The organism is Microcoleus sp. FACHB-831 (assembly GCF_014695585.1).
Taxonomy (GTDB): Bacteria; Cyanobacteriota; Cyanobacteriia; order Cyanobacteriales; family FACHB-T130; genus FACHB-831.
Genome location: NZ_JACJON010000036.1, coordinates 1 through 57,671 on the forward strand (window position 1 = coordinate 1; position 57,671 = coordinate 57,671).

Annotated in this window: 52 protein-coding genes (1 of these 52 running past the window's edge); 19 read left to right on the top strand and 33 right to left on the bottom strand. The window is 45.4% G+C overall.

Annotated features, from left to right (window positions below; all coding sequences use genetic code 11):
• Positions 1-110 precede the first annotated feature (110 nt).
• Positions 111-1,049 carry a serine/threonine-protein kinase gene (locus tag H6F77_RS08025; protein ID WP_190487111.1) on the top strand — a complete coding sequence of 313 codons (939 nt, stop codon included), beginning with the start codon at positions 111-113 and terminating at the stop codon, positions 1,047-1,049.
• 180 nt (positions 1,050-1,229) lie between these two features.
• On the top strand, positions 1,230-2,987 hold the full coding sequence (locus H6F77_RS08030) for a glycosyltransferase family 39 protein (RefSeq protein WP_190487114.1): 1,758 nt from the start codon (positions 1,230-1,232) through the stop codon (positions 2,985-2,987).
• Between the two features lie 71 nt (positions 2,988-3,058).
• Here the strand turns inward: H6F77_RS08030 and H6F77_RS08035 are convergent, their stop codons facing one another.
• Positions 3,059-4,153 carry a RuBisCO accumulation factor 1 gene (locus H6F77_RS08035; RefSeq protein WP_190487116.1) on the bottom strand — a complete coding sequence of 365 codons (1,095 nt, stop codon included), beginning with the start codon at positions 4,151-4,153 and terminating at the stop codon, positions 3,059-3,061.
• Positions 4,154-4,431: 278 nt separating this feature from the next.
• Between H6F77_RS08035 and H6F77_RS08040 the strand changes: the two genes are divergently transcribed.
• The 4 genes from H6F77_RS08040 to H6F77_RS08055 all read left to right on the top strand — a co-directional run bounded on the left by H6F77_RS08040 (position 4,432) and on the right by H6F77_RS08055 (position 8,752).
• Positions 4,432-5,379 carry a response regulator gene (locus H6F77_RS08040; RefSeq protein WP_190487473.1) on the top strand — a complete coding sequence of 316 codons (948 nt, stop codon included), beginning with the start codon at positions 4,432-4,434 and terminating at the stop codon, positions 5,377-5,379.
• 82 nt (positions 5,380-5,461) lie between these two features.
• On the top strand, positions 5,462-6,172 hold the full coding sequence (ubiE, locus tag H6F77_RS08045; RefSeq protein ID WP_190487118.1) for a bifunctional demethylmenaquinone methyltransferase/2-methoxy-6-polyprenyl-1,4-benzoquinol methylase UbiE: 711 nt from the start codon (positions 5,462-5,464) through the stop codon (positions 6,170-6,172).
• A gap of 65 nt (positions 6,173-6,237) precedes the next feature.
• Complete coding sequence (locus H6F77_RS08050) at positions 6,238-7,461, top strand: DUF445 domain-containing protein (protein WP_514131586.1); 1,224 nt, start codon at positions 6,238-6,240, stop codon at positions 7,459-7,461.
• 391 nt (positions 7,462-7,852) lie between these two features.
• Complete coding sequence (locus H6F77_RS08055; RefSeq protein WP_190487122.1) at positions 7,853-8,752, top strand: class I SAM-dependent methyltransferase; 900 nt, start codon at positions 7,853-7,855, stop codon at positions 8,750-8,752.
• A 28-nt stretch (positions 8,753-8,780) separates the two neighbouring features.
• On the opposite strand, the gene rsgA is transcribed toward H6F77_RS08055, so the two are convergent.
• From rsgA to grpE, 5 genes are all read right to left on the bottom strand, one after another.
• Complete coding sequence (gene rsgA, locus H6F77_RS08060; RefSeq protein ID WP_190487124.1) at positions 8,781-9,893, bottom strand: small ribosomal subunit biogenesis GTPase RsgA; 1,113 nt, start codon at positions 9,891-9,893, stop codon at positions 8,781-8,783.
• A 4-nt stretch (positions 9,894-9,897) separates the two neighbouring features.
• Positions 9,898-10,146, bottom strand: coding sequence for a sulfurtransferase TusA family protein (locus tag H6F77_RS08065; RefSeq protein WP_309228819.1), 249 nt, complete (start codon positions 10,144-10,146; stop codon positions 9,898-9,900).
• The gene (gene dnaJ / locus H6F77_RS08070) at positions 10,143-11,270 is read right to left on the bottom strand and encodes a molecular chaperone DnaJ (RefSeq protein WP_190487126.1); all 1,128 of its coding nucleotides are present in this window, start codon (positions 11,268-11,270) and stop codon (positions 10,143-10,145) included. Before dnaJ ends, H6F77_RS08065 begins: the two co-directional genes overlap by 4 nt.
• Positions 11,271-11,399: 129 nt before the next feature.
• Positions 11,400-13,364: a molecular chaperone DnaK gene (dnaK, locus tag H6F77_RS08075; RefSeq protein WP_190487127.1), complete on the bottom strand. Its 1,965-nt coding sequence runs from the start codon at positions 13,362-13,364 to the stop codon at positions 11,400-11,402.
• A 197-nt stretch (positions 13,365-13,561) separates the two neighbouring features.
• The gene (grpE, locus tag H6F77_RS08080) at positions 13,562-14,347 is read right to left on the bottom strand and encodes a nucleotide exchange factor GrpE (RefSeq protein ID WP_190487128.1); all 786 of its coding nucleotides are present in this window, start codon (positions 14,345-14,347) and stop codon (positions 13,562-13,564) included.
• Between the two features lie 797 nt (positions 14,348-15,144).
• Between grpE and H6F77_RS08085 the strand changes: the two genes are divergently transcribed.
• From H6F77_RS08085 to H6F77_RS08100, 4 genes are all read left to right on the top strand, one after another.
• Positions 15,145-17,136, top strand: coding sequence for a GspE/PulE family protein (locus H6F77_RS08085; protein WP_190487130.1), 1,992 nt, complete (start codon positions 15,145-15,147; stop codon positions 17,134-17,136).
• Between the two features lie 144 nt (positions 17,137-17,280).
• The gene (locus tag H6F77_RS08090) at positions 17,281-18,393 is read left to right on the top strand and encodes a type IV pilus twitching motility protein PilT (protein ID WP_190487132.1); all 1,113 of its coding nucleotides are present in this window, start codon (positions 17,281-17,283) and stop codon (positions 18,391-18,393) included.
• A 224-nt stretch (positions 18,394-18,617) separates the two neighbouring features.
• Positions 18,618-19,835, top strand: coding sequence for a type II secretion system F family protein (locus tag H6F77_RS08095; RefSeq protein WP_190487135.1), 1,218 nt, complete (start codon positions 18,618-18,620; stop codon positions 19,833-19,835).
• 86 nt (positions 19,836-19,921) lie between these two features.
• Positions 19,922-20,524 (top strand): hypothetical protein, encoded by a 603-nt coding sequence (locus tag H6F77_RS08100; protein ID WP_190487138.1) that lies wholly within the window; start codon positions 19,922-19,924, stop codon positions 20,522-20,524.
• A 236-nt stretch (positions 20,525-20,760) separates the two neighbouring features.
• Here H6F77_RS08100 and bioU read toward each other — a convergent pair whose 3' ends face one another.
• The gene (gene bioU / locus H6F77_RS08105; protein ID WP_190487140.1) at positions 20,761-21,774 is read right to left on the bottom strand and encodes a (S)-8-amino-7-oxononanoate synthase BioU; all 1,014 of its coding nucleotides are present in this window, start codon (positions 21,772-21,774) and stop codon (positions 20,761-20,763) included.
• A 359-nt stretch (positions 21,775-22,133) separates the two neighbouring features.
• On the opposite strand from bioU, the gene H6F77_RS08110 reads away from it, so the two are divergent.
• From H6F77_RS08110 to H6F77_RS08120, 3 genes are read left to right on the top strand one after another with little or no spacing between them, the layout of a single operon-like run.
• Complete coding sequence (locus tag H6F77_RS08110; RefSeq protein ID WP_190487475.1) at positions 22,134-22,343, top strand: DUF2997 domain-containing protein; 210 nt, start codon at positions 22,134-22,136, stop codon at positions 22,341-22,343.
• A gap of 39 nt (positions 22,344-22,382) precedes the next feature.
• Positions 22,383-22,769, top strand: a complete 387-nt coding sequence (locus H6F77_RS08115) for a DUF1257 domain-containing protein (protein ID WP_190487141.1) — start codon at positions 22,383-22,385, stop codon at positions 22,767-22,769.
• Positions 22,769-23,209, top strand: a complete 441-nt coding sequence (locus H6F77_RS08120) for a ferredoxin (protein WP_190487143.1) — start codon at positions 22,769-22,771, stop codon at positions 23,207-23,209. The genes H6F77_RS08115 and H6F77_RS08120 overlap by 1 nt, the downstream gene beginning before the upstream one ends.
• An 83-nt stretch (positions 23,210-23,292) precedes the next feature.
• On the opposite strand, the gene H6F77_RS08125 is transcribed toward H6F77_RS08120, so the two are convergent.
• From H6F77_RS08125 to H6F77_RS08150, 6 genes are all read right to left on the bottom strand, one after another.
• Positions 23,293-23,571, bottom strand: coding sequence for a YiaA/YiaB family inner membrane protein (locus H6F77_RS08125; protein WP_190487145.1), 279 nt, complete (start codon positions 23,569-23,571; stop codon positions 23,293-23,295).
• 183 nt (positions 23,572-23,754) lie between these two features.
• Complete coding sequence (locus H6F77_RS08130; protein WP_190487147.1) at positions 23,755-25,521, bottom strand: hypothetical protein; 1,767 nt, start codon at positions 25,519-25,521, stop codon at positions 23,755-23,757.
• Between the two features lie 199 nt (positions 25,522-25,720).
• On the bottom strand, positions 25,721-26,038 hold the full coding sequence (locus H6F77_RS08135; RefSeq protein WP_190487149.1) for a hypothetical protein: 318 nt from the start codon (positions 26,036-26,038) through the stop codon (positions 25,721-25,723).
• Between the two features lie 378 nt (positions 26,039-26,416).
• Complete coding sequence (locus tag H6F77_RS08140; RefSeq protein WP_190487151.1) at positions 26,417-26,848, bottom strand: NUDIX hydrolase; 432 nt, start codon at positions 26,846-26,848, stop codon at positions 26,417-26,419.
• An 8-nt stretch (positions 26,849-26,856) separates the two neighbouring features.
• Positions 26,857-27,309 carry a DUF3531 family protein gene (locus H6F77_RS08145; protein ID WP_190487153.1) on the bottom strand — a complete coding sequence of 151 codons (453 nt, stop codon included), beginning with the start codon at positions 27,307-27,309 and terminating at the stop codon, positions 26,857-26,859.
• Positions 27,310-27,453: 144 nt separating this feature from the next.
• A complete protein-coding gene (locus H6F77_RS08150) occupies positions 27,454-28,536 on the bottom strand; it encodes a Sll0314/Alr1548 family TPR repeat-containing protein (RefSeq protein WP_242022000.1) in 1,083 nt (360 codons plus the stop codon).
• 174 nt (positions 28,537-28,710) lie between these two features.
• Here H6F77_RS08150 and H6F77_RS08155 point away from each other — a divergent pair, with 174 nt between their 5' ends.
• Positions 28,711-29,385, top strand: coding sequence for an ABC transporter ATP-binding protein (locus tag H6F77_RS08155; RefSeq protein WP_190487155.1), 675 nt, complete (start codon positions 28,711-28,713; stop codon positions 29,383-29,385).
• Between the two features lie 64 nt (positions 29,386-29,449).
• Positions 29,450-30,190, top strand: coding sequence for a 16S rRNA (guanine(527)-N(7))-methyltransferase RsmG (gene rsmG / locus H6F77_RS08160; RefSeq protein ID WP_190487157.1), 741 nt, complete (start codon positions 29,450-29,452; stop codon positions 30,188-30,190).
• 3 nt (positions 30,191-30,193) lie between these two features.
• Here rsmG and H6F77_RS08165 read toward each other — a convergent pair whose 3' ends face one another.
• The 6 genes from H6F77_RS08165 to rpiA form a co-directional block, all read right to left on the bottom strand.
• Positions 30,194-32,014, bottom strand: a complete 1,821-nt coding sequence (locus H6F77_RS08165) for an ArnT family glycosyltransferase (protein WP_190487159.1) — start codon at positions 32,012-32,014, stop codon at positions 30,194-30,196.
• A 151-nt stretch (positions 32,015-32,165) separates the two neighbouring features.
• Entirely contained in the window at positions 32,166-32,411 is a 246-nt protein-coding gene (locus H6F77_RS08170) for a hypothetical protein (RefSeq protein ID WP_190487161.1), read from the bottom strand.
• 40 nt (positions 32,412-32,451) lie between these two features.
• Positions 32,452-34,206 (bottom strand): glycosyltransferase family 39 protein, encoded by a 1,755-nt coding sequence (locus tag H6F77_RS08175; protein WP_190487163.1) that lies wholly within the window; start codon positions 34,204-34,206, stop codon positions 32,452-32,454.
• Positions 34,207-34,624: 418 nt separating this feature from the next.
• Positions 34,625-36,397, bottom strand: a complete 1,773-nt coding sequence (locus H6F77_RS08180) for a glycosyltransferase family protein (protein WP_190487165.1) — start codon at positions 36,395-36,397, stop codon at positions 34,625-34,627.
• 171 nt (positions 36,398-36,568) lie between these two features.
• Positions 36,569-37,750: an aldo/keto reductase gene (locus H6F77_RS08185; protein ID WP_190487479.1), complete on the bottom strand. Its 1,182-nt coding sequence runs from the start codon at positions 37,748-37,750 to the stop codon at positions 36,569-36,571.
• Between the two features lie 65 nt (positions 37,751-37,815).
• Complete coding sequence (rpiA, locus tag H6F77_RS08190; protein ID WP_190487168.1) at positions 37,816-38,526, bottom strand: ribose-5-phosphate isomerase RpiA; 711 nt, start codon at positions 38,524-38,526, stop codon at positions 37,816-37,818.
• A gap of 267 nt (positions 38,527-38,793) precedes the next feature.
• On the opposite strand from rpiA, the gene H6F77_RS08195 reads away from it, so the two are divergent.
• Positions 38,794-39,855, top strand: coding sequence for an EAL domain-containing protein (locus H6F77_RS08195; protein ID WP_190487170.1), 1,062 nt, complete (start codon positions 38,794-38,796; stop codon positions 39,853-39,855).
• Between the two features lie 78 nt (positions 39,856-39,933).
• The gene (locus tag H6F77_RS08200; RefSeq protein WP_190487172.1) at positions 39,934-40,326 is read left to right on the top strand and encodes a hypothetical protein; all 393 of its coding nucleotides are present in this window, start codon (positions 39,934-39,936) and stop codon (positions 40,324-40,326) included.
• A 124-nt stretch (positions 40,327-40,450) separates the two neighbouring features.
• Here the strand turns inward: H6F77_RS08200 and H6F77_RS08205 are convergent, their stop codons facing one another.
• Together H6F77_RS08205 and H6F77_RS08210 are read right to left on the bottom strand one after the other, a co-directional pair.
• Positions 40,451-40,945: an RNA recognition motif domain-containing protein gene (locus H6F77_RS08205; RefSeq protein WP_190487174.1), complete on the bottom strand. Its 495-nt coding sequence runs from the start codon at positions 40,943-40,945 to the stop codon at positions 40,451-40,453.
• A 660-nt stretch (positions 40,946-41,605) separates the two neighbouring features.
• Positions 41,606-43,726 (bottom strand): serine/threonine-protein kinase, encoded by a 2,121-nt coding sequence (locus H6F77_RS08210; RefSeq protein WP_199321232.1) that lies wholly within the window; start codon positions 43,724-43,726, stop codon positions 41,606-41,608.
• 257 nt (positions 43,727-43,983) lie between these two features.
• On the opposite strand from H6F77_RS08210, the gene smpB reads away from it, so the two are divergent.
• A complete protein-coding gene (gene smpB, locus H6F77_RS08215) occupies positions 43,984-44,451 on the top strand; it encodes an SsrA-binding protein SmpB (protein ID WP_190487183.1) in 468 nt (155 codons plus the stop codon).
• Positions 44,452-44,513: 62 nt separating this feature from the next.
• Here the strand turns inward: smpB and H6F77_RS08220 are convergent, their stop codons facing one another.
• The 5 genes from H6F77_RS08220 to H6F77_RS08240 form a co-directional block, all read right to left on the bottom strand.
• Complete coding sequence (locus H6F77_RS08220; protein WP_190487185.1) at positions 44,514-45,911, bottom strand: IctB family putative bicarbonate transporter; 1,398 nt, start codon at positions 45,909-45,911, stop codon at positions 44,514-44,516.
• Positions 45,912-45,995: 84 nt separating this feature from the next.
• Positions 45,996-47,567: a GAF domain-containing sensor histidine kinase gene (locus H6F77_RS08225; RefSeq protein WP_242022002.1), complete on the bottom strand. Its 1,572-nt coding sequence runs from the start codon at positions 47,565-47,567 to the stop codon at positions 45,996-45,998.
• 298 nt (positions 47,568-47,865) lie between these two features.
• On the bottom strand, positions 47,866-48,618 hold the full coding sequence (locus H6F77_RS08230; RefSeq protein ID WP_190487187.1) for a GUN4 domain-containing protein: 753 nt from the start codon (positions 48,616-48,618) through the stop codon (positions 47,866-47,868).
• Positions 48,619-48,748: 130 nt separating this feature from the next.
• Positions 48,749-49,243 (bottom strand): adenylyltransferase/cytidyltransferase family protein, encoded by a 495-nt coding sequence (locus tag H6F77_RS08235; RefSeq protein WP_190487487.1) that lies wholly within the window; start codon positions 49,241-49,243, stop codon positions 48,749-48,751.
• A gap of 80 nt (positions 49,244-49,323) precedes the next feature.
• A complete protein-coding gene (locus tag H6F77_RS08240) occupies positions 49,324-50,025 on the bottom strand; it encodes a response regulator transcription factor (protein ID WP_190487189.1) in 702 nt (233 codons plus the stop codon).
• Between the two features lie 728 nt (positions 50,026-50,753).
• On the opposite strand from H6F77_RS08240, the gene H6F77_RS08245 reads away from it, so the two are divergent.
• Positions 50,754-52,181: an NADP-dependent isocitrate dehydrogenase gene (locus tag H6F77_RS08245; RefSeq protein ID WP_190487191.1), complete on the top strand. Its 1,428-nt coding sequence runs from the start codon at positions 50,754-50,756 to the stop codon at positions 52,179-52,181.
• Positions 52,182-52,237: 56 nt separating this feature from the next.
• On the opposite strand, the gene H6F77_RS08250 is transcribed toward H6F77_RS08245, so the two are convergent.
• The 7 genes from H6F77_RS08250 to H6F77_RS08280 all read right to left on the bottom strand — a co-directional run.
• Positions 52,238-53,476: a hypothetical protein gene (locus tag H6F77_RS08250; protein WP_190487193.1), complete on the bottom strand. Its 1,239-nt coding sequence runs from the start codon at positions 53,474-53,476 to the stop codon at positions 52,238-52,240.
• Positions 53,473-53,631, bottom strand: coding sequence for a hypothetical protein (locus tag H6F77_RS27550; RefSeq protein ID WP_206753450.1), 159 nt, complete (start codon positions 53,629-53,631; stop codon positions 53,473-53,475). Before H6F77_RS27550 ends, H6F77_RS08250 begins: the two co-directional genes overlap by 4 nt.
• Before the next feature lie 285 nt (positions 53,632-53,916).
• On the bottom strand, positions 53,917-55,095 hold the full coding sequence (locus H6F77_RS08260) for an LptF/LptG family permease (RefSeq protein WP_242022004.1): 1,179 nt from the start codon (positions 55,093-55,095) through the stop codon (positions 53,917-53,919).
• Between the two features lie 206 nt (positions 55,096-55,301).
• Positions 55,302-56,030, bottom strand: coding sequence for an LPS export ABC transporter ATP-binding protein (gene lptB / locus H6F77_RS08265; protein WP_190487198.1), 729 nt, complete (start codon positions 56,028-56,030; stop codon positions 55,302-55,304).
• 72 nt (positions 56,031-56,102) lie between these two features.
• A complete protein-coding gene (locus H6F77_RS08270; protein WP_190487200.1) occupies positions 56,103-56,615 on the bottom strand; it encodes an LptA/OstA family protein in 513 nt (170 codons plus the stop codon).
• Between the two features lie 220 nt (positions 56,616-56,835).
• The gene (locus tag H6F77_RS08275; protein WP_190487202.1) at positions 56,836-57,243 is read right to left on the bottom strand and encodes a DUF309 domain-containing protein; all 408 of its coding nucleotides are present in this window, start codon (positions 57,241-57,243) and stop codon (positions 56,836-56,838) included.
• Between the two features lie 80 nt (positions 57,244-57,323).
• A protein-coding gene (locus H6F77_RS08280; protein ID WP_190487204.1) for a ferredoxin thioredoxin reductase catalytic beta subunit crosses the window boundary here: on the bottom strand, positions 57,324-57,671 show its 3' portion. Its footprint extends 15 nt past the window's final position; the window shows 348 of its 363 coding nt (coding positions 16-363); its start codon lies beyond the right edge, outside the window; the stop codon is at positions 57,324-57,326.

Consider the following 57,671-nt stretch of genomic DNA (forward strand, 5'->3'; position numbering starts at 1 on the left):
TCTCGCTCAAAGTTCCCGTCTAAAAAGCCATTTCATAGGGGAACTGGAACTCAATGTGAACATCTTAACTTCTCCATTCTCAACACTGCTTAGAGCTTAACCGAGAAGTATTGGATCTGTTCCTAGTCGATTTTGGGGCAGTGCAAGATACCTACCACAATACTGTCACGGGGGGCAGTACAGTAGTGGGAACTTACGGCTATATGGCTCCTGAGCAGTTCCGAGGGCAAGCGGTACTATCAACAGATTTGTATGGTTTAGCCACTACGCTGCTTTTCCTTTTAACCCGAAAATCGCCCGCAGAATTGCCCCAACGCAAGCTCAAAATTGATTTCCGCTCCCATGTCAGCGTTTCCAAAGATTTCGCAGACTGGCTGGAGAAGATGTTGGAACCAGTTATGGAAGATCGATTCCCCTCAGCCAACGCCGCTTTAGCAGTGTTGCGCGGTGAAGAGACTTTAGCCACTTACTCTACACAAAAGCTTCGTCAACCAAAGTACAGTCCCATCAGTTTAACTAATACTGATGGACGGGTAATAGTAGATATTCCGCCTGTGTGGTTAAGCAGCGCCAGCAGCAGACTTTTTGCTCTCATACCCCTAGTTTGGAACGGCTTTTTATTGCTGATGCTCTGGATAGTTGCAGCATCCGCCTCTATCATTACTTTGGATGCGGGGATCTTACTAGGCGGTTTTGGACTGATTGGGCTGTGGATGCTCGGCACTTTCCTATTTAGCGCAGCCTCTCGCACGCGGCTAGAGCTTGACTGCGATAATTTCCAGCTACAGCGGTGGTTTCTGGGTATGTGCTATCAGAAAGTACAGGCACGCACCGAAGATATTAGCGAGCTAAAACTGAGGGGTATTGGGTTGAAGATGAATAAAAACCCGATTACAGTCTTTATGCTCCGAGAGAGGATGCGTAAGCATCGTTTTGGCTCATTTCTCATGGAGAATGAGAAAGAATGGCTGTTGAGCGAGATAACAGCTTTTCTGGAGAAACAGCCACGCAAAGCCGCTGCAACCCCTTCGCTTGCGTCACCTAGATAAACTAGCGGTTGAGGGCATTAAGGTAGCTTCGCGATCGCCCAACTTAATATACTGACGACAAATAATATAAAATCTATACTTCTGGCTCATTATTAGTCCTTAAGCGTCTTGGTAGCAGCTACAGCTTTCCTTATATTGAAAGCTGTTTAGCCAGTCGGTTCCCAAACCCGCTCGCTTAGGATGAAATTTTTTATATTTAGTCAACGCTCAAACTCAAGACGCGATGCACTTACATCGTACAAAACTCAAATCTCAGTTAAAAACCTGAAGCTAACGACTCTTGATTATCTACCGCTGGCTGGCATAATTCTCCTGGGCGCAGTCCTGCGATTTTGGCATCTCGACCTCAAACCTTTGTGGCTAGATGAGGTAATTACAGCATTATTCAGCCTCGGTCGCAGCTACAATGACGTGCCTTTAGACGTATTTTTTCCTCTTTCAACAGTAAAGGAAATTTTTACTTTCAACCAGGGTGCGACCTGCCCTCAAATTGCCAACACTGTTGCTACCCAGTCTACCCATCCGCCCTTATTTTTTTGCTTAATGCACGGTTGGCTTAACTGGATTAGCCCTATAAATGCATCCTGGGTATGGAAATTGCGATCGCTCCCTGCTTTATTTGGGATAGCTGCGATCGCTGTCATTTATTTTCTCAATCGCATCGCTTTTTCGCCTACCGCTGGTTTGCTAGGAGCTGCTTTTATAGCCTTCTCTCCCTTTGGCGTCTACCTCTCCCAAGAAGCACGACACTACACTTTGCCCATACTGCTGATCTCTTTAGCCCTCCTTGGACTAATTTTAATTCAGCACAACCTCAAAACCCAACAGTACCCAAAACCTTTTATTTGGCTTGGCTGGGTTATCGTTAATAGTATCGGTTTTTACGTCCACTATTTTTTTAGCTTCTCTTTTATTGCCCAAATAATAACTTTAATTGGCCTGCTTTACAAGTCTAGAATCAAGAATAAAATTTCTTTATTTTTCCTTTCTTTTGCCCTTTGTCTTTTACCTTTTGCCTTATTCATACCCTGGCTGTCTGTCTTAAAGGGACATATGGGGAGTTCCGAAACCAACTGGCTGCCCCAAAGCCCTAGCATTGCGCCGCTTTACCAAACAATAGCAGGTTGGCTCCTGATGGCGATCGCTCTACCAATAGAAAGTCAGCCGCTTGAAATAGCAATTCTAAATGCATTGCTAATGGTTGTCTTTGGCAGTTGGCTGGGATGGCACTTCTTCAAAGGAATAAAAAAACTTTGGAACACTCCAACCACACATCTAGCTACTTTCACCCTAGCTAGTTTCATCCTCTGGGTTCACCTAGAATTTTTAGCAATTATCTACCTTTTAGGCAAAGATATTACTGTTGCCTCTCGCTATAACTTTGTCTATTACCCAGCCGCATGCGCTCTTTTGGGAGCCAGTCTTTGGAAGTTAAAAGTTAAAAGGCAAAAGGTAAAAAAAGGCAAAAAAGACTTTACTGTTTACTTTATAATTTTTCTTGTCAGCTTATTAAGCTGTGTCTGTGTCGTTTCTAACTTAGCTTTTCAGAAACCGTATAATCCACAGCAGGTAGCCGATAACATGAACATACAACCTGCTGTTCCTATGATGGTTGTCGTTGGCTACAACAATTCTCAGGATGTAGCTTTAGGTTTGAGCTTTGCTTTGGCTTTAGAAAAAATTAGGGCATCTGTAAACACTGAGAATACCTACTTTGCTTTTATGCATAGTGCAGGTGGTTATCAGTCTGTTTGGGAAAAGCTTTCCCAAACACAAATACCTCTAAAATATCCTCTCAATTTGTGGGTAGTTGCCCCGGAACTAAAGCGGACAAACTATCCACAAAGTTTGACTTTTTTAAGCCAATCGAGTTGTACTATAGATCCGGCTCAACATTACCGCGTAGGGATTCCCTATCAGCTGTATCGGTGTCGTTAGTATTTAGTAACTGGTAATTGCTAAAAATTATGAGTGTTGAGTTACTAATTCAACACTCAAATCCCCATTAGCTATTCATCAATCTGCCAAAGATCCTTGCTTAGTCCTTCATCGATAATTTTCTTCGGACGCAGCACGAGAATTACTCGTCCCAGTAACGGCACGTCGGTAGCTTGTTCAAACCAGTGAAATTCTAGCTGACCTGACTGTTCAACTAAAAAATAGCTGTTATCTTCCCATTTACGCTGGGAACGATCGATGAGAACCAAAACGTCTTCAGGTTTGCCGCCAGCTTTCTCCCCTAGCTGGCTGGTGTGGCAGATGATGGCAACAGGATCTTCAGCCTTCGATACTACTTGCCAACCGGGTAAGCAAACCCAAGCCTGATTCCCAGCATATTTAACGATATTGAAAGGCCCAGTTTCTTCAAAAATTGGAACTTCTTTGAGGTCTGCCTGAGCCAGGGGGAACTGTCCGGCAACTGGTATGAGGCGGGGGAGCCCTTCGTCGGCTTCAAGTCTGTAGAAGGGCCAATTGGGGGCCGGACGCTGGGCGGGTGAGAGACCTTGAGTTAGCAACTGCTCAATTTGTTGCCGCGCTGTTTGGCTGTTTGCAAACATTAAGCCGCGAGCAATCAAACGCGATCGCTCTTGTAAGTCGGCTTGTTGTTTGGCTAGTTTCCAATAGTGGTAAGCAGCAGCGTCTCCTGGATGGTTCTCAAACCCAGCTGGCAGGGTGCGATACCGCGAATACTCTTTCATGGCTCTAGCAAGGTCGCGGGAATTATCCAAGTCAAGGCTTTTGGCTACGATAAATTCGGCGGCGGTGGCGCGTTCTGCCTGGGCGAGAATGCGTAACTCGTACAAAATATCGCTGCCTTTGCGCGTGAAGTGCGATCGCACTTCGTCGGACATCCCTGCATTCACTATGCTTGTGAAAACCTGCGCTCCGACCATAACTTGATTCTGCTGTATAGGCTCAAATCCAGTTGCCTCAAAGATTGCCTGTGGATTATGGCCTGCTTTTTGCAATGTGGTGCAAGCTTGCCCCCACTCTACCCAAGTGCCTTCTTTGCGTCGTAACTTTTGCAGCAAATCTTCAACATTCAGTGACGCTTCAGCAGATTGAGGGATACGATCTTCATAGCCTGGTGATGAGTCGGTCATAGTACTTTAGGGAGTAAGGGTGTTATCAAAAATTTATAGCGATCGCAACGTTGGATTCATTAAAGTGGTTTAGCGTGGCCAGTCGTAAAATGCCAAGGGGGTTGGGATTGCGTGGATTTTAGAGTATTGATAGTAACAGTACCGTTTGTATTTAAGATCCGGCAAGAAAAACACCCATTCCCGCTTCCCTTATTTCTTCCTAACCTGTAAACAAAATTAAGATGGCGACTCGATTAGTTGCCAGTCCTGATTGGCCGCCAGGAGTTTATTCTACTGCTATGGACAGCACCATTCCAGAACTTAATACTATTAGCCGTCAGTTAATGAGCTTAGAGCGACCCAAGAAGCCCAAAATGCTGGTGGTAGACGATGAGCCAGATAACCTGGACTTGCTCTACCGTACTTTCCGGCGCGATTTCAATGTTTTTAGAGCCGAAAGCGGCGTTCATGCCCTAGAAGTGCTAGCCACAGAAGGGGAAGTAGCCGTGATTATCTCTGACCAGCGGATGCCGGAAATGAAGGGAACGGAATTTTTGAGCAAAACTGTTCCCCAATTTCCCGATACTGTAAGGATTATCCTCACTGGTTTTACTGATGTTGAGGATTTGGTTGAGGCAATTAATTCAGGTCAAGTTTACAAGTACATCACGAAGCCTTGGGACCCCAACGAACTCAAAGCAGTTGTGCAACGGGCTTCTGAAACTTATGAACTGCTGAAGCAAAGGACGGAAGAACTGCATCGCGCTCAGGCGCAAACTGAGTTGCTGGCAAAGATCGTGCAAGTGGCTCAAGATGCTCGTAACGTGGAGGCAACTCTTGAACCAATTGCCGAGGCTTTTGGGGATAGCTTCTATGCTGATGGCTGCATCTTGCAGTTGGTGGAAGGCAACACTTTAGGCTCTGCCCAAGGAACCTACAGTGAAGATGGCCGCTTAGAAAACTGGCTGGCAAAAGACTCGCTAGTAACTGAGGCGATCGCGCTGCACAAGCTTCAGGCTTGGGCAAATGTTCCCGGCAATCCTACCCCTAGTGCCGAACTCTACCAAGCCGCAGGTCTACAGGCGCATCTGGTTATTCCCATCATCTACCGAGGCGAAGTGCTGGCCGTGTTGTCGCTACAGTGGAAGCGGCCCTCAAAACTCCGTGAAGATGAGATCAGACTAATTCATCTCTCTTCCCAACAGGTTGCGCTTGCTCTCACCAGCACTCGTTATTTTCCCAGTTAAATAGTCTTTACCCCGTTGTCCGTTGTCTGTTGACGGTAACGGGGACTAAGCACCGATGACCAACGATCAATGCTAATCACCAATGAAGTCTGAAACGCCAACAACTTCGCCAATTCGCGACCTCTTTGACCGTATTGCCCCCGTCTACGACCAGTTGAATGATTGGTTAAGTTTGGGGCAGCATCGGGTATGGAAGCTGATGGCGGTGAAGTGGAGCGAACCCAGTCCGGGAGATACTTGCTTAGATTTATGCTGTGGGAGCGGGGATTTGGCTCAACTGTTGGCGCGGCAGGTGGGATCAACTGGTTGTGTATATGGGGTAGATTTTTCATGCGAGCAGTTGGCGATCGCTCGCTCCCGCTCTCAAACCAGTTTCCTTCCCTGTCCTATTAACTGGATAGAGGCAGATGTCCTCAATCTACCGTTTGCCAGTAACCAATTCGACTGCGCCACAATGGGCTACGGTCTTCGCAATGTGACAGATATTCCTAAATGTCTCCACGAATTGCACCGCGTCCTCAAGCCAGGGGCTAAAGCTGCCATTCTTGATATGCATCGCCCCAGCAGCCCCCAAATGCGTGCGTTTCAACAGTGGTATTTGGATAATATTGTCGTGCCCACCGCCAAGCAATTTGGCTTGACCGAAGACTATGCCTACATTGCGCCTTCTTTAGAAAAATTTCCCACAGGTGGGGAGCAAGTGGATTTAGCCCGCAAGGCTGGATTTACTACTGCCACCCACTACGCGATCGCTGGTGGCGCGATGGGTGTTCTATTAGTAACCAAAGCCTAATATGGGAATAGGGGGCACTGCCCACCCTACTACTCACTATTTAAGATTGGATCGCCACCTTGGATCTGTCTAACCTCTGGCTTTACCTCAGTCCCCCCATAGTTGGTGCAGTCATTGGCTATTTCACCAACGATATCGCTATCAAAATGTTATTCCGCCCTTATCGGGCTATTTACGTTGGTAAGCGACAACTCCCCTTTACTCCCGGCTTAATTCCTCGCAATCAGGAACGCCTTGCCAAACGGGTTTCTGACACAATCATGGGATCGCTGCTAACGCCAGAAGAATTGCAAAATCTGGCGCGGCGACTGCTGGAAACCGAGCGCGTACAAGGGGCAATTTTCTGGTTGCTTCAGTTGGCGCTAGAACAGATAAAACCTGACAAGTCGGAGAAAACTACTAAAGTTCTGGCTGGAATTCTCAAAGATTTGCTCGGTCAGTCGTTACCGCGCCTGCTGAAGGTTTTAGCTCGTCGCGAAGATTTTCTTGAAGTCCAGCTAAACCAAATTTTCGATCAGATTTTGCTGGAATTTCAGCTAACTGAAGAGCAAGCAAAAAAACTTGCCGAATGGTTGTTACAAGTGGTACTCCCACCGGATGTAATCCGACAGGCTATAGTCGATTTCCTGACTGACCGCAATATTCAAATAATTGATGAAGGCTTTCGGGAAAAGGCTAGTGGAACATACTGGGTAGTAGCGAATTTGTTTGGTTTACGCAACACTTTGACACGCCTGCGGACGTTTTGCCTGGATGAAAAAGAGGCGAGTAATGCGCGTTTGGCGGAGCTAATTGTTTCCCTTGCGGTGAGACAACGCTTGCAGGAATGGCTGCAAAATTTATCTTTGCAAAATCTACCAGTTTCGACGGTGCGCCAGCTGCGTAAAACTTTGCGCGATAGCGTACGCAACTACGCTCAAGAGCGCGGTAGCGATGTCCTTCAGGGATTGACTGAATCTGTAGACTGGGAAAATATTGCTTCGTTGCTGCTCAATAGATTGCGGACTTCTGCTGCTGTAAGTGCCTCGTTGGAGGTTGTTAGTAAGGAATTGGCTTTGATTTTAGAGCGCTATTTGGAGAAAGATTTAGAGAAGATTGTGACGCAGGCAATTCCAATTTTGAATATAGATCAGGTAATTATCGATCGGGTTAAGGGAACTTCACCTGCTGATTTAGAATTAGCGATTCAAGGCATTGTGAAAAGTGAATTGCAAGGAATTGTGAATTTGGGGGGAATTTTGGGTTTGGTTGTGGGTTGCTTGCAGGTAGTATTCCTGATGTTGCAGTAATATTTCCAGCCTAGATTAGGGTGGGCAATGCCCACCCTAATTAGTAGTATTAAGCGATCGCGTAGCGCCTTGCCTAATATTTTTTAAGCTAAAATTAGCGCATTTCCTAAGAGACAGGCTTTAGCTTTAAAAGTATTCTTTTATAAAAAAATCTGTTAAAGCGAGATACCCGACTTCTTAGAGAAGTCGGGTATCTGAATCTCTGATATCTTATAACTTAAATAAAATTGTTATGGCTGTAGAGCAAAATTAGAGCAAGATATGCTCTAACACGCACTGTTTGCCCCAGACCCTCGGAAGGAAAAATGATATTGTAAGCTTGCTGCTTAACCACCTACAATCGGCAAAGCAATGTATAGAATATCTTTGCTTAATAAGGTGGTTTGAGGCTATGAAATTTAAGCTTTTACTCGGCTGTTTAACTTTGTGCGTGAGTGTTGGCGGTTCCTTGATTTGGCAAGAAAGTCAAGCGCAACCGATATCCCAGATTCAGCCTGCACCCGTGCCTTCCCCTGCGAAACAAAAGGCTGATGTGCCTTATGTGCCAACGCCTAACGAGGTGGTGGAACAAATGTTGAACATGGCTGCCGTCACCAAAGATGATGTACTTTACGATCTGGGTTCTGGAGATGGGAGGGTAGCGATCGCCGCAGCGAAAAAAGGTGCTAGAAGTCTTGGGGTGGAGATCGATCCGCTCCTAGTCGCGAAAAGTAATGAAAATGCCAAATTAGCGGGTGTGAGCGATCGCGTAAAGTTTGTCGAACAAGATTTGTTCAAAACTAACCTCAGCGATGCTAGTGTAGTCACGCTTTACCTGCTGACTTCAATAAATCTCAAGCTCAGACCAAAATTGCTCAACGAACTAAAACCGGGGACTCGTCTTGTTTCTCACCAGTTTCACATGGGGTTATGGAAACCAGAGCGCGTTGTAGAAATGACGGTGAATTCTCGTCAACACAAGCTTTATTACTGGGTTATCCCTTCCCAGGTATCGGGAACTTGGCAATTTAATATGCCCGCAGGTAGAGGTCAAGAGAAATATACTCTGCAACTTAACCAAGATTTTCAAGAAGTTAGCGGAACGCTGACAAATTCGGAGCGTTCGATGCAACTTACCGATGCGAAGTTAACTGGCGATCGACTCACTTTCAAAGTAACGCAGCCACTCAAGGAAACTGCGGTGACAATGCAATTCAACGGGCGCGTCACTAAGGATGAGATCGCAGGCAGCGTAGAAATTTTAGGGGGAAAGGAAGCAGGACGACAAGACTGGGTAGCGGGGCGGCGATAGTCTTTAAATGGGGATTAAAGATTCCTACTCAAGTCTCGGTGTCGTCTTTATATAAATCTTGCAGTTCTTTTTGTTGACTGCGACGGGAGGTACGACGATATTTTTTTGCTTCTAGTCTGGGTTCGTATTTAGCTTCTCCTTTGCCTTTACTTTTTAGCTTCATTGTTGAATCCGGATCGCCCGATTTACTCAGCTGTTCTTGAAGGGCGATCGCTTCTTCGAGTAAATCTAAATAATACTCATAGCGCTCCCAATCTCCCCGCACTATACAGTTTGGTTCATCCCGATGCAGGCAATCGTTAAACTGACAATTGCCAGTTTCTAATCTTTGCCTAGCCTCCGGGAAACAATCAACCAACTCTTGGGGGGTACAATCCAAGTCTGGTTGGTTGAAGCCTGGGGTATCTGCTAATAATCCCCCTCCTGGTAGTTCAAATAGCTCTACATGTCTCGTGGTGTGACGCCCTCGGCTAAGTTTACCGGAAACTTCCCCGACTCGTAAGTTAGTACCAGGAATCAGATAGTTTGTCAGGCTGGACTTACCAACACCAGACATACCCGCAAGTACGGTGATTTTATTACTTAGCTGGTTGCTGAGTTCTTCTAGACCAGCGTTGGTGAGGATGCTGATGAATATAGGGGAATAACCCCAGCCTGCCAAGCGATCGCGCCAGTCGTTCAACTCAATGGCGGACACTAAATCGCTTTTATTCAGGCATAAGCAAACTTCCAACCCAGTGTATTCAGCTTTAACCAGAAATTTCGTTAGCTGGTAGGGTTCTAGGGTTGGTTCTGCTATGGCAAATACGAGGAGAATAGCTTTGGCGTTGGCGATGGGGGGGCGATCTAGTTCGCTGATGCGGGGCAAAACTTCTGAGATCGCTCCTCTTCCCCCAGCCCAGTCGGGTTCTTCTACAAGGACGCGATCGCCCACCATCACTTTCTGACCAATTTTTTTGAGTCGCGTGCGCCTAGTACACAATAAAGACGGTGCAGGCAAATTTTCTACAGCGTCAAACCGCACCTGGTAGTAATTAGCCTGCACAGCCACCACTGTACCCACGAAATTGCCTTCTAGTCTGGCTTCCCCCTCGGCTGCCAGGTTCTGAGTATTGAGCGTTTTTTCTAACTCAGAACTCATAACTTCACGGACGACGCACTTTTAGAGCAAAAAAGCCTGCGCTGTCTTCAGAGGCAATGAATTGCGTCTCTACAATCGGGTAGCCTTCCATTGCTAGGCTGTCAGGAACTTGCTCAATAGGTTCCCCAGGATCTAGCCATACTTCTAACAACGCTCCCGATGCCATTTGCTCCAAACGTAGTTTGGTGCGGACGAAGTTTATTGGGCAAGGCGTCCCCCGCAAGTCTAGCTTTGCGTCTGGATTGGTGGTCACTTGAAGAAGCCTCCTAAGAATCCTTCTATGCCGCCTTTTCCAGTGCGATCGCCCTTAATTTTAGCTAGCTTTTCGAGCAGTTCGCGTTCTTCGGCTGTTATTTTATTCGGGATGTCAATCAAAATTGTAATCAGGTGATCTCCCCGACTAACTGGATTCCCTAGTCTTGGAACCCCGTGATTTTCCAGTGTCAGCACCGTACTTGGTTGCGTTCCGGGTGGGATGGTCATCTCTACCGGGCCGTCTACGGTATTTACTTCTAGACGACACCCTAAAATTGCCTGCAAGTAGCTAATTTTAATTTCAGACAGGATGTTTACTCCATCCCGGTGAAACTCCTGATCTTCCTCGATAAACAAATATACATACAGATCGCCCGGTGGGCCGCTGCGCGTTCCGGCGTCTCCTTCTTTGGAAACCCGCAACCTCGTTCCATTATCTACCCCAGGAGGGATGGTAATTTTAAGTTTTTTGGTCTCTTGTTTGCGCCCGTTGCCACCACACGATTCGCACTTATCTTCAATCACCTGTCCTTCGCCATTACACGTGGGGCAGACGGAAACTTGGGTGAAGCTGCCAAAGGGTGTCCTAGTGGCGCGACGTACTTGACCAGCGCTGTTGCAGGTGGGGCAGGTTTTAGGTCGGCTACCTTGTTTTGCTCCGCTTCCGCTGCACGTAGTACAAGTTTCTAAATGAGGAATGCGTATTTCCTTTTCACCACCAAATACGCCTTCTCTAAATTCCAGCTTTAGGTCTAGGCGCAGGTCGTCACCCCGGACGGGGCCAGTACGTCGTCTTGTGCCAGTCTGGCCCACTCCTGAGCCAGCGAAGCCGCTGAAGAAACTTTCAAAGATATCGGCGAAGCCACCCATGTCGCCAAAATCTTGGTACCCAGCACCTGCACCACTAACACCAGCTTCACCGAAGCGATTGTAGCGATCGCGTGTTTCTGGTTCTGAGAGTACTTCGTAAGCTCGATTGATTTCTTTAAAGCGATCTTCCGCCCCTGCTTCTTTGTTTACGTCCGGGTGATACTTCCGGGCTAGGCGACGATAGGCACGCTTTATTTCCTCTTTGTCTGCATCACGGGAAACACCGAGAATTTCATAGTAGTCGCGAGCCATATTCGGGGCTGGGGGTTAGGGTTTAAGGTTAAGTCAAAAGTCTAAATAAAGATAGAGACAAAGCTGAAAATTTTATAAAAAGGCAAATACAATTTTTTTTTGTATATTGCCTTTTTACTTTTGCCTTTATTAATCAACTGCTTCGTAGTCAGCAGTTACAGTTTCGCCTTCGTCAAAATCCAAATTCAGGTCATCTTCGGGTGCCACTTGAGTTCTCTCACTGACCGTTGGACTAACGGTACTTTCAGACATTTCTCCGAAATACCCAGGATCTGAACTTCTGCTGGCTTGTTGATACACAGCTGCACCAACTGCAAACACGGTCTGTTGAAGGTCATCAAGCTGTTCTTTGACTTGCTCAACACTAACTCCGGGGTTTGCTATCGCGGCTTTGAGATCTACTATCTTCTTATTCGCCTGCGTCTTGAGGTCTTCTCTAATCAATTCCCCATTGTCATTTAATGTCGATTCATAGCTGTAGAACAGACTTTCTGCCTGGTTTTTCAGCTCTACCATTTCTATGCGGCGTCGATCTTCTTCGGCAAATTTTTCTGCCTCTATCCGCATTTTTTCTACTTCCGAGGCACTTAATCCACCTGTATTAGTAATACGGATACTTTGCTCTCTTCCAGTGCCTTTGTCAGAAGCTCCGACTTTTAGAATACCATCGACATCAATTTCAAAGGCTACCTCAATTTGAGGCACTCCTCTGGGGGCTGGAGGAATACCAGCGAGCAGGAATTTACCCAGACTCTTATTGTCTCTGGCCATTGCCCGTTCACCTTGCAAAACGTGGATTTCCACCGATGTTTGCCCGTCCGTAGCGGTCGAAAACACCTGAGATTTGCTGGTGGGAATGGTAGTGTTGCGGTCGATGATTTTTGTGAACACTTCTCCTAGAGTTTCAATCCCTAAGCTAAGTGGTGTCACATCCAATAGCAGCAGATCCTCGACTTCTCCCCCTAACACGCCGCCTTGAATTGCTGCGCCTAGTGCCACAGCTTCATCTGGGTTTACGGAACGATCGGGGGTCTTACCGCCGAAAAACTTTTTAATCGCATCCTGAACAGCTGGGATTCTTGTGGAACCTCCAACTAGCAAAATGCGGTCAATCTCATCCGGTTTGAGATCGCAGTCTTTTAGTGCTTGAGTAACTGGTTCTATCGTGCCTTCTACCAGATGATTTACCAATTCTTCAAACTTAGAGCGCGACAGATCCATTTCCAGGTGTTTTGGTCCTGTTTCGTCGGCAGTGATGAACGGCAAGTTGATGGAGGTGCTTCCCATCGAAGATAGTTCTATCTTGGCTTTTTCAGCTGCCTCTCGCAGGCGCTGGAGAGCCATCTTGTCCGTTCCTAAGTCAAGGCGCTCCTGTTCTTTGAATCGATCGATCATCCAGCGTACAACGCAATTGTCAAAGTCATCTCCGCCTAAGTGGTTGTTGCCAGAGGTTGCTTTGACTTCAAATACACCATCTCCTAGCTGTAGTACGGAAACATCGAATGTTCCGCCGCCCAAGTCAAACACTAGGATGCGCTGCTCTTCGTCCTGCTTGTCTATGCCGTAGGCTAAGGAAGCAGCCGTTGGTTCGTTGATGATCCGTAGAACTTCTAGTCCAGCAATAGTACCAGCGTCTTTGGTGGCTTGCCGTTGAGCATCTGTGAAGTAAGCGGGAACTGTGATTACCGCTTGTTCTACTGGCTCACCCAAAAAATTTTCGGCGTCCTGCTTAAGTTTTTGCAGGATCATCGCTGATATTTCTTGGGGGGTAAAGTTGCGTCCCCGAATTTGGACATCCACGGTGTCATCTCTGCCTTTGATACAGTTGTATGGCACCCGCGTTCGCTCCACTTCGGTATCTTCCCACCGCCTTCCAATGAAGCGCTTAATGCTGTATACCGTATTTTCGGCATTTGTAACTGCCTGCCGCTTCGCGAGCTGACCCACTAAGCGATCGTTAGCTTTGCCAAATCCTACAATACTGGGAGTTGTTCGTCCGCCCTCTGAGTTTGGAATGACAATCGGTTGCCCCCCTTCTAAAACAGCGACGCAACTATTGGTCGTGCCCAGGTCGATCCCAATGACTTTTCCCATAGCTAGCGGCAGTAAATGTGTGCAAGAAACGCTTTATTTTTGTGAAATCTTTGTTTGGGATGACCCCAAATTTCCAGATTTCTATCAACTTTGAAACTATTGCCTTGGCAGGCTCTTAGCAAATCCTGTTGGATTGCTAATTGCTATTTTAGATAGTTAACCATTGCGGGCTAAAGTAATCGGCTACCTACGTCCGCTTAAGTTTCAGTGGTATCTGAAAGATCTTCCTCTGAGGTTATCACGGTGTCTGTAGCCGCAGCAACTTTGACCATTGCGTGGCGCAGTATACGTTCGCCCAAAAAATAGCCCCGCACGAGTTCTTCGATTACGGTACCTTCGGGATGTTCGTTTGTCGGTTCCCGCATTACAGCTTCGTGCAGATTGGGGTCAAATTCTTTTCCTTCAGGACGCATGGGTGATACTCCCAAGCGTTTGAGGCAGTCTACCACTTGTTTGTACACGCTCTGGTAGCTTTTGTGGATGTTCATCTCTGCCTCAGTTTGAGGTTTGATGTGCGATCGCGCCCGCTCAAAATCATCCACTACTGGCAGTAATTTGCTCAGCGTCGTCGCCTTGACCTGAATTTCCAAGTCTTCCTTTTCTTTGGCTGTGCGCTTGCGGAAATTGTCGAAATCTGCTGCCATCCGCATCGACTGGGTTTTGTAAGACTCGCACTGATTGCTGGTTGCTTCCAGTTGCGCTTTTAGAGACTCTATTTCCAGCCTTAACCCTTCTAGTTCGCTTTCGCGAGCTTCTGACTCCAGAGATCCTTCTTCTACCGATTCTGCCAACCAATTTTCCACAGATGCTGCATCTGCCATCGGTTCGTTTGAGATTGTCTTGTTTTCTGAATCAAATTCCAAGTTTAAATCCATGTCTAGAGGTAAGTCTCCCATTACCGGGTCAGATTTCCCCATCCCGATGTCTGACGTTACCTCGGCCTTATCTGAAGTGTTGTTTTGCTGCTTTTCTTCGTCGATCATCGTTTACTTATCCCAGTTTAAAGACTGCGATTCATTGGGAACTCGTTTGTCTGTACTTTCCCACGACCAGCCCCCATATCCTACAATTTTGTTTCAAACTGTACCTTTAATTTTCGGTTTTAGAGGCGCATCCGGGCAGGGATTGCAATTTCCGCAAAATATTTGCGGCCTGGTTTTCCGCTTGTAGGCTTCAAGCTATAACGTTTATCCCCAGCCACACTTACTTCACTGCTGGCATTTTGACATAACTTTAGTTGTCTCCAGTCAATTTTTTGTATTTGTGACAAATTGTAACAGTTTCCGTTAATAGTTGCTTTCTGCGGTGGCCCAAAAACCTGGCGCACGAGGCAAAAGCGGGGAATTTAGGATTAATTGTTTTAGGTTGCCTCGTTACAGGAAGCAGCAGGATACTCCGGAATAGACTTGGGAAAGTTATATATTGCTGCAAGTAGGCTTTAGACCTTGGGAAGGGCTATCATCGTGAATATTCCCTACTAACAGACAATGGCGGAACCGAGTCCTCCCAAACCCAGATTATCTTAAACTCACTGACGAGCGTTGTACGGATATTACTAATCGCCAGCGTTGGTATCCATAATTATTTGCCTTGATTCTCACATTTCCCTTATTAGGGACACCCCTACAAGGGAGAGTGTACAGATCCGGGGGGGGAAGTCAACCTAGCTTTAGGGCTGTCGCCTTATGGCGGCAGCGATCGCTCCCTTTTTTCCGGACGTTGTGCAATTCTGCCTCATGTTTTTGGGAACACTTTGTTAAGAGAGATATATTCGCACGATATGACTCATTCCTCATCACAACGACGCGCGCTAACCGTCCGCAATGATTTTTCGCCGTTCGGTAACAAGCTAATTCAGGCTGGCTATGTTAACACCGAGGATATGCAAAAGGCGCTGGTTGAAAGTCGCAAGACAGGCACGCCGCTGATAGACATCCTCGAAACCATCACGGGTAAGCAACTATCACCAGATTTGCTGCGCCTGTATAAAAAACAGCAACTCTTTGAACTAAAGATTCTTTACGGCGTTGAATCCCTAGATCCGGAAATCAGCCAAATTCCTGCTTCTCAAATTGCACAACTGATCGAGACGCTGATACCGATCGATATTTGTCGTCGCTATCGGCTAGTACCGTTATCGCAGAATGAAACCCAGCCGCCCTCGGTTCTGGTGGCGATGGTAGAGCCGGATAATTTAAACGCTAAGGATGATTTAGATCGGATTCTGCGCCCGCAAGGAATCGCCTTACAACGGATGGTTATTGCTAGGGAAGACTACGACCAGCTAATTAGCCAATACCTCGATGAACAAGCTAAGAAAGAGAAAGCCCAAGCGGTAGCAAGTCGGGTTGATATCAACGAAGATTTAGATATTATTGCGAATTTGGACGATGCTCCTCCTGAACAAGAGGAGGATTTGGGTGAAGCGGGTGCCAAGGACGCACCTGTGATCAACCTAGTCAATAAAATTCTGGCTAAAGCCCTGCAAGAGGGTGTTTCTGACATCCACATAGAACCACAAGAAGAATACTTGCGGATTCGCTTTCGCAAAGATGGTGTGCTGCAACAGGCTTTCGATACACTCCCTAAAAAAATCGTCCCATCAGTTTGTGCCCGCTTCAAGATTATTGCGGAGCTGGACATTGCCGAACGACGGATGCCCCAAGATGGTCGTATCCGCCGGATATTTGAAGGACGTAAGGTAGACTTCCGAGTTAACACTTTGCCTTCCCGTTACGGCGAGAAGATTGTGCTGCGGATCTTAGATAACTCTTCCACCCAACTGGGTTTGGATAAGTTGATTACCGATCAAGATACGCTCCAGAGCGTTCGAGATATGGCTGCCCGTCCCTTTGGCCTGATTTTGGTGACAGGGCCAACCGGATCGGGTAAATCGACAACCTTATACTCAGTCTTGGCAGAACGTAACGATCCAGGGGTGAATATTAGTACGGCGGAAGACCCGATTGAGTACGCGCTGCCTGGGATTACGCAGGTGCAGGTGATTCGAGAAAAGGGGATGGACTTTTCCTCGATTTTGCGGGCGTTCATGAGGCAAGATCCGGATGTGATTCTGGTGGGTGAGACCCGGGACAAAGAAACGGCAAAAACGGCTATTGAAGCGGCGTTAACAGGACACTTGGTGATGACAACGCTGCATACCAATGATGCGGCGGGTGCGATCGCTCGACTAGACGAAATGGGTGTTGAACCCTTCATGGTTTCTGGCGCCCTTCTTGGAGTTCTAGCCCAGCGCCTAATGCGGCGCGTTTGCTCTGAGTGCCGCATTGATTATGCGCCCAACCAAGCTGAACTGGCACGATTTGGTCTATCGACTTCCCAAGATGGTGATGTCACGTTCTATAAAGCCAACAGCCTGCGACCGGATGAAATTCAGGAACGCAGAGCTAGCAATACTTTGTGCCCAAAATGTAATGGTGTAGGCTATAAGGGCCGTGTCGGCGTATATGAAGTCATGCGGATCACCGAACGGCTGCAAACCTTAATCAACGAAGGTGCCCCCACTACCCTAATCAAGGAAGCAGCCATAGAAGAAGGCATGAAGACTTTGTTGGCTTACAGCTTAGATTTAGTACGCGAGGGCTACACCACACTAGAAGAAGTAGAACGGGTGACGTTCACCGATACAGGTCTAGAAGACGAACTCAAAGCTAAACGCAAGAGTTCTCTTACGTGTCGGTGTTGCGGTGCGGACGCCAAGCAGGAGTGGTTAGACTGTCCATACTGTTTGACTCCTCGTTTTCAAGACTAAAAAAGTTTTGAGTTTCTAATGCCGTCCCTTTACCGCATCTTGAATTTTGAATCAAAAAACCTGTTAATTCAAAATTCAAAATGCTCCTAACACCTCAATCGCGATCGCTATACTCAAAAAAATAATCTTTAAAGGAGAAAAAAGATGGATTTGATGATCGAAGACATTCTAGAGTCTCTTGTAGAGCAGGGTGGCTCTGACGTACACATTCAGGCGGGAGCGCCGCTATTCTTCCGCGTCAGCGGTAAACTGACTCCTCAGCCCCAATTCGGGGAACTCCTGCCCCCCCAAGAGTGTCAGAAACTCATCTTCAGTATGCTGAACAACAACCAGCGTAAAGACTTGGAGATGAACTGGGAACTCGATTCCTCTTATGCCGTAAAAGGATTGGCTCGCTTCCGCCTTAATGTCTACAAAGAGCGCGGTTGCTATGCCGCTTGTATGAGGGCGTTGTCTTCAAAAATTCCTAACGCCGATCTCTTGGGGCTGCCCAACATTGTGCGGGAAATGACTGAAAGACCAAGAGGGCTGGTGTTAGTTACAGGACAGACAGGTTCTGGCAAAACTACCACGATGGCGGCCATGATGGACTTGATCAACCGGACGCGGGCAGAGCATATTCTAACCGTAGAAGACCCGATTGAATATGTGTTCCCCAACATCAAGAGCTTGTTTCACCAACGTCAAAAAGGTGAGGACACCAAGAGCTTTGCCAATGCGCTAAAAGGGGCGCTCCGCCAAGACCCTGACATTATCCTGGTGGGTGAAATGCGGGACTTGGAGACGATTGCCCTAGCGATATCAGCGGCAGAAACTGGTCACTTGGTGTTCGGCACGTTGCACACTAACTCAGCGGCAGCGACAATAGACCGAGTACTTGATGTGTTCCCCCCGATTCAACAACCACAAATCCGGGCGCAGTTGTCTGGTTCTTTATTGGCTGTTTTCAGCCAGTGCCTGGTGCAAAAGAAAAATGTAAAACCGGGTGAATACGGTCGGGTTATGGCCCAGGAAATCATGGTGGTAACGCCTGCTATTGCTAACTTGATTCGAGAAGGCAAAACCGCGATGATCTACTCTGCTATCCAAACTGGGGTTAAATTGGGTATGCAGACTATGGAGCAGGTGTTAGCAGCCTTTGTCAAAAATGGCAGTATTAGCTTTGAGGCGGCAATAGCCAAGACTGCTAGGCCCGATGAGCTACAGCGTCTCCTTGGTGGCGTTGCCATGCCTGCAAAAGCAGGTGGGGGCCATTAGGCGAGATCAGGTTCAAGCAAAACGCCAGCCTTCACAGGCAGTTTTGGGGATATAACGCTAGCAAAATTTATAGTCGGTGGGAGTAGCCGCCCACTGACTTGGCCTGTATAGCCGATGGCTGCGAAAGTTTGGCTAGTGCTGTGTTTTCTCACAGTGCAATGCCCCTAATAAATAAGAGCCGACTTTCCGTACTCGTTTCCCTTTTATAAATATAGATGTGAGCCATGCCTACCTTCATTGCCCAGGTTAAGGATTCTAGAGGAAAAGCTAAAAAAGAAAAAATTGTTGCGGACAATGTCGGTGCCGCCAGTAGAGCTTTGCGCGAAAAGGGTCTTGATGTTAAAAACATTTCTCTAGCTCCGGGTTTTGATATTACTAAATTCTTTGATCCAGCAAGTATGGCAAAGGTGACGGTCAAAGATAAGGCCGTATTTTCTCGCCAATTTGCAGCTATGGTCAACGCTGGTGTGGCTATAGTTAGGTGCCTCGGCGTGTTATCTGAGCAGTGCCCCAATCCCAAACTAAAAAAGGCACTCCTGGCAATTAGTGCCGAGGTGCAAGAGGGAACGAACATTTCTGAAGCAATGCGGAAGCATCCAGAGTGCTTTGATAATCTATATGTCAGCATGGTGCAGGCCGGAGAGGTCGGTGGTGTTCTCGATGAGGTGCTGAACCGATTAGCCAAGGTTCTAGAGGATATGGCGCGGCTGCAAAACCAAGTTAAAGGAGCTATGGCCTACCCTACAGCGGTTGGGATACTGGCCATCATAGTCTTTATCGCTATGACGGTGTTTCTGATACCGATTTTTGCTGGCATTTTCAAAGATCTAGGGGGAGAATTGCCAGCTCTGACCCAGTTCATGCTTTTTTGTAGCGAAGTACTTAGAAGTTGGAGAATTATTATTCCCATTGCGTTTGTATTAATAGCCAATTTTACCTTCAAGCAGTATTACAAAACACCAGCAGGTCGCCTTCAAATAGATGGCCTTGCTTTGAAAATGCCCGTGCTTGGCGACTTGAATGAAAAATCAGCAGTAGCTCGCTTTTCCCGAACTTTTGGAACGTTGACTCGTTCTGGCGTACCGATACTCACGTCGTTGGAAATTGTTGCGGATACAGCAGGCAACCAAGTGATTAAAAATGCGGTGATATCAGCGCAGAAAGAAATTCAAAATGGTGGAATGATGAGTTTAGCCATTCAAAAAGAGAATGTTTTCCCCCCGCTAGCGATTCAGATGATTGCTATTGGGGAAGAGACAGGCCAGATAGATTCGATGCTTATGAAAGTTGCTGACTTCTATGAAGATGAAGTGGAACAGGCTGTAAAAGCGCTCACAAGTGTTCTCGAACCGATCATGATGGTCATATTAGCAGGTATGGTGGCCGTTATTTTGCTGTCGATGTATCTGCCGATGTTCGCAGTTTTTGACAAGCTAGGTTAAGTTTTGGACTTTGCGGAGGCCGGAATTTATCCGCCTCCGATAATTTTCGATAAAATCTAAAATCTAACTAAAATAAAAATAAAAATATGCCTGTTAAAAAATCTGATTACGAAGTGTTGCTGGCAGAGTATAGCAACCACCAGGCCGCGATCGCTCTCCTAAAGCAACACCGACCCTACATGGAGATGATTCCCAGTATGCGTCGGCCTGAAGAAAGCGTGATCGCCATCCCCTTACCCGTCGTGCGCCTTCGCAATGGCGAGACTAAAGCCACCAGCAGCGCCAGCGGTTCCGTATACCCTAACGCGATCGCTCAGGGGTCAGAAGCTAATTGTCTACCCTGCGATATCGCTATTTTGATGTGCGATCCCGAATGGAAAATTAAAATGGGAGTGGAAATTTTGGTCTTTATCCATCGTCCCCAAGAAGACTTTTCTGACCTGCTCATGCGTTGGCGGCATACGCAGGTATTACTGGAAAAAGACTACGAATGGCTGATGCCTCACCGCTATCAACACATTCTCAGTGAAGGTTCTGAGAAAATCTATCCCTTGTTCGTTGTGTTTGACGAAACGCCGGATCGCATTAAGCGCGGCTTGCTCGGAGCATGTCTTCCATTGGTCATCCAAACCCCAGTGGAAATAGTTGAAGAAGAGGAGCAAGAGAGTTTATCGATGCCTGAAGGATGAAGGGTAAACTCTCTTACCTCTCGCACCAATTTAAGATAACCGGGGTGCTGCTGTAAATTTATCGTGCTGATAAATTTATGCCATAAAACCGATAGTAGATTTTAAAAATTTTACATAGCCTCAGTGCCCAAATTTTCCTAGTGAGAAAATTGGTTCCTTCAGTCAAATTTACCTCGTAACACCAATACATCAGCTTAACTTTTGAAGGTGGGCAGCACCCACCTTCAAACTACTTTTTACTTAACAAACTGGGGCATAACTTCTGCTGCGGTAAATAAACCGTAGATGCCACGTCGGTGCAAGGCTAAGCCAGCTTTGAGGTAGCCGAAAGCAGGGCCGCAGACATTTGCTGCCATGCTGGTTTCATCACCGAGAGTAAAAGTATGAGTGGATATCTTACCCTCAAAAGTGCGGCCTGTTACCTGAACGTTTGTACTGAGTGGTTTTTTAGGATTGCGCGTATCTACCACGCCGCCGACACTCACCCTAGAGCGATCGCATATACCCGCAAGCTCTAGCATTACATCATCAGCATGTTCCATATTCTCCAGCGTCAGAATACCATTAGTCTCATCCAGCAAAGCTTCTATCTCAGCATCACTCATAGCACTGGCTTGTTCTACGCTATATCCCGGAAGATGGGCAATATCCTCCCGGATAGTAGCCCTGTAAGCTTCCCAATTTGCAATTCCAACCCCAAAAGTAATCTTGACACTGTGAATTTCTGCGTAGCTCTGGGCAGCTAAAGCCGCAGCCGCCGTCAGTAATCCAGGCGTAGCACCGCAGCCCGTCATATAAGTAATTCCTGCGGCTTGCAACTCCGGCAGCAACCCGAGCAATTGCTCAACCGCACTGGTACGCTTCATGGCATCCACCAACACCCCCCGCCAACCAGCTGCAATAAACTGCCGCGCTACGGAAGCCATAAACGTATTAGGCAAATTTGGTAGCGCTAGGAAATATCCATCAACTGCATCGGCTCGTTCAATTAAATCCTGGATACTCTGGTTGCTAAGAGTGCCGCATGGCTCTAAATAACCTACTGAACCATGAGATTGGTAAGTAGCACTACAGGCGGAGTGATTTAATCCTTCCGAGTTGTACGCATATCCCTTTTGGTCAGCGATCGCCACCAAAACCATCTCGTGCTTGGGAGCGAGTACTCTAGCCGCAGCTTGCCCTAGCCCACCAAAACCAAGGACACCCACTCTAGAGGGAACTTTGATTGAACCTGAACCCTGCTCAGTCATAAGGTATTACTCAAATTAAACAAAATTTAATTATCCCCGGTAGATGACCCAGCCCGGTCATTCAAAATATAAGTAACAGCGGGGATCAATACCCCGATAGGTCTAAAGGCGCCAGACTATAAATAAATCCTCTACCTTGACGCAGATGTAAAGTTAAGCGACACTGACAAATAATCAATGTTAACACTTGCCCGATTACTAAGTTTTGTTACGTTTTGACTCGATGTGATGCAATAGATAAAAATTGATATTTATTGAAACACGAGCCAGTAACTCCTTAGAGAGAGGTTTTATATAACGGCAGCATCAGCAGCGTGCGTGTTGCTGAGCCAAACTTGAGGAATCCCTAACTCATGAGCATGGAAACATTAGAGTTTGTCATTTATCCAGATGGTCGGGTGCAGGAGAAAGTGACTGGCATAGTCGGTACATCCTGCGCTGAAGTAACTGCTGCCATTGAAGCCCAGCTTGGTGTGGTTCTCACTACCGAGCAAACTTCTGAATTTTTTGCTCAACCAGTTCAGCAAACGGCGGCGGCGACAGCCCAAGCAACGTTTAGCGAGTGGTAATTTTTTTTAGTTCAACCATATTTATTTGAGAAAATCCCCATGTCACACTTTAGCCACATTAAAACTCAAATCCGTAACCTTAATTCCTTGCAAGCTGCTTTAACAGATTTAGGTATTGATTGGAAATCTGGTGCCAAAACCGTGCGGGGCTATCGCGGTCAGACCCGCACTGCCGAACTTACCATTGAGCAAGATAATGGTTATGACATCGGCTTTAGTTGGAATGGCGAGGAATACGAACTGGTTAGCGATATGCAGTTTTGGCAGCAAGCTTGGTCTGTGGATCGTTTCCTTAACAAGGTGACGCAGCGCTATGCTTACCACACAGTATTAAACGAAACTTCCCGTCAGGGTTTTCAAGTTGCCGAACAGCAAAAGAATGAGGATGGTTCAATTCGCCTAGTGCTGCAACGCTGGAGTGCCTAATGTCTGAATTTTCGCCAACACCGGATCGTTCCGGTCTAGAACCAGAGTTAGGTGGTATTTGGCGAGATGCTCCAGAACGTTCGGGCTTTGAACCGGAGTTGGGTGGTGCGCTAAGGCAGAAAGGTGTCTATGTTGATGAAGTCACCTGTATTGGCTGCAAGCACTGCGCCCATGTTGCCCGCAACACGTTCTATATTGAACCGGATTACGGGCGATCGCGTGTAGTTCGGCAAGATGGTGACTCGGAAGATATCATTCAAGAAGCGATTGATACCTGTCCGGTCGATTGCATCCACTGGGTCGATTACACAGAAGTGAAAAAGCTCGAAGAAGAACGGCAATATCAAGTAATTCCCGTTCCTGGGTATCCAATTGATTATGCAGTTGTTGCTACTCAACGGCGACGCTTAAAGCAGAAAAAACGGGGCAAGCAGATTTGATAATCAACGGTAAATTACCCGCAACCTTCCATGCTGCGGCTAGACAAACAAACCCTCCATTAGCTTTATGCTGTTGGAGGGTTTTATTTTAAGGGATGGTGCTGTGAGAGGATTTGCTCGACTTTAGCCTCATCGATCCTGGCAGTGATTCTTCTCGATTCATGCAGATCCCTTGTGGTTTTTGCCAGAGTAAAAGTAGAGCCAACAGAGAAAGCCAAACCCATGCCCATGAAGCCTTTTATCCAAACATCCGCAGGCAGGTTTAAAATACCAACGGTAGTCATAGAAATAGATAGAATAAAAGCCGCCCAAGTTTGAGCAACCCAAGCGTTGCTGTCTTTTTGATTACCAATTTGATGCATAGTAGCCTCCGGTTCAGCTGTTTTTCTTGATAGTAGGTTGTACACCCACCTAGAAATTGAGCTGGGGAGACAGTTGGGCAAATGGATGGTGCAAGTACTGTGGAGGGAACGAGAAATAGGGGCTTTTAAGAGCGATCGCCCCTCCTTTTTCAGGGTAATTTTACAAATGGCACACTCAGGCTGCTAGTCCTCAAGCCATGCATTACTTTTACTAGCCTGTTTAGGGCGACGCTGGAGTATGCGAGTAAACCACCAAGTACCCCAGCCTACGCAGCAGCCAAACAGCAGGCTGAAGATGATGGATAACAGGAACGGATGAGGAGCGTAGGAACTAGCAGAAGGCGGTTTGATGGAAGGTTTTGCTTGAATGAGGGCATAGCTGCTGGCGAAAATTGCTCCACCACCTACCCCAGCACCTATACTAACGCCTGCGGCCTGGATGGTATTTCTTAGTTGGCGATCGCTTTGTTCTTTAAGCTCCCTTTCTTGTTCTAGCTTTTCTTGCAAATTGAAATTTCCCTGGTGCAATATCTCTTGGATAGTGCCGTTTTGCTTGTCTAAAGTCTGTTGTAATATCTGCTGATAATCTCCTTTGTCTGCACGCAAACATTGCTGAAATATATCTTGTAATTTTGATGTTTGTTCGCGCAAACTATCCTGTAATTGAACTGGAGAACAATCGGGTTTCTCGCTAAGAATTTCTTGAAACTTACGCTCCTGCTCCTCTAAGGTTTCTTGCCACTGACGGTCTGTTGTAGTTTGCTCTATTGCTACTAAATCTCGTATAGAAGCGATCGCTTTATCTAGCAAGGCATTGCCTGCGATAAAATATTCAATCTCGCCTTTAATTTGTTCTTGAAATTGGTAGCAGCTTTTTTGGCTAAAATCTGAAAAAATACTGAGGTTTTCTTCTGGCAAAAGGCTGCTAAGTTGCTCTAATTTTTCGTTATATTTTTGAGCATTACTAGCAATTGTATTGCGCCAGTTGTACAACAAACGCATTAGCGTAGCATAATAGAAGCCCAATTGATTCAGCCGCTTCAATATGATATTGAAATGGGTAAAATCTTCGATTGAACTACTATCCCCAACCAATGGTTGAGAATTATCTATCTCCTGTTCAATCTTTTCATAGGTTTCATTTAATTGCTTATAAACCGCTCTGCTATTCTGAAAAGCTTTGATAACTTTATGGCGGTAGAAGAACAGTTCTAATAATTGTGGGTAGCATTGGCGCAACTTCTTATCTGTTTCTGAATTACGGAAGAACCAGATGAGAATATGAGGCGGATTCGGCAATTGGCTGGTGGAACCGTATTCAAATATGGGGCTGCCAAACAGCAGACTATCGCCATTGAAGTGCGGGCGGTTTGATTCGTTTGGGAGGAAAGTTTTGAGGCAGTTATCAGCAAGATTTTTTAGATATTTTTGGTCTTGCTGCTTGTGTTCTTCTGGTAGCCAAGCGGTAATTAATAATGTTTGACCGAGATAGCGATCGCCACCCTCGATAATTAACCGATTTTCGCGATTAAATTCTCCCAGTAATTCAATGCCTACATTCTCAGTTTTTTTGCCATTTTCATCTTTTCTGGAAAGACGAATATTCAGCCAAAGGCCATAGCTATCATAAAGCCGCAGCGGATAGGCAAAACCCTTAACTTTTAGCGCCGGATTCTCATCTAGACAAACCTTGCTCTCGAAGGGTAGAAAAACCTTATTGTTCTCATCCTTAAGCAATGCTACGCGGTGGTTGGATGATGGCTTGTGTAAATCTAGACGTGGAGTCAGTTGAAGTTTCTCGCGCTCCGCATCGGGTTCCTGTCCAGTATCTACTTTGTCCAAGATTTCATCGCACTTTTGCCAAAGCAGGTTGTCATCATCGCTGTGAGAGCCATTGCGAAGTTGGAAGGCAAATAGGTGAACGTTAGGCGCGTAAAGTTTGGGATTCATGGGGCTGAGGTTCTAGTTGCGAGATGCTAATCCGGTTTCTAGAATCCTCTGTGCTTCAACTAGCCGATCCGGAAGGAAGTGATGAAATTACTTTTTTATGTAGTGTCACCGTCTGGCAAGCATCTACACGCGAGATGAATTGAGCGGCGATCGCTCTTCTGAGTCTTTCAGAAGCTGGCGATCGCTCCCAATTGTGTTGTTAGGCGTTAAGCTTATCTTTTACTGCTTCTTGAAGTTCTACGAAACTCTTTTTTAAAAGCATTTCGTCGCTTCCAGTTTCGCCACCACGCCCGCCTTTTATTTCTCTAAAAGATTGAGCAAAAAGGCTAACGGTATCTTTTAGCTGGCGATTTTGTTTGCCGAGCCAGTCTTTAATTTCTTTGCTTACGATATAGATGTGTTGACCTTCCAAGTTATCTAGAGTTCCATCTAACTTTTCTAAAGTTTCCGCAGGAAATAGGGCAGGTTTGGTCTTGAATACTTGCAGTAAAGCTGGGATGGTTTGGTCAGGTTTCATCGGTAAACTTTGGTAGTGTAGGTAAATAGGATAATTACAAGAATAAACCTATAATTACCGTTACACCAGAATAAATCACTGCCGTATCGAGCTGAATATGGCAGTTATCCATAGAAACTGCAAGACCACAAGAGAATTAAGCAGCGTAATAGAGATTTGGCGAATGCAACTCAGATGTTAGCTATTCATCATAAAAAAGCTAGACAAATTTAGCCTTAATTTGTTAAATAAAATTAGGCTAGATTTGAGATGCGATCGCTCCCTGCTTGCACGGCACTTACTATCCTAATGCCTCGTTTACAGTTAGCTGAACATCAGGAAAAAAGTGCATAAAAAGACTTTGCTCCTGCGGAAAGTTCTGCAATAGCTGTAGTAGGGCTAAGTTATAAAATCCAAAAACTGCTCTGGAACCAGCAGCAACTCTCCCGATTTGAAGCGCTCGATATTTACCCACAAGGCTGTCTTTTTTCGCTCGCCTTCAGCAAAAGTCAAGCTTTCTAGCTGATAAAACTTTTGGTCAACAAAATCGCATTTAAAAATTTGCAGTATTTCGTGACCCTGTTTGCCGTTGAAAACAAAGAGATTTTCCTGACAGCCCAAGTATTTAATGTTGGTTAATTCGGCTTGTATCTCTTCTTGAAATTCGCGTTTCAGAGCTTGTAGACTTGTTTCTCCAAAATCAACGCCGCCGCCCATAGCGCGATAGAATGTTTTTTGTTTTACTGGATCGTAGCCTTGGGAAATGAAGATGCGATCGCCATCTTGAATTATCCCCAATGCCAGCACCCTAATTTCGCCTTGTTTATGCATAATTACAGCTAATTGTCGTAAACAAATTTAGAGCGATTGTTGCTATCTTCAACTGGCCAATCTTCATTTTGGCCGCCAATAATTAAGCGCTCAATGCCGATATATTCTTTTGTGAGTTGTGTCAAAGAGTTTATCAGAATGTCGAGAGCGATCGCATCACTTGTTCCTAAGTCAAACCAGCAACGCCCCCAGGATCCCTCATACTCAAATTCTCCCATATTGTGCATAAGGGAAATCAGGCTTTCAGAAGCTAAATCTTGATCGTATTCCATATAGCTGAGTTCCAGACCTTCTTCCTGAACCTGGAGATTTTCAGCATTAAATCCTCCTAGTTTTCCCAAGAAAAACCAGGAGTTAAAAACTTCTTCAACATACTGCTGTTCCCTCTGGGAAGGAACATTGCCGAACTCCAGCCAAATCCACAAATCAAAAGGATCGAACTCGCGAAACTGTACTTGCATTTTCCTGAATATGGTGTGAACTATAAGCTGGTAGTTCTAAACAAGTAATCCAGGTAAGAGAGAACAGCTTTTTTAAAGTGGAGAGATGGGCAAATCTTCCGGCGATCGCCTGCTTACCCATAACTCCTTCCCGCTTACCTTTATCTAATCTAGCGGTGGCAATTTTGTTGGCCCCCAGCTACCAGCCTCTTGTCTAATTTTATCGCGCAACCCACGACAATCTCTGTTTTTATTATCAATCCGCCTTTGATTCCTGCATCGCTCATAAAAAATTTGTGCGACCATGCTCTTAGGTAGTTGCTCTGGCTTTGCCAAAGCAGCATCGAAATCAGTGTTAGCGTTATTGTAAAGCGATGGATTTTTTTCCTTTTCCCCCTGTGCAACTAGGATTTGTGCTTTTAAGTAGCGTACTTCTGGATTAGTGGGTGTTTCTGCAAGGGTACGATTGACATAATCCATTGCCTTATCGAACTTTTTCAAATCCCGGTAGCCGATAGCCATACCGCGATTAGCCAAATACTTTGGTGCTGCACTTTTTTCTAATTGTTCAATCGCTTGAGATGGGTCGGAAAAGGGCAGATTGACCGCTAACATTAAATCCATGTATCCTTTTAGCAAGTTTAACTCTGGATCGTCGGGGGCGAGCTTTTTGGCTTCATCCAAATACTGGAAAACTTGCTGTAATTTATTCATAGCTCCCAACGCACCGTCTTTTTGAAAGCTATAGCTGCCCTGCAAAAAATGACCAACCGCTGTGTAAATATTACCGCGTAAGGGGTCAGTTCCACTAAGCTGTTGGGCGCTAGATAGCGTCTTGTCGGCATATGTTTTCAGGGAACTCATATCATTTTCTGTGAATGCTAAAGATGCCCGCATGGCATGAGCTAGGGGGTCATTAGCTTGAGCGGATTCGCCTTGTTGGAGGTAACGCTTGGCCTCTGGATAATTTCCCTGTTCAAAGATAGCCTTGAAAGCAGCTTCTGTGTTGTTGTCAATGTTCCGGGGGCTGCTGGCTCGAAAGGGGTCTTTTGCTAGAATTAGGTTAGGCCAAAGGCTGATTGTGACAGTAATAGCACTGGCTATAACAGCAGATATTCGCGCACGACTCATCATTTCGATCCTCAACAAAGCAGTAGGTTTGATTAAAGTTTGACGTAACTGCTGATTTCCAAGTTCCGGAATTATTTTCTGGCGAACAATGCTAAATTTAGCAAAATTGATGCACAATAATTATTTTTACCTGTTGCACCATCAAAGTTGCAGACTTAATTTAGCGATCGCTAAAATTTAGTGTATGTCAATAATCTATTTTCGGGCGAGGCGGCGTATAGCTTTATGATATTATTCATAGAGGCTTTAGGTGATTGATACAATAAATATCTATTAGAAATTGAAAAATTAATGCTCTATCTCAAAAACCTGACCTACCATCCCCCTGCAACCCCAACCGCTATCTTAAAATCGATTAACTTGGAACTAGCACCCCAGCAGTTAGGGTTGGTGATTGGGCCAAGTGGTTCAGGCAAAAGTACCTTATTGGAAATTTTGGCAGGTCTTGCTGAAAAAACTGCCGGAAACCTTCTCTGGCGAGACCAGGAACTCACGCCGGAACACCTGCAACAGCTAGCAGGATTAGTCTTTCAGTTTCCAGAGCGGCATTTCTGTGGTGGTACGATTTTGGAAGAACTGCGATTGGGGCATCCAGAGTTAGGCTCCGGGCGCGTCAAAGAAGCCCTCACAGAAGTCGCACTAGACCATATACCCCTGCAAACCTCGCCCCAATCGATGAGTGGAGGTCAGCAACGCCGTCTAGCTTTGGCAGTACAATTGATTCGTCAACCGCATTTGCTGTTGTTGGATGAACCGACAGCTGGGCTGGATTGGTCGATGCGGCGCCAACTGGTAAATTTATTGGCGAAACTGAAAAATCATTGGACGCTGTTGATTGTAACGCACGATGCTGGGGAGTTATTGAGCATTGCGGATAGATGTTGGACTCTCGATCGCGGTGAACTACAATCGGTTGAGCCAGCAACACTAAAAGCAAAAGCAGAACAGCCGCAATCTGTCGCTTAAAGCTGTTAGTTGATTAAGGTGGGCACAGCCAAGCTACCAGGAAAAATGTAGGTTAGGGATAGGAATGGGTGATATCGAGACGCCGATGCTGCCCCTCATGGAGGAGATATGGCAGCAAACAGTAGGCTGGCAACCAAATGCTGAACAGCAACGCCAATTTCAGCAGCTGTATGAATTAATTTTGCAAGGCAATCGCAGCCTGAATTTAACTCGCATTACGGAAGCAACGGAGTTTTGGGAAAAACACTTGTGGGATTCTCTGCGAGCGATCGCGCCAATATTACAAACGGCTGGCGAGGATAAGCAAGTTATTGATATTGGGACTGGTGCGGGATTTCCAGGAATTCCGTTTGCGATCGCTCTCCCCAACTATACTGTTACCTTACTCGACGCAACTCGCAAGAAAATCGCTTTTCTCGAAACTTTAATATCCCAGTTGGGTATACAAAACGCCACCACACTAATCGGCAGAGCCGAAGAAATTGGGCGACAATCCCACAAACGCGCAACCTACGATATCGCCTTAATCAGAGCAGTAGGCACAGCATCAGTTTGTGCAGAATATGCCCTCCCATTAGTCAAAGTTGGTGGATTAGCAATCCTCTATCGAGGTCAGTGGACAGATGAGGAAAATGCAGCCGTTCAACCAGCTCTTAAACAGCTAGGCTGCGCTATTGAATCAGTCCAAGCTTTCAGTACACCTTTGAGTCAAAGCGTGCGTCACTGCCTTTACTTGCGGAAAATCGCACCCACACCAGCTCAATTCCCCCGTACTGTTGGCGTGCCTGCCCAAAAGCCACTTTAGCAACTAATTACTTCTAAAAAAGTAGGCATAGTAATCGGTATTGCCTATTTTTTTCCAATCATTGCTAGGTGTAAACTTCTCAATATTTCTTCCGATCTTGTTTACAATAACCCTTGCTCCTGTCCCCTCTACAGCTTTGAGGACATCAGACTTAACAGCATCATCGGCTGCCCAGAAGTTTATTGCATTAGGTATTTCAGCGACTACCTTCACTCGTGCTAATCTAGCCCAAAAATACTGTTTCTGTCCCAGGATGGCAACCTTATCTTCAGGCTGAATTCCCGACTGATTTATATATTGAGCAACTTGCCAATTTATATGTTCGGGACGGCTCACTATCTTTCCCACATCTTGTGCGCCATAGAAAGCAAGTTGACCGCCAATCAGTATCAAAGTAGCAATAGTCAGGCTTGCTATCAATTTTTTTGACTTTTGTGAATCAGGGAAATGCACGCTGGAAAATACTCCTACAAACAGAAGTACCGCAAAGGGAGCAATGTACCTTGTACTTGGCTGCAACTCAAAACCCATACTTGGTATGTGGGTGACTAGCATGACCATTACTAATCCTGCTAAAGCTGGAATTAGCAGTCGCCAACCTGTTATTAAATCCTTGATTGAAGGTGAAACTGTTCCACCCAGACAAATAACTATTAGGTATCCAAAAAGTAAGCAGCCCAAAAACTTTTCTGTATAAAAAATCAAGTTTTTTGCTACTAGCCTTATCAGCCTTATTAAACTAAATTTACTTTTAAGCCCTTCATTCCAGTAGGTTGGATCGTACCAAACAGGGTATGTGCCGCCTATAGGAGTAGCAAATTCAAAAGCTCTAATTGGAAGACTATCAAAAAGTTGCCTGCTGGGATCGTAACCAAAAGAATTGGTACTGCTTCCAGTAGTTTTAACATCCTTGATCGAGACGTTATCAAAAATTTTCCTGGTAGGATGTTTGGGCGTACCGCTATTAGGTTCTTCACCTTGCCAGTGATGATCGCGTGCTATCGGATTGACATACCAGGCATAACTCAACCTTCCCGAATCACCAATTGTTAGGCGACCTTTAGCTGTCGAAATGGCTGTAATAAAAGGAGCTACTATAACTGTAAAAATTGCCAGTGCAACTAATACTTTCGGTAAGGTGCGGCGGATATTACCGACTGAGAACAGCGCCACTACTAAAAAGACCAAAGCTAGCGGGAACATCACTGACTTGGAAAGATAACCAAATCCTAGAACTATTCCCAAAATTATGAAGTTCAACCAACTGGCTTGCTGGGTGAATACCCGCAATACTATCCCAGCAGCTAAGTAAAAAAATCCAGAAGTAGACATATCTGGAGTGTCGCAAGCGATACCCAGCCATTTCAGAGACGACCAAAGAAATAAGGTGTAACCCAAACATAACCATGCCCATCTGGGTACGATCAAATACTTACTGGAATTATCGTTTTTTAGTTTTTGTTCGTAATAATATATAAATTCACGCAGGAAAAACTCGAAGCATAATAAACTGAATAAATACATTAAAAAGTTAACAAATTTCATTGCGGCAAACTCCCAATAAGGAGAAGGTTTGAAAACCGCAAACACCGCAGCCAGCAGCCAGGAATATACAGGACTCCAATTTGCATTAATAGCTGCGTTCCAGTCACCGCGCAAGTAGGCGGTGCTTATATCTAAGTAAGAAAGAGCGTCTTCGGTTGATAGGCTGTAAGGATTAGCCAAACCTTGAAGTAAACCTAGCAGTATAGCTACGACCCAAAATATAGCCCTGATTGAATATTTTCTTCCCTGAAGTTGAAGTAGAGTAGCTTGCTGCACCATATTAATTTAGGGAGTGGTAGGACTTTGTATTAATCCTTGAGTTCATTAGGTTTGAGCTTATTTTCTCAAATTAATCTTCAATTAAGAAGCGTTTTTGTAAAATATTAACCTTGGGCGCATCCCTCCCAAGGTATAACACATAAGGTTAAGGCTAAGGAAGAGAGTTGACAACTTTTTGGGCAATAGGTGATGGGCTTGCGGCTTTTAAGGATGGAATTTCGTTGACGCAAGGGTGGGGATGAGGCATTAGGCCAAGTGTAGCCCAGATGGGCAAGTGACCGTCCAGTATAAACAGGTAATATAGCATTTTGGCTAAGCGGATGGTATCGTGCAATGCGATCGCTACATTTTCCAGCGATGAATAATCCCCATATTCCATAAATGCTTCGCTTGACACAATTTACCTGTAAGCCTAACCAGGGAATTTCTACAGGAGGTTATTTCTGAAAAAAATAAGCATAGTAATTCGTATTGCCTATTTTTTTCCAATCATTACTAGGTACTACAAAATTAGCTGCATCTTTCCTAAGCTGATGTAAAATAGCCTTTGCTCCTGTCCTGTCTATAGCTTTGAGAACATCAGACTTAACAACATCATCTGCTCTCCAGAAATTTGTGGAATTGGGAATTTCAGAAACTACCTTTACTCGTGCTAATCTAGCCCACAAATAGTCTTTGTCTCCAAGCAGCGCAACCTTATCTCCAGGTTGAATCCCCCATTTGTTAATATATTCAGCAACCTGCCAACTTATATGGTCGGGACGGCTCAATATTTTGCCCATGTCTTTTGCACCATAGTAAGCAAGCTGGCTGACAATTATTAGCCAAGTTGCGAGGGTAAAACCTATTATTAATCTTTTCGACTCTTGGCTATTAGGAAGACGCACGCTTGTAAACACCCCCACGAACAAAGCTACAGCAAATGAAGCAATGTACCTTGTACTTGGCTGCAACTCAGAAGATATAATTGACATATTAGTTACAGCCATTAAGATACCTAACCCTGCTAAAGCTGGAATTAATATTATCCAATTTTGCATTAAATCTTTAATCGACAGCCAAAACCTACCGCCGACGCAAATAAGTATTAGATAACCAAAAATCAATCCTTCTAAAAATTCATTTTTGTAAAAAATAGCATTAGCAACTATTACTTTTATCTGCTTTATAAAATTAAATTTAGGTTTAAGTCCTTCATTCCAGTAGGTTGGATCGTACCAAACAGGATATGTACCGCCTATAGGGGTTGCAAATTCAAAAGCCGTAACTGAGAGATTATCAAAAATTTTCCTAGTAGGGTGTTTGGGCGTACCGCTATTAGGTTCCTCACCTTGCCAGTGATGATCGTGTACTACCGGATTGATATACCAGGCATAACTTAGCCTTCCTGAATCGCCAATTGTTAGGCGACCTTTAGCCGTCGAAATTGCTGTAATGAAAGGAGCTACTATAACTGTAAAAATTGCCATTCCAACTAATACTTTCGGTAAGGCGCGGCGGATATTACCGGCTGAGAACAGCGCTACTGCTAAGAATACAAAAGCTAATAGGAACATTACTGACTTAGACAGATAACCAAGCCCTAGAACTATTCCCAACGTTATAAAGTTTAACCAACTTGGAGATTTTGTGTGTACGCGCAGCACTATTCCTAACGCTAAGTAAAAAAGTGCAGCAGTAAACATATCTGGAGTGTCACAAGAGATACCCAGCAATTTTAGAGAAGACCAAAGAAAAAGAGTGTAACCAGCTATTAAAAATGCCCAGTTGGGTATAGTTAAATAATTGCTATTGTTAGGGTTTAATAGCTTTTCTTGGTAATAATATCTAACTTCGCTTAGTAAAAAATCGAAACAACCAAAAGCGAATATATATATTAAAAAATTTACAATTTTGACAACTGAAAACTCCCAGTACGGAGAAGGTTTAAGGATAGATATAAATAGCGATAACAACCAGGGATAAAAAGGACTCCAATTTGCATTAACAGCCCCGCTCCAATCACCACGTAAGTAAGCATCGCTAATATCTAAGTAAGAAACACTGTCTTCTGTAGAAAGTGTGTAACGATTAGCCCAACCCTGAATAACGCCTAAGACTATTGCTATTATTAAAAATATAGCTTTTATTGAATATTTGTTTGTTTTAACGGACGAGGTTATTTCTTGAACTGGGTTAGCTAAGTTTACCATATTAGTTGATAATTTATATGAATTTATTGTTAAACTTTATTTTTGAATCATTTTTCTGGTTTAGCCTCTCTCTAAAGGTATAATTTGATAACTTTTAAGATAAAAATATAGCTGTCATAGCTCAGTAAATTTAGCGCCATTTATTTAAAGCTTGATTTGAGCTAGCTTTAGTGCTTATAATCTATAGCTTTACTTTAAAAGCATAAATATATAAGCAAGCAAAGCTCCTTGTTATGGAGAGACGAAACTATGAGCCAGTAATTCAAAATCTTATAAATTCCGCTTAAGTCCTAGTTAGCGATCGCTTCGCTAGTCATATCGATATAAAGATAAAGCCGCAAAATGTGATATCTTGCTGACAATGTAGTTATCCAAACTATGCCCAAAATCCACTTTAGCAACTTAAAATATATTATATTTACTCTTGTAGAAGATGGGCATAGTAGCCAGTATTGCTAATCTTTACCCAACCGTCTGTGGGTAGATAATCAGGATTTTTTGACTTAGGCAAATGTAAGATAATTTTTGCTCCCGTCTTACTTATAGTTTTTAAAACTTCCGAACGCACAAAGTCGGGTTTGTCCCAGAAGCTATTTCCATCAGGAATCTCAGCAACAATCTTCACTCTTGCTAGCCTAGCCCAAAAGACATGAGGATTTATGCCCTCGTACTCATCGGCAAAGACTGCTACTTTATCTCCTGGCTGAATTCCTAAACTCTGCACAACAGAGGCAATTTGCCAATGTACGTGTTCTACTGGCTGACTTAGAGTTACCAAGTCTTGTGAAGCTTGTACAGAAAGATTACAACCAACGATCGTAGCAACAACAATAGTTATACCTGCTATCAACTTTTTCCACTTTAGGAAATCGGGAAGACGCAAGCTGGAAAATACACCTGCAAACAATATGACGATGAATGGAGCAATGTATCTTGTACTGGGTTGCAACTTTAAATTTGCCCACTCTATGTCAGTTACTAACATATACATCCCTAATCCTGCTGCTGCTGAAAGGAGTAATATCCAGTTTTCTCTTAATGCTTTGACTGAAAGCAAAAACCGACCGCTAGTGCAAATAAGTACTAGATAAACAAAGAGTAACCAGCCAAGAAATAATTTGATGTAGTTAATAGCGTTTCTTTTTAAAAGTATTATCTGTTTTTTGAGGTTAAACTTTACTTTAAGTCCCTCATACCAGTAAGAGGGATCGTACCAAATGGGGTATGTACCGATTAGAGGAGTTGCAAATTCAAAAACTTGAGGGTCGTCAAAAATTTTCCTGGTTGGATGCTTCGGCGTACCGCTACCTGGTAGTTCGCCTTGCCAATGATGATCTGGTATGATGTATCCTCCGGGATTGACATAAAATACATAATTTAACTTGCCATTGTCGCCAAATGTGAAGCGACTTTTCGATATAGAAAGTGCGGCAATAAAAGGACTAACTATAATTGTGAATATTAGAAATGAAACTAATACTCGTGATAATGTTTGACGGCGATCGCTACCAGAAAAACTGGCAACTAATAAAAAAACTAAAGCTAGGGGAAACATAGCTGCCTTGGCTAGATAACCAAACCCAAGAACTACCCCCAAACTAATAAAATTAAACCAACTTGCCGCTCTTGTTTGTAAGCGCAACACTATCCAACAAGCTAAGTAAAATATTCCAGCAACACACATATCAGGAGCGTCGCTATAAATAGGTGTCCATTTAAGAGAAGACCAAAGAAATAGAGTGTACCCAGATATGAGCCACACCCATTCTGGTATCGTCAGATATTTATGGTTAGAGTCTTGAGATGTTTTTTGTGAGTAGTATAAGATTAATTCGCGAAGAAATAAGTCGAAGCAACCTATAGTAAACAGATATATCAGTATGTTTACAAGTTTAACGACGGGAAACTCCCAGTACGTTGAAGGTTTTAAAATAGATGTAGTTAAAGCCAGTAGCCAGGGATAGAGAGGACTCCAATATCCATTGATAGTATTGTTCCAGTCACCCCGTAAGTAGGCATCACCTATGTCTAAGTAAGAAATAACATCTTCCGAGGATAAAGTGTAACGATTTGCCCACCCCTGAATAGCAGCTAGCAGGAGAGCTACAATCCAAAATATAGCCCTGATTGAATATTTTCTTTTTTTAACTGGAAAAGTTAGTGTTTGAGCTGGATTAGCCTGATTCAGCATATTATAATTAAAGCTATGCCTTTAGTTAACTCATCTCGTAATTTTTTAAGGCTTTAGCATTATTAACCTCTCTCTAAAGACCTAAAACTACAGCTCTAGGGCAGATATTGTTGACCCAAGAGCAGTTAGTTTTAGTGTATTAATTCAAAAAATTTTCAGCTAGCCTTTGGCTTAATGCTGAGAAAGACGTTGCACAGATTCTCCTCCCAATAGGTAATTGGCTTCTGTTAGTAAGGCTGGAATCTTTTCGGCGTGGGGGCTGGGGGCGAGACATTGCCGGAGGTCTAGTTCGGCTACGCGGTCTGCTTTTGCTCCGGGAAACCAATGTCCGGCGTTACCAAGCAGGTTGTAGCGCATTTTGGCGTAGTCGATCATGTCGTATGCGATCGCCAGATTTCTCAGCCACAGAATGACGGGTATATTCAAACCACCGGGCGTTTTTTCTGGAGTTGGCAAACCGATGCGCCAAGTGCGTACCCACTCCTCACCTAAACGCGCGATCGCTTCCTTCTCCAATCTTTCCAAAATTGGCGGTAAAATCTCCTCAGCCTTATCCAACAATTCCAAAGTCTTTAAATGTTCGTCCAAATCCGTCGGTCGCGACGCCCCCACACTTAAAGTATGCACCTGCGGATGGCTCAAACAAAACAAGTTATTAAACACCATCGGGCTGAGGGGTTTGCAAAGGTCAACCAATCTTACAGGTGGCTTGTATAACATCCCACCTTTGTCAGATGGGCTGATAATAAATACCCCCATATCCTGACGTAAAGCCGCATCAATCGCGGGCCAGTTCAGCTGATTGATATAGTACCAATGCAGGTTTACATAGTCGAAGTGTCCCGTTTCAATTGCCCGCACAATAACATCAGTCGGCGCGTGAGTTGAAAAGCCAATAAACCTTACTTTTCCCTCTTCTTGCAGTTTTCGCGCCACATCCAAACAGCCGCCAGGACGGATGCTGTCGTGCAGCACCTCGTCTGTATTGATACCGTGCAGCCCCAATAGGTCAACATAGTCAAGCTGTAAGTTAGCCAACGATTTCTCAAAAGTGCGGCGAAACTCGTTCGAGTCAGCGCTGGGGGAAACTTTGGTTTGCACAATCAATTTTTCTCTGGGAAAAGTTGGCAAAATCTTTCCCAACTGCATCTCGGAAGTACCGTAGCCCCGTGCTGTTTCGATGTGATTTATCCCGACTTCTACAGCCCGTCCAATCGTCGCTTCCAGGTTCTGTTGATTATCATCAGGAATTTTCCATTCTTGGGCATCATCCCATTTGTATTGATACCGCATTCCCCCACACGAGAACACTGGCATCTGTAATTCTGTGCGTCCGAATCGCCGATACTGCATCATTGAGATTTTAGATTTTAGATTTTAATACCAATCTAAAATCTAAAATCTAAAATCTAAAATTGCTACATTTCTCTGATTACGGGCTTGCCATCTTTGACTTCACCAATGAGTACCACGTCGGTCACACCTACGAATAAACCATTTTCCAAGACACCGGGAATGTTATTCAGGGTCTTTTCTAAGCCTGCTGGATCGTCTATGGTGTCAAATTTTACATCGACAACCATGTTACCTTGGTCGGTAATTACGGGGCCTGCTTTTTTGATGCCCATGCGTAGTTCTGGTTTTCCACCTAGCTTTTCGATGGCACGCATAACGGGAGTTATAGCCATCGGTATCACTTCGACTGGGAGCAAGAAGGTGGAACCGAGTTTTTCTACTAGCTTACCGCTGTCTACTACGACGATAAACTGTTCGGCTAAGGTATCCACTATTTTTTCGCGGGTATGGGCAGCACCGCCACCTTTGATTAAATTCTTGTGTGGATCGACTTCATCTGCGCCATCGATAGCAATGTCGATACGATCGATTGCATCCAAGGTGGTTAAGGGGATGCCGTATTGTTTGGCTAGCACTTCTGCTTGAAATGAAGTGGGTACTCCTTTGATATCTTTGAGTTCGCCTGACTTGATGCGATCGCCCAAAGATTGAATCGCATATGCTGTTGTTGACCCCGTGCCTAACCCTACAATCGTACCCGATTGCACGCGGGAGGCTGCTGCCTTACCAACTTCCTGTTTCATTAGCTTAACGGGGTCAATTTCTGCTGTCATCACCAAATCTCCTCTTACTCAGTATTTATGTTCTGGTCACACAATACCAGTGACCGCGATCGCTGTTTCTAGCAATTTACTATGATTTGCTTGAATTTAACCAAATATTTTGTTTTTACCACACAAACTTGTAGACTATACCCAAGCTTATTTCTTGCTGAAATTAGCAAAAATCATGCTTAGCTTAAAATATAGTTAATTTAAAAAATATTTATTTTCTATTACGATATATCTTAATTCAGAAGAGAAATATCTGAACGGTGTAAAATGATAAGTTTACCAATAGATTCGCTGAATTTCATTATTCAACCATCCAATATCGAAGCCACAAATTGCTTATTGAAACTAGGATTTCAGCCCATCCCTGCTATTCCTCAACTTCTGTATCAGTATGTAACTAAGCGCCATTTAAAAGCTATATTCCGCCACCTAACTAAGGCGTTTTCCAGTAACGAACAAGCCGCCTGTCGTTTTTTAATGACGCGATCGCCATCCGATTGTTCAAATTTACTCCTAGAATTTCTCAAAGCTCAACCGCTGATTTCAATTACTAAATCTGTCAAATATAGCTGGTTTTTTCAAATTTTAGCAAAAGAACGTCTATTTTTCGAGTATCAGCCAATATTTGATTTATTAAATGGAGAACTAATCGGTCACGAATGTCTGGCTCGCGCCCTCGACAACCAAGAAAGATACTATACAGGCCAACAATTAATTGATGCAGCTCTAGCAACCCAGCTAACTAATGAGTTTGATGAGTTAGCTCGTTCGACTTGTTTGGAATCAATAGCGGCTCATAACAACGATCTCAAGTTTTTTATTAATATTGTGCCAAATGCTCTGATTCGTGACCCCCAGGTAATAGAGCGTAATTTAAAGCGAGTTTTGGATCTAGGACTGCGGCCTCAACAAATTATATTTGAATTAACTGAAATAGAAGCTCTAGGCCAGACCTATAGTTTGCACCAAATTATCAACCGTATTAAAGAGTGGGGGTTTCTTATTGCCGTCGATGATTTGTGCAGTTGTACTTCGATGGATAACTATTTCCTAGAGTTTCGTCCGGATATAGTCAAAATAGATCGGCGGCTGGTGCATGGTTGCAGCCGACATACCCTAAAGCAGATTTTACTCAAAAGTACCCTTGATGCTGCTCACCAAGCTGGAATTCTTGTTGTTGCTGAGGGACTTGAGGCTCTCGAAGATATTAACTTTTGCCGCGATTTAGGTGTTGACATGGGCCAGGGGTTTGGTCTGGGAAGACCTGCACGCAATTTGTGGCAAAAATCGCTGGATTTATTGAGTTGTCCGGTTTCGTTGGCATCATAGTTAGTCATGGGTTAGTTACAAAAAACACCTGACAACGGACAATGGACAACGGACAACAGACAAGTCAGAAGATTTTATATGCAGCTTGAATTTATCCCAGTTGAAGAGTTTTATTTTGCCCTGACTTTAGCTGTACGCACTCTGGAGGATGTGGAGGAGCCGGGTTTAACACAGCAAGTGCGATCGCGTCTAGAGCAAGAATGCGGCCAACCCTCAACCGTAGCCGCAGCAAGCCAGAATACCTTTAACTATGTGTTTCGCGTTCTTGGGCTAGACAATAGCCCATCTAACCAGTTGATAGTTTCAGTTGCCGATTGGCAAGGCAAATTGCGCTTGAGTAGCGATTACGGTTGGACGCTAGATGGCGATCGCAAGCCGATACGCACCGAACGATTTGACCAACGAGCAGAATTTACCCAGCAACTGCGATCGCACCTACAAGACTGGTTGCAAGTACCCTTAAAAAAATAAACCCGAGCTGACCGCAAGGCGGTTAGCGTCGGGAAAATATCAATTAGTTTCCTGCAAGCAATTAAGACCGGGGCTGGCGATCCGGCTTGCTGCAAACACCAGCGCAGATTCTAAGCAGCCCAGACTAGGAATTGCTGGCTTGAGCAGCCAAAAGTTCCTTTAGCTTGGACAATTCGCTCGCCCAGCGAGGGTCGGGTTGAATGCCTTCTTGATCTGCTGGTGTAGAACTGCTGGGACCGCGGCGGGGCTTCTTATTACCACGACGCCCACCACCAGTGCTGGGCTTCTCGGTACTACCGCCTGTGCTGCTGGGAGTACCAGCAGTAACAGGCGCTGCTGGACGAGGAGTCTCCTCTTCAGCACCCTTAGCGCGTGGTAGTGCCTTTTCTATTTTTAGAGCGCTGTCTTTGAACACAAAGCCGTTGAACTTTTCAATGAGTTCATCGGCTTGTTCATCAGTTTTCACCGTCACAAAGGCAAAACCACGACATTGGCCAGTTTTGCGGTCTTTAATCACCTTAGTAGAAATAGAATCACCTGCGTCGCCAAAAACGGCTTGCAACTCAGCGCGGTCTACTTCTTCTTTAGGCAGATTTCCTACATACAGACGAACGGACATAAAATATTCCTCCAGACTCGATCTTTAAACTAATTTGCTTGCAGGCGTCAACATGATGTTAGCGAAGGATATACGCAGTTGACGAATGATTTTTCCGCCCAGTCCCTTTTGGACTCAGCAATGCTTTTGGCGAACAACATAACTCGTAACAGGCAACCATAGCTTAGCGTATATCCGGCGTCTAACGCTTCGCACCTGACTGTCAGACGCATGGTTTGAACAGCAGAAATCACAGCCAAAGCGTTTTTTGTGTTTTTGTTTAATCAGAATGTTCACGCCATTATTAAAGGTATCACGGCATTCGATCTGGATCTACTTCAAAAAGAAGATTTCGGCCACACATATGTATTGCCGTTCACCCTCTAAAGATAGAGCTATAACCGTTACAACCCTTTACCAATGAGGGTTGCAAGCCAATTGACAGTCTTTTATATGCAGACTATCTTCAGCATATTGCGAACGACGAGCGATCGCGCTTTAATAAAAAACTCTTCTTAGTTCAAAACTCGACCATCCCATTTTAGGACTGATTTACCACTAAAGCAGAGGCTAACATTGGTCAAGGCATGACTCAATTGAGCGATCGCTCCTTTCCCATCTTTACACACTACAACTGTACCCCATCAACTACTCATAACGTTTATGGCGAGGCAGCGTGGTTTAATTAATCTTGAGATTGATATTTGGTTGTTGTGGCTGCTGCTGCAACTGAGCCGCCTCCACCCTTTTTTTAGCTTCTATTGCTTGTTGATAGTCCCGTTTATATTGTAGGGCTTTATCATAAGAGGCAATAGCATCTTTTTCTCGTTTCAAGTTTAACAACCCATTCCCCCGGCTGTACCAAGATTCGTAGTTATCCGGCTTAATTTTCACCGCTCTGTCATAGGAATTAACAGCTTCTTGATATCGTTTCAAGTTATAAAGCGCATTCCCTCTGTTATACCAAACTAAGTAATCTTTTGTTTTCAATTGCAGCGCTTTATCATAAGATTCAACGGCATCTTCGTAGCGTTGCGATTGATGGAGTACCCAGCCGCGAACGTGCCAAGCTTCGTATAAATCCGGTTGATAGCTAACTGCTTTATCAAAAGATGCGATCGCGTCTTTATATTGTCGCAAATTGTTTAACGCATTGCCTCTGCTATACCACGCCTGATAATACTCCGGCTTGTATTGAACCGCTTTATCATAAGATTCAACCGCTTCTTGATATCGTTGTAAATTGATAAAGCCATTGCCTCGGTTGTACCAAGCCTGGTAGTATTCAGGCTTAAATTGAACAACTTTGTCATAGGATTTAATAGCTTCTTGGTAGCGCTTCAAACTATGCAGCGCCCAACCTCGGTTGTACCACGATTGGTAGTAGTCGGGCTTAAGTTCAACAGCTTTGTCATAAGAGGCGATCGCTTGTTCGTAGCGCTGCAAATTCATCAGCGCATCTCCCTGCCCATTCCAAGCTTCCGCCGACGTTATCTGTATTTTCAGAGCCTTATCAAATGAGGAAATTGCCTCCTCATATCGCTCCAAACTATCCAGAGCATACCCTCTACCAACCCATGCATCCAAGTCGTCTGGTTTGAGTTGAATCGCTTTTTCGTATGCTTCTAACGCTTCTTTATAGCGTTTTAAGCTTAACAGAGTTTTGCCCTGACCGTTCCAAGCATCAAGATATTCCGGCCTAACCCCAACCGCTTTTTTATAAGCAGTTAGTGCTTCCTCATATCGGTTCAAATCGTACAGGTTTTTAGCCTGATTGTAGAGTTGCGTCGCATTGGAAGAAGTTGTAAGATTTGCCATAAAAACTGCTACAGCAACGCCCAAGGCAATCAACATCGTCCAGCTTAAAACCTGCCGCTGAGTTACTTTATATTTTGTTGGTTTATTCTGATTGTTAGACGTAGGTAAGGATTTGGTAAATGGCACAACCGACGTGGGTTTTGTGCTAAATTTCAAGGTTTTGACAGCTTGCAAAGCTTCTTTTCCTGACTGGTAGCGCTGCCGAAAATCATAGCGCACCATTTTATCTAATACATTGGCTAATTCAGGGCTTACTTTTGCTTTGTCGTGCCAAATAATTTCACCCGTATCGCCATCAATTGGTATTTGGTTAGGTGACAAGCCTGTAAGCGCTTGAAGGCCAATCATTCCCACAGCATAAATATCACTACTTAACCGAGGATTGCCGCTAGCTTGTTCGCTTGGTTGATATCCGGGCGTTCCAATAGCAACAGTAAAGCTAGCTTGCGCTCCATTAATGATTTGAGTGCTAACTTGTTTAACTGCTCCAAAATCAATTAAAACTAATTTGCCGTCTTTCTGGCGGCGCAGTATATTGCGAGGTTTGACATCGCGGTGAATTACATTTTGCTGGTGGACAAATTCTAATATTTCCAGGATGTCTTGCAAAAGACCAATAACCTCACCTTCACTCAACTGACCGCCTATGATAGCTGGAGTCAATTCTTGGCTGAGATCGTGACCTTCAATGAACTCCTGTACTAGATAAAATTCTTGATTTTCTTCAAAATAAGCAAAAAGGCGCGGTATTTGGTCGTGAGTTCCTAATTGATAAAGAATTTTGGCTTCGGTATCAAACAAACGCCGCGCCGTCTGCAAAGTAAAGGGATCTGTTGCTTGGGGCTGGAGTTGCTTAACGACGCACTGGGGATTGCCAGGGAGATATTGATCTTTAGCTAGATAAGTTTGACCAAATCCACCACCACCCAAATGGCTGGTGATTTGGTAGTGTCCTCCTAATGTTTGCCCGATAATCTGGTTCATGCTGTGTCGTGAAGCGCGGAGCGATCGCGAAAAACAAGCTTACTCTACCAATTTACCCTGCGATCGCTTTTAAATCCCCAGGGCGATCGCGGCTAGCCAGAAGTTGGCTTTTGGTAGCCCTGGCCTGTTGGCGGCGCATGGCCTATATTTGTTCTTATACGAAATTTGTCCTGTCTTGTGGAACTTGGCTGCGGATTTTGGTATGGTAAAACATCCTGGTGTAGCCGCACACACTGCCGTCAAGCTAAATTGAATACATGAGCGAAAAAAGCGATGGTTTCAAAATAGTCAGCGACAACCGCCAAGCTCGTTTTCTCTATGAAATCCTGGAAACCTACGAAGCTGGGATTGAGTTGAAGGGCACGGAGGTTAAGTCAATTCGGGCGGGTAAGGTCAACCTGCGAGATGCGTATGGCTTAATTCGTAATGGGGAAGCGTGGCTGATCAACGTCCACATCTCTCCCCATGAAAGTAGCGGCGAGTATTTTAACCATGACCCCCGTCGCACTCGCAAGCTGTTGTTACACAAGCAACAAATTCGTAAGCTAATCGGCAAGGTAGAACAGGAAGGCTTGACTTTAGTGCCCCTTAAGATGTACCTGAAGCGGGGCTTGGTTAAGATAGACTTGGCTCTGGGGAAAGGTAAGAAGTTGCACGATAAGCGCGAAGATACCAAACGCCGCGACGACAAGCGGGAGATCGAACGCGCGATGAAGCGTTATTAAAAATTTGGAATGAGATTGGGAGTCCGGAGTCCTTGTAGAGACGCCGATTTTCTCCCTATTCCCTATTCCCTATTCCCCCCTGTGTCTTGTGGCAGAGTTAAAGATGGTGAACTGTAGAAACTGGCAACTATCGCCACCATCAACCACCAGAGGGTATTTACTTCTGGGCGGTACCATACAGTATCGAAAAGACCCTGGCCGAGTAAACCAACCATACCCGCGATCGCTGCCATCAACCAAAACGCTAGGTGATTTTTGGATTCTTGCAGATGCTTCAGGTGCCTCCACCCATGATTAAACGTCACCACTAACAGCCACAGGAAACAAGAAAATCCGATAAATCCTGTTTCCACAAGAATTTCGCGCGGTATGGAATAGGCACTCAAAGCAGTGTAGCGGGGGCTGATTTGATAGATAGGGTAGATTTTGTTGAAGGCAGTGTTGCCAGGACCAATGCCTAAAATCGGGCGATCGCGTATCATCTGGTCAACAGCCTGCCAAACATTGATGCGGAAATTGTTACTGCTATCCCCGCGACCGACAAACATACTCAAAATGCGATCGCGCATTGGTTCGACAAACACTATCCCCATTGCCAATAATGCTGCCATAGTTACCAGTAGCGACAGCAGACCCCAAGTGCGCCAGTACGGTGGTATATAGTCCTTCCACCAGTACCACGCCAACCCCAAGAAAGTTAAACCTAATAGCGCCAAACCAATCCAGCCACCGCGACTGAAAGTTAGTATCGAGCAGCTTAAGTTGACAATAAGCATTGTCACTGCCAAAGCTTTGGCAACCGCGCTGCGCCAAACAAAAATAGCTGCAATGCTCAAAGCTACAGCAGGCAACAGATAAGCTGCCAGTAAGTTAGGGTTGCCTAAATAGCTATAGACTCGCGTGGTCTTAGACAAAGGAGAACTAGGATCGACCCAAGTAGCCAATTGCGCCGCTCCAAAAAACCACTGTCGCAAGCCGTATACACCGACAATCAGAGTTACGTGTAAGTATACGGTGATAATCCAAGAGCGCAGACGGGGCGATCGCAACACCCGCGCCATCAGCGCAAACATCAACAAGTACAGCGTCAGCTTACTCCAACCAGGCATAGCCGCCGCCTTAACAGGCGACAAAGCCGTTGCCACAGTAGAAATGGCCCAATACAACAAAACAAGCAAATGAACAGGCGTCGCACCCCTCTTACCGTCATCCGATAGCGTCAGCAGGAGCCAATAAAAAGCACCCGCACTCAACAAGACGCCTATCTGGTTATTCGGAACAAAGGGAGCCAGAGCAAACACGAGGCTAACCAACAACGCCCCAATCGGTTCCCCCCACTGCATCAGCAAGCTGCTCCGACGCCACGCCGAAAGAGGACCGACCAACCTGTACAAATAGCTGCTGCCTTGCCACTGATAAAGCGGCAAATCCGATAGCGTAAATTGTTGCCAAACAGTCATTTGACTTTAGACATGAGACTTTAAACTTTAGACTTTAGACTGTCCATCGTCCATAGTCCATAGTCCGGAGTCTCTGCTCAAAACTCAAAAGTCTTCCGATGTTGCTAACTGGGGCAGACTCACCACATACCGATACCCCGACTCTGCCGAACCTTGAACGGAAATTTGCCCCCCATGTATCTCTGCCAACTGACAGCTAAGTAATAGCCCCAAACTTTCGCGGGAGTTATTGCCCTCAGAAAGCTGTGTCAGCTCCTCCACAATCGCCAACGCAGCCGACATAGAGGAACTTGACATCTGATTGGCTGAGGGTAGGTAGGATATTGGTGGCTCCTCATCAATTTCATAATCTCTGTTTAGCGTGGCTTCTAAGCCATTGTCCAGAGCTGCTACAGAAGCCGTCGAGTAAAATTCAATCTGAGGCAGTCCATCTCCTAGCCAAGGGTGAGAAACCCAAACGCTTATGTTCAGTTTTTCGCTCTTGCGAGAGACGTGGATGCGAACCACACCCCCAGCCTCAGATGATTGAATGACGCTAAAAACTAGGTAGTAAAGTATTTGCCGAACTTTGTCTTTGTCTAGCGACCAGATACGATAAGTAGGCTCTACCGATAAACGAATCTTTTGCTGTCGCTGCTTGGCCACTTGGAACAAACTATTGATCGCCTGTTGACAGAGCATTTCAATATCTACAGATGAGATTTGGAGTTTTAGGCCACCTTCATCCAAGATTCCCAAGGCTGAAATTTCATCAACCAGCTCTACCAAGTGCTGACCGCTGTGGTGGATAATCTCCAGGTATTCCTTCTGTTTAGTTGTTAAAGGGCCATAAACTTCGCGACCCAGAACGCTAGCCATCCCCATAACCGATGTCAACGGCGTCCGGAGTTCCTGCGCCAGACTACTGAGTAATTTTAGTTTAATGAAGTTAGGCGATATTTGTTTGCCACCTGAACCCATTCCAACATCATATTTGTCGTCCTGACTGCCCATTGTAAAATCAGAAGCAGGCAGTGGCAGGTTTACGGCTGATTTGGAAATTAGGTTGACTGAGGCTTTGCGCTCTTTAGTGAAGAGACGGTTGCGCTCATATTCGCTCAACGCCCAGCGAGCCGTGAGTTCTAAAAAGTCAATATCTTTAGTGGTAAAAATCCGAGGCACTACATCCATCACCGCCAGCGTACCCAGGCAATATCCATCTGCTGTTATAAGTGGCGCTCCTAAGTACGAACGGATACCGTAGTGCCCAAATAGTAAGCTATTGGCAAAAACTGGGTGCGTTAGCGTATCAGGAATAGCCAAAACTTGATGGCTATCCACTACATAAGTGCAGAAGGCTTCGCTGCGCGGCAGACACCGCGACGTTGCCAGCTCATTCATCAGCCCAACTCTTGATAAACCCACTGCTGACTTTAGCAACTGCCTATCTTGTGCCATTACACCCAAGATGCAGATGGGCGTTTCTAAATAACGGGCAGCTGTTTGAGTGGCTTCTTCAAAAACTGGTACTGTCTCTGCTTCCAGTACTCCCATCTCGGCCAGAGCTTTCAACCTTTGTTGTTCTCTAGCTTGCGGTGTCAAACCATCCAGACGACAAAACAGTCTAGTTTCTGGGCTTACCATGACAACCCCTGTCCTCATACTCGCTGCTTGCATGACTTTTTAAATAATTACCAGCTATATCTAGCGTTCCCGAACAAAGCCCCTGACAAACATTTGAGGTGATATTGCTTAAAAGTTTGAAGCACTAAGGCCCTGGCGTACTATATTTTCGTAATTTCTAATTGGTAATTTGCAATTTTTAATTAAACAAAGAGCGATGGATGCAAGATTTAATAAGTATGAGCGAGACAAATCTTGCACCATTTATTGCAAATTGGGTCTTTTAGAGACAGCAGTCTAGCCAGCACTCGTTACCCAAGTGTTGCTTGGGAACGAGAATATCAGCGAATCTTTATTCGCCCTTTTTAGCCCCGTCGCTAGAGCTAGACCACGCTGGATGAGACAACAAAGAGGAAATTACCCGCACGCCCCGCAGCTGATTTGAGAGGGGCAGATGGCCTCTGGGTGCGGTTAGATTCCAGGTAAACTCGTTGGGATATCGCGTCCAGTTATTGCCAGCTTTCCAGCCAATTTTTGGCCATAACTTTTCCCAATTTTTGCCCAGTGAGAGCCAGATTTCCCGTTGAACGGAAAAGCCAAATCTACCTTCGGAGTAAACGAACCACAAGCTATTGATTGTTTGTAGGTCGGTAATGGGAAAATTTTCTACTTCTGTAAAATACAGCCATTTTCTTTTTACTGCGGTTGCTCCTGCTAGTTCGCAGAGCTTTTGTAGGGTGAGGCGGTCGGCTGCCTGAAAGTCTTGTGCGGCGAGCAACTGTTGTATTTGAGTGTAATCAATGCTGCGCTCGGAATGCAGCGGCAATATGCCCTTGGGAAAGTAGGTTTGGAGAAATTCAGTTGCGGCTTTTGAGCTGGCCGATAGTAAAGCTTGATAAGCTTTACCATCAACACAGCTTGCTGGTGAGGATCGGCCTTGAGCTAAAAATTCCATCAAGACCTCTAAGCCCTCATCCCCAGCACTTACGAGTTCTGGGATGATTTGTAGTTGAGCTTTTTCAGAGCCAGACTTGAATTTGAGGCGGAGGTCGGCGAGTAGGTTGTTGCTGGTGTCTGGTAGAGCGGCAGTGGTTGGGTCAGTCATTAAATAGTGGACTAGGGTCTGTGAATTTAGGACTGTCTAAAGCCTTGGGCGCAAGTAAGGTGAGTGTCGATTGAAGATATGGTTTCTGTGTTATCGACATATCCACCCATTCCAAGTCTAAGGTCTGGAGTTACCCGTCTGGGCGCAGGATGCGGTTAATAATTCCTGTAGTCGAGGTGGGAATTTCTACTTTGACCAACTGAATTTGGCCTTTGTAGGCTTGAACGGCTGGTGCTTCCGGCAGCGTTTCCAAGCTGTAGTCGCCTCCTTTGACGTAGATTTCGGGTTTGAGGGCTTCAATTAAGCTAGTCGCTGTAGATGAGTGGAAAATTACTACCCCATCAACTGGCTTTAGGGCGGCGAGAAGTTCAGCACGCTGTTGCTCTGGCACAATGGGTCGGGCGGGTAATCCTGGTTTGTTTGGCTTGATGGTACGCACTGAGTCATCGCTGTTTAAACCGACGATGAGCGATCGCCCCAAGGACTTAGCCACCTGTAAGTACCGCACGTGACCGACGTGGAGCAGATCGAAGCAGCCATTGGTAAAAACCAAGGGTCGCCACCGATCGCTGTATCGTGCGATCGCTTCTTCTATTTCGCTCAATGTATAAACGCCGGAAATCATTTTGCTTGGGGCTACTTGCACAAAAAGTATCAATTAAGAATTATTGCCTAAATGATGTTTTTCAAGGCTTGATGAGTAATTCATTTTTCACCGTCTGCGGGTGGTCTGTATCCCCTTTCAAAGGCAAAACGTACCAGCTGCGACCTATTCTCTAGATCTAGCTTGCTGAGGATGTTACTCAGATGCGTCTGAACCGTGCGGGGGCTGATAAACAAGCGATCGCTAATTTGTTTATTAGTAAAACCCTGTATAACCTCCCAAAACACTCTTTGCTCTGCTGGAGTCAACGGCAGCGACTGAGGGGGAGATGAAGACGAAGCAGATGCCGCTGTTTCCGCCTTATTGGGTGTGGCCGAGGCCATAGAACCCGCACCTAAATGCTGCATTAACCTTACCATCTCAGCATTGATGCGGCGCGATCGCTCTAACTGCGCTTCAATTTTCGCTACTAATTCCCTCGGTTCAAATGGTTTTGTCAAATAATCATCCGCCCCTATCGAGTGCCCTTGAATCCGATCTTCGAGTTCTCCTTGACCAGACAAAAATATAAACGGCACCAATTGCCCCTCACGGGTCGCGCGCAAGCGACGACAAAACTCTATCCCGTCCATATCTGGCATGATCACATCAGAAACTACCAGATCCGGCGGGTTATGCTCAAAAACGGTCAATCCCTCGATTCCTGAACTAACGTCCTGAACTTGGTATCCCTGGTTTTGTAGGAAGCGGGTCAGGACTACTCGCAGGGTGTTATCGTCGTCAACGACTAAAATCCTTTTCATCTCGCTTATAACCCTGGGTGTGAATTTCCTCGCGGGATACCCTATGCAGTTCCCTAAGCGAAGCGATTATAGCCAAGAATATGTCACCACTTTTAAACCGCTGCCTTGGAACTCAGCGGGGGAGAAAAGCGGGTTGGGGATGACCCCTTGGCTAGAAAATCATAGTGTAAATTGCCTATTCGTCAATATCGCAAACGGAACCCGCCGTTAGTAATAGCTACGCATTGCCGCCAGCTTATGCGTAAATCTACTGGTTATCTGCTTTCTTGACTCAGCCTTACCGCCTCTGGGTTGGCCTGCACTTAAGGCAGCTTTGCCCAAATTCCAGGCTATAGGGAATGAAAATTCCCTATAGCCTGTGATGTATTCCCCAACAATTTCTTAGGTGCCCAGGTAAAAATTCACACAATCTCAGCATAATGCCTTAAGTTTCAGTACATATAAGCATTTTACCCAATCAGTAACTTAGCCGACGCCGTAGATCGGTTTTGAGGTTCGCTTACTATCTTGGTGGTTAGCGGGAGTATTTTGAGGGGGGAACGATCGCCCCTCAAAAGACCTTGGTAACTTATCTAACAAGAAATTCTAACCGCCAATAGACTAGCAATAGTAATCCTACAGCAGGGTATTCTATGTCAGGACTTCCTAATATTTTTTGGTTTAACTATCCTTAGCCACAGAGATTTTGGTAGCCTACCAAAAAAGCACGGTATCAAGCTTATAGCAATATGTACGAGAAAATAGCTCCTCCAGAATTAGGCGATCGCATCACCTTCCAAAATGGCGAACCCATCGTCCCTGATAACCCCATCGTTCCCTTCATCAGGGGAGACGGCACGGGAATCGACATCTGGCCTGCCGCCCAAAAAGTCTTAGACGCCGCAGTAGCAAAAGCTTATGGCGGCAAGCGGCAAATCAGCTGGTTCAAAGTTTACGCCGGAGATGAAGCCTGCGAAAAATACGGCACCTACCAATACTTGCCCGAAGACACCCTGCAAGCCATCAGAGAATACGGCATTGCCATAAAAGGCCCCCTCACCACGCCAGTTGGAGGAGGCATCAGGTCGCTAAACGTAGCACTGCGCCAGATTTTTGACCTATATTCCTGCGTTCGTCCCTGCAAATATTACGCAGGCACGCCCTCTCCTCACAAAAACCCGGAAAAACTAGATGTCCTCGTCTATCGCGAAAACACAGAAGACATCTACCTGGGAATTGAGTGGCGTCAAGGCAGCGAAATTGGCGACAAACTGATTAAACTGCTCAACACTGAGTTAATTCCAGCAACACCAGAACACGGTAAAAAGCAAATCCCCCTTGATTCTGGTATCGGCATCAAGCCAATTAGTAAAACTGGCTCCCAGCGTCTAGTGCGCCGTGCCATACAGAATGCCTTGCGCTTACCCAAACAAAAGCAGCAGGTGACTTTGGTACATAAGGGCAACATTATGAAGTACACCGAAGGCGCTTTCCGAGATTGGGGGTACGAGTTAGCTACTACTGAATTTCGGGCGCAATGCGTTACGGAACGCGAGTCTTGGATTTTGGGCAACAAAGAGCGCAATCCCAACATCACATTAGAAGAAAACGCCCGTCAGATTGAACCTGGGTATGACGCCCTCACTGCCGAAAAACAAGCCAAAATTTGCCAGGAAGTTGAACAAGTCCTCAACGCCATTGGTGAAACTCACGGCAATGGTCAGTGGAAAGACAAGGTGATGGTAAACGATCGGATAGCCGATAGCATTTTCCAGCAGATTCAGACACGCCCGGATGAGTATTCCATCCTCGCCACGATGAACCTGAACGGTGATTATCTATCGGATGCTGCTGCCGCAATTGTCGGCGGTTTGGGGATGGGGCCAGGAGCTAACATTGGCGACCAGTGTGCCATATTTGAGGCAACTCACGGCACGGCGCCCAAGCACGCTGGCTTAGACCGGATTAACCCCGGTTCTGTCATTTTGTCGGGAGTGATGATGCTGGAATTCATGGGTTGGCAGGAAGCAGCAGACCTAATCAAACAGGGAATTGGAGCCGCCATTTCTAACGGTGAAGTAACTTATGACTTGGCTCGGTTGATGGAACCACCCGTAGATCCACCCCTGAAATGTTCTGAGTTTGCCGATGCTATCATCACGCACTTCAATCGCTAGTTGGTAATTGGTAAGGGGTAATTTTTAAACAACGATTACCCATTACCTACTAACTACTAGGGATTGGAAAAAGTATTAATCTGACCTCCACCGCTGTATTGTCCGGGAACGTATTGTCGTGATGTTGGGCGGGGTTGAATTGAGTTGGGCGGATTTATTTGACTGGGTTGCACTGCGGAATTATTTAGTGTGGAATTAAAACCGGGGTTTGTTACTCCTGTGTTCTGGCTTGGCAACCCAGTTGAATATTGCGGCATATAGTAATTGCCCGGTATTACTGGTGCGGAGGGCAAAGTTGCGGGTACAGTCGGTTGCACTGGCACTGACTGCGGCTGGGTTAAATAGGTATAGGAATTGGTGGGATTGTTTATGGTTGGCGTTGGTGGGACGCTATAGCTTTGTATGGTGGGCGCGACCGTCGTCGCTGGAGGGGCGATCGCATTGCTCAAACTTGGAGTGGGGAGTAGTGGCTGCCCTTGGGTTGTTGTAGTTATCTGATTATTCGCTTCTCTGGGTTCTAGAGGTGTTAGAGATGTCTGAGCATTGGGGATAGGAGTAGGTGGCTGTGTAGGTTGGTTCAGCGCGGCTTCTAACGAGCGAGGATTGGTTGCGTCTCGCCGTTCTGCTGGGACTACCGTTGGTGTGTCTTGCTGGTTAACTAAATTTAGCCAATTGTCTGTCTGTACTGGTGTTTTGGTTCCATCAGCTTTGGATGCAGAAAATTCAGGGGTGACTGGTTGGATGGGCATAAAGCGATCGCCACTTCCAAAAGGCCCGTTATTTAAGATTTCTTGTGCTGATGCAGCAAAAGTATTATTAGTATTTTGCTTGTTAGAGGGCTTCGGTACTAGGGTTACAGGAGCAGCGCTTGGTATGTTTGTCGTCGAATCGGTATTGGAGCTGGCCTTTTGACGATTGTACGCCTCAAACAAACCCTCTTGTTTGCTGGATTTAGCTGTCGCGTTTGGTGCGATCGCAGAGGGTGGAACATTCAGGGGCGTAACTTCTGCCATTATCACTGGCAAGCTATCAATATCTGCACCGATAGATCTAACATCTGCCTGAGAAAGCGTTGTGTCAGTAGAAGAATTATTTGAATTTATCGCTTGCTCGTTACCAGTCTCGCTGTCATCCCAAGCAGTATTGAGCCAGTCCGGGTGAGTAAAATACTGCCAAGCGAATAACGCCAACACAAGTAGCGATGTAGCTGCACCCCAAAACTCTGGTCGCGCCACAAGCCGTAACCGCGCTTTGATTATTCGGAAGTATGCGGGGGTTTGCTTGCGAGATGTCATGACTGTAATGCAGCTTTATTCTGCACAGATACGACTGTTAAAGATGTAATGGGTAGAGCGATCGCGGCGAATCTATATCGCCAGTTCCAAAATAGCGGTGTGGGGTTGTGCTTGTACGTTGCTTTAGCACTAATATTATCTGCGGTTTCACTCAAGCGGCTCCGCCTGCTACCGCTGTGTCTTTTAGGAAATTACACCAACCAACAGTTGCTAGTAGGTTTAAGAAATTTGTTGTTTTAATGTGATAGTAAGTTTATTTTAGCCTTTATTAGGGTTAAAACAGATGCACCTATGTGTAGTTTTGCTAAAGATGTGGCTTTGTTCTATATAGGTTTAAACAACCTGCTGCAAAGATTGCAGAGCTTTATAGAGTTTAATATGTAAATTTTGGACTGGGGACTTAAAAGCCCAACGCGATCGCCAATTTTACCAACAATATTCTATCGGACGGAGCGACGCCACAATAAAAATCCTCCTGCCCCAAAGCCGAAAACATTTGCCGTCCAAGCTGCCATCCAAGGTGGAAGAATACCCATCAAACCGAAAGAACTGCTGAAAGTCGCTAATGAATAGTAAGCCAAAACTATCACGACAGTGATACCAAAACTTGTTGCCTTCCCAGTCCGTTGAGGTCTGCTTCCCAATGCAGAGCCTAACAAACCAAAAACTAAACAAACAAAGGGAAATGCATATCTTTCTTGCAGGCGAACCTCGTGCTTGCGAACTTTCTTAAAATCTCCGCTCAGGCGGACTAATTTCATATCCTCTTTGAGTTGGTCAATGTTCATCTCGGTGTAGTCGAGGCGCTGGGATGCCAAATCTAGAGGAGTTCGGGGCAGTTGCAATTGTTGGTGCGCGAATTTTACAATGTTGCGGTAAGACGCATCGGGAGAGACTAAATAAATAGTGCCGTTGTAAAAATCCCAGGTGTTTTGGGCAAGGTTCCAAATAGCTGATTGGGCGGTAACAATTTGGTTAAGACCTTCCTGCGACCAGTCCAAAATGGTCAACCCTTTCATACCTCTACCATCAACTTCTTGAGCATACAACAGGCGTGTTAATACCTGGGTTCGTTCGCCATTCGGCTGACGTACTCTACGATATTCTGGAAAAATAAAATTACTTTCCCGAATGTCTGGTTTGTCTTTTTTTAAGGCTTGATCTAAAGTTAAGTTTGCCTGATAGTTGGCAGCTGGTACGACCCGTTCGTTAAATAAAAAAGTTATCCCTGTAACAATAAAGCTAAGGACGACTGCGGGCATTATGAGTCGGTAGATACTAACGCCGCAGCTACGCAGTGCAATCAGTTCGCTATCACTAGAAAGACGGCTGTATGTCATCAAGGCCGCCAGTAGTGTAGACATAGGAAAGGCATACAGGACGAACTGTGGCAGCTTCAGAAGTAGCACTTGCAGCGCTACCGTCATCATCAGCCCCGATTCGGTGACTTTCCGCATCAGGTCAAAGAGTACACCAACCGACAAAACTACGGAAGAAAATAGGCACACGCCAAACAGAAACGGCATGATTAGTTCTGCGGCAATGTAGCGATCCATGACTGAAAAGCCAGGAATTAGCGTAGATATAGAATTAAAAGACTTTGGTTTGTCCTTGGTCATCTGTAATTGGGCATTGGGAATTGGGCGTTAGGCATCGGGCATCGAGCATCGGGAATTGGGAAGAAGGGAATTGGGAATTACGTCTTGAGCGTCGCTGGAGACGCTCCGCTTCCGGTTTTGAATTAAACTCTCGAATTCAGCAAAATTAAGAACTCAGAAATTTTCTGTACTCCCCATTTCCTATTCCCTATTAGCCATTTCCAAAACTATCTTTGGAAGTCATCTCCTAAGTAATATTGGCGCACTAAGGGGTTATTGTAGAGTTCTTCGGCGCTGCCGTTCGCCAAGATTTGTCCATCGCGCATGATGTAAGCTCGGTCTGTGATGGCTAGGGTTTCGCGAACGTTGTGGTCTGTAATCAAAATTCCCATCTCGCGATCGCGCAGTTTGGCTATAATTTTTTGAATTTCCGATACGGCAATCGGGTCAACACCAGCAAACGGTTCATCTAGTAGCAAAAATTTTGGCCCTTCTACACCCGCAGCTAAGGCTCTTGCTAATTCTGTCCGCCGCCGTTCCCCCCCAGATACTTGATTTCCCAGGGTGTTGCCTACTTTTTCTAGGCGAAACTCTTGCATTAGTAAATCCATGCGCGATCGCCACTCGCGCTTAGGTACGCCTGTCTGCTCCAGCACCAGTAAAATATTGTCCCGCACGCTTAGGTGTCGAAAAATACTTGCTTCTTGGGCTAAATAACCTATTCCCAGATGCGCCCTTTTGTCCATCGATAAGGCGGTGATATCTGTTTCATTGAGCCAAACCGTTCCCCGATCTGGTTTCTCTAACCCAGTCGCAATATAAAAAGTTGTCGTTTTCCCCGCACCGTTGGGACCGAGCAGCCCCACGATTTCTCCTTGAGAAACCGAGAGGTTGACGCGATTGACAATCAGGCGCTTGCCGTAGGACTTGTGTATGTTCTCTAGTACAATTTTCACGACACCAGCTTACCTGAAAAAATGGGATTAATTTTAACAGGTGTTAGAGGTTTACAGAGGTTTGCCAGGATATTACCGACTGTTCGGGGTTCTTGAGGCTGGCTTTCTGGAAGGGGGAGACGCTCCAGGCGCAAGCGGTTGAGTGGGGGCAGCCGGGTCGGAAACTAGATAAATCGATTCTACTTGTCTGTTGTTCTGGGGTAGCGCCACAAAGCGAGCCTCATCAATAAGATATGTGATGGTTTCGCCGCGAAGACTATTGCCCTGTTGCAGGACGTAGACATTGCCAGTGAGAATAATGCGACGCTCTTTAGTGAAATATTGGGCTTGAGCCGCTGTTGCCTGAATCTGGCGGGCTGGGTAGTACATTTGCACGTTTCCCCTCGCCGTGACTACTCCAGTTTTAGAGTTGGCTTCTTGAACGTCAGAGCGAACGGTGAGGGCGCGTCCGTCGCCTGCTGCTGGGGTTTGGGCGAGGGTAAGTTGGGTGGGAAGTGCGATCGCTCCTGCTAAGGTAGCGGTCAGCATCGCTCCTAAACCCAGGCCGCGCCGAGTCAAACTTGTGCTTTGAGAAGAGGGCATCATCTATCGTACTGCCTGCTGGATGTGAAATAAAGTTCTAGCTGCTGTGGCTTTTTTCCACAATACTATTAAGGCTCAATCCCGACAATTCCGGATGTTTGTGCCGTTTGCAGCTATTTGCATCTTGACGATCTAGCTTGTCAGAAGTTTCTAATTTAAATCCCTCACACCAAGCAAGCATATATCTACAAGCGACTTATAGCTAGCGCCCCATCTAACAATGTCAAATCCCATTGGTATGATCTCGCAATATTTTGGGCAAACTGGAGCCGTTGTCTCGATCCAGCTGCTCAACAAAATCACCCACATTTTCTGCTCCAGCCTGTTGCAGTGCAGCTAGCAGGCTGGCACTTTTATCGAGCAGGTTGCTAACATCAATCCCACTGTAGACAGGTTCGTAATTCCTAATGCGTCCGATTCCTTCCCCTAATAAAATAGCCGAGCCGCGCCAGTTGAGATTTCTCAAGTGATAACAGCCTACGGCAATTTGCAATACTCCCTGATAAAACTTTTTTTGCGGCTCTCCTGCTTCCATCCACAGCGCCTCCAGAGTATCGTGACAGGCGTAAAACTCACCTGCATTAAACTGCTCGACACCCTGCCAGAACTCAGACGGGATTTCTTCAACCATGCTCAAAAATAGTCCTTAATTATGAGTTATGAATTATTAATTCATAACTCAAAACTCAAACACCTTGAAGTTAATAATCTCTACAGGCTATCTCGAACTGATTTAATTTCTTCGATGGAAATGTCCTGTTGTTGGCCAGCAAAATCATTATCTGGTGTCAAAAATAGCATGCAGTGGCACTCCTTACGCTCGCGCATGGGTACGCAAGGACAGTTCCAGAAGGCAGCAGCAACTTCTGCTTCTTTATCTTCGTAGTGGCGACAGGGACACAAGGGTGCGCCAAGGTCATCTTTGTGCTTGGCTAGTCCTTCAATTACGACCGCTGTTACGGAAGGATCGACGCAGAAGTAGGTTCCGGTGCGTTTGGCGTAAGTTTGGGAAAACTGCCGCATCGCCTCTAAATTTTTCTCGCTGGATTTATTTTCTGT

What these genes read in the sequence shown, in the direction of transcription:
- dnaK (WP_190487127.1), bottom strand. Translation starts at nt 13,364, where the DNA reads ATGGGAAAAGTCATTGGGATCGACCTGGGCACGACCAATAGTTGCGTC.
- H6F77_RS08245 (WP_190487191.1), top strand. Translation starts at nt 50,754, where the DNA reads ATGTACGAGAAAATAGCTCCTCCAGAATTAGGCGATCGCATCACCTTC.
- H6F77_RS08195 (WP_190487170.1), top strand. Translation starts at nt 38,794, where the DNA reads ATGATAAGTTTACCAATAGATTCGCTGAATTTCATTATTCAACCATCC.
- H6F77_RS08055 (WP_190487122.1), top strand. Translation starts at nt 7,853, where the DNA reads ATGAAATTTAAGCTTTTACTCGGCTGTTTAACTTTGTGCGTGAGTGTT.
- H6F77_RS08260 (WP_242022004.1), bottom strand. Translation starts at nt 55,095, where the DNA reads ATGACCAAGGACAAACCAAAGTCTTTTAATTCTATATCTACGCTAATT.
- H6F77_RS08275 (WP_190487202.1), bottom strand. Translation starts at nt 57,243, where the DNA reads ATGGTTGAAGAAATCCCGTCTGAGTTCTGGCAGGGTGTCGAGCAGTTT.
- H6F77_RS08250 (WP_190487193.1), bottom strand. Translation starts at nt 53,476, where the DNA reads ATGACATCTCGCAAGCAAACCCCCGCATACTTCCGAATAATCAAAGCG.
- H6F77_RS08140 (WP_190487151.1), bottom strand. Translation starts at nt 26,848, where the DNA reads ATGCATAAACAAGGCGAAATTAGGGTGCTGGCATTGGGGATAATTCAA.
- H6F77_RS08200 (WP_190487172.1), top strand. Translation starts at nt 39,934, where the DNA reads ATGCAGCTTGAATTTATCCCAGTTGAAGAGTTTTATTTTGCCCTGACT.
- H6F77_RS08115 (WP_190487141.1), top strand. Translation starts at nt 22,383, where the DNA reads ATGTCACACTTTAGCCACATTAAAACTCAAATCCGTAACCTTAATTCC.
- H6F77_RS08040 (WP_190487473.1), top strand. Translation starts at nt 4,432, where the DNA reads ATGGACAGCACCATTCCAGAACTTAATACTATTAGCCGTCAGTTAATG.
- H6F77_RS08100 (WP_190487138.1), top strand. Translation starts at nt 19,922, where the DNA reads ATGCCTGTTAAAAAATCTGATTACGAAGTGTTGCTGGCAGAGTATAGC.
- H6F77_RS08225 (WP_242022002.1), bottom strand. Translation starts at nt 47,567, where the DNA reads ATGCAAGCAGCGAGTATGAGGACAGGGGTTGTCATGGTAAGCCCAGAA.
- H6F77_RS08155 (WP_190487155.1), top strand. Translation starts at nt 28,711, where the DNA reads ATGCTCTATCTCAAAAACCTGACCTACCATCCCCCTGCAACCCCAACC.
- H6F77_RS08185 (WP_190487479.1), bottom strand. Translation starts at nt 37,750, where the DNA reads ATGCAGTATCGGCGATTCGGACGCACAGAATTACAGATGCCAGTGTTC.
- H6F77_RS08120 (WP_190487143.1), top strand. Translation starts at nt 22,769, where the DNA reads ATGTCTGAATTTTCGCCAACACCGGATCGTTCCGGTCTAGAACCAGAG.
- H6F77_RS08095 (WP_190487135.1), top strand. Translation starts at nt 18,618, where the DNA reads ATGCCTACCTTCATTGCCCAGGTTAAGGATTCTAGAGGAAAAGCTAAA.
- H6F77_RS08035 (WP_190487116.1), bottom strand. Translation starts at nt 4,153, where the DNA reads ATGACCGACTCATCACCAGGCTATGAAGATCGTATCCCTCAATCTGCT.
- bioU (WP_190487140.1), bottom strand. Translation starts at nt 21,774, where the DNA reads ATGACTGAGCAGGGTTCAGGTTCAATCAAAGTTCCCTCTAGAGTGGGT.
- H6F77_RS08210 (WP_199321232.1), bottom strand. Translation starts at nt 43,726, where the DNA reads ATGAACCAGATTATCGGGCAAACATTAGGAGGACACTACCAAATCACC.
- H6F77_RS08030 (WP_190487114.1), top strand. Translation starts at nt 1,230, where the DNA reads ATGAAATTTTTTATATTTAGTCAACGCTCAAACTCAAGACGCGATGCA.
- H6F77_RS08165 (WP_190487159.1), bottom strand. Translation starts at nt 32,014, where the DNA reads ATGGTGCAGCAAGCTACTCTACTTCAACTTCAGGGAAGAAAATATTCA.
- H6F77_RS08130 (WP_190487147.1), bottom strand. Translation starts at nt 25,521, where the DNA reads ATGAATCCCAAACTTTACGCGCCTAACGTTCACCTATTTGCCTTCCAA.
- smpB (WP_190487183.1), top strand. Translation starts at nt 43,984, where the DNA reads ATGAGCGAAAAAAGCGATGGTTTCAAAATAGTCAGCGACAACCGCCAA.
- H6F77_RS08220 (WP_190487185.1), bottom strand. Translation starts at nt 45,911, where the DNA reads ATGACTGTTTGGCAACAATTTACGCTATCGGATTTGCCGCTTTATCAG.
- H6F77_RS08110 (WP_190487475.1), top strand. Translation starts at nt 22,134, where the DNA reads ATGGAAACATTAGAGTTTGTCATTTATCCAGATGGTCGGGTGCAGGAG.
- H6F77_RS08145 (WP_190487153.1), bottom strand. Translation starts at nt 27,309, where the DNA reads ATGCAAGTACAGTTTCGCGAGTTCGATCCTTTTGATTTGTGGATTTGG.
- H6F77_RS08270 (WP_190487200.1), bottom strand. Translation starts at nt 56,615, where the DNA reads ATGATGCCCTCTTCTCAAAGCACAAGTTTGACTCGGCGCGGCCTGGGT.
- rsgA (WP_190487124.1), bottom strand. Translation starts at nt 9,893, where the DNA reads ATGAGTTCTGAGTTAGAAAAAACGCTCAATACTCAGAACCTGGCAGCC.
- dnaJ (WP_190487126.1), bottom strand. Translation starts at nt 11,270, where the DNA reads ATGGCTCGCGACTACTATGAAATTCTCGGTGTTTCCCGTGATGCAGAC.
- ubiE (WP_190487118.1), top strand. Translation starts at nt 5,462, where the DNA reads ATGAAGTCTGAAACGCCAACAACTTCGCCAATTCGCGACCTCTTTGAC.
- H6F77_RS08240 (WP_190487189.1), bottom strand. Translation starts at nt 50,025, where the DNA reads ATGAAAAGGATTTTAGTCGTTGACGACGATAACACCCTGCGAGTAGTC.
- rpiA (WP_190487168.1), bottom strand. Translation starts at nt 38,526, where the DNA reads ATGACAGCAGAAATTGACCCCGTTAAGCTAATGAAACAGGAAGTTGGT.
- grpE (WP_190487128.1), bottom strand. Translation starts at nt 14,347, where the DNA reads ATGATCGACGAAGAAAAGCAGCAAAACAACACTTCAGATAAGGCCGAG.
- H6F77_RS08135 (WP_190487149.1), bottom strand. Translation starts at nt 26,038, where the DNA reads ATGAAACCTGACCAAACCATCCCAGCTTTACTGCAAGTATTCAAGACC.
- H6F77_RS08175 (WP_190487163.1), bottom strand. Translation starts at nt 34,206, where the DNA reads ATGGTAAACTTAGCTAACCCAGTTCAAGAAATAACCTCGTCCGTTAAA.
- H6F77_RS08085 (WP_190487130.1), top strand. Translation starts at nt 15,145, where the DNA reads ATGACTCATTCCTCATCACAACGACGCGCGCTAACCGTCCGCAATGAT.
- H6F77_RS08090 (WP_190487132.1), top strand. Translation starts at nt 17,281, where the DNA reads ATGGATTTGATGATCGAAGACATTCTAGAGTCTCTTGTAGAGCAGGGT.
- H6F77_RS08125 (WP_190487145.1), bottom strand. Translation starts at nt 23,571, where the DNA reads ATGCATCAAATTGGTAATCAAAAAGACAGCAACGCTTGGGTTGCTCAA.
- H6F77_RS08230 (WP_190487187.1), bottom strand. Translation starts at nt 48,618, where the DNA reads ATGACTGACCCAACCACTGCCGCTCTACCAGACACCAGCAACAACCTA.
- H6F77_RS08205 (WP_190487174.1), bottom strand. Translation starts at nt 40,945, where the DNA reads ATGTCCGTTCGTCTGTATGTAGGAAATCTGCCTAAAGAAGAAGTAGAC.
- rsmG (WP_190487157.1), top strand. Translation starts at nt 29,450, where the DNA reads ATGGGTGATATCGAGACGCCGATGCTGCCCCTCATGGAGGAGATATGG.
- H6F77_RS08235 (WP_190487487.1), bottom strand. Translation starts at nt 49,243, where the DNA reads ATGATTTCCGGCGTTTATACATTGAGCGAAATAGAAGAAGCGATCGCA.
- H6F77_RS08180 (WP_190487165.1), bottom strand. Translation starts at nt 36,397, where the DNA reads ATGCTGAATCAGGCTAATCCAGCTCAAACACTAACTTTTCCAGTTAAA.